70 protein-coding genes (2 of these 70 running past the window's edge) are annotated in these 54,937 nt (G+C 51.4%); 10 read left to right on the top strand and 60 right to left on the bottom strand.

What is annotated here, in order from left to right; all coding sequences use genetic code 11:
- From ACX93W_RS01680 to ACX93W_RS01655, 6 genes are all read right to left on the bottom strand, one after another.
- Positions 1-840, bottom strand: partial view of a DnaB-like helicase C-terminal domain-containing protein gene (locus ACX93W_RS01680; RefSeq protein WP_459390587.1) — the 5' portion only. The gene continues 528 nt to the left of window position 1, outside the view; 840 of the gene's 1,368 nt are visible here — the first part of the coding sequence; its start codon is at positions 838-840; the stop codon falls past the left edge of the window.
- A gap of 162 nt (positions 841-1,002) precedes the next feature.
- On the bottom strand, positions 1,003-1,773 hold the full coding sequence (locus ACX93W_RS01675) for a P-loop NTPase family protein (RefSeq protein ID WP_459390586.1): 771 nt from the start codon (positions 1,771-1,773) through the stop codon (positions 1,003-1,005).
- 100 nt (positions 1,774-1,873) lie between these two features.
- Positions 1,874-2,065, bottom strand: a complete 192-nt coding sequence (locus ACX93W_RS01670; RefSeq protein ID WP_459390585.1) for a hypothetical protein — start codon at positions 2,063-2,065, stop codon at positions 1,874-1,876.
- A 123-nt stretch (positions 2,066-2,188) separates the two neighbouring features.
- The gene (locus tag ACX93W_RS01665; RefSeq protein WP_459390584.1) at positions 2,189-2,389 is read right to left on the bottom strand and encodes a hypothetical protein; all 201 of its coding nucleotides are present in this window, start codon (positions 2,387-2,389) and stop codon (positions 2,189-2,191) included.
- 96 nt (positions 2,390-2,485) lie between these two features.
- Positions 2,486-3,451 (bottom strand): SprT-like domain-containing protein, encoded by a 966-nt coding sequence (locus ACX93W_RS01660; RefSeq protein ID WP_459390583.1) that lies wholly within the window; start codon positions 3,449-3,451, stop codon positions 2,486-2,488.
- 5 nt (positions 3,452-3,456) lie between these two features.
- On the bottom strand, positions 3,457-3,726 hold the full coding sequence (locus tag ACX93W_RS01655; RefSeq protein ID WP_459390582.1) for a hypothetical protein: 270 nt from the start codon (positions 3,724-3,726) through the stop codon (positions 3,457-3,459).
- A gap of 403 nt (positions 3,727-4,129) precedes the next feature.
- Here ACX93W_RS01655 and ACX93W_RS01650 point away from each other — a divergent pair, with 403 nt between their 5' ends.
- Complete coding sequence (locus tag ACX93W_RS01650; RefSeq protein ID WP_459390581.1) at positions 4,130-4,408, top strand: helix-turn-helix domain-containing protein; 279 nt, start codon at positions 4,130-4,132, stop codon at positions 4,406-4,408.
- 56 nt (positions 4,409-4,464) lie between these two features.
- Here ACX93W_RS01650 and ACX93W_RS01645 read toward each other — a convergent pair whose 3' ends face one another.
- From ACX93W_RS01645 to ACX93W_RS01615, 7 genes are all read right to left on the bottom strand, one after another.
- The gene (locus ACX93W_RS01645) at positions 4,465-5,199 is read right to left on the bottom strand and encodes a BRO family protein (RefSeq protein ID WP_459390580.1); all 735 of its coding nucleotides are present in this window, start codon (positions 5,197-5,199) and stop codon (positions 4,465-4,467) included.
- Positions 5,200-5,531: 332 nt separating this feature from the next.
- Positions 5,532-5,732: a hypothetical protein gene (locus ACX93W_RS01640; protein ID WP_459390579.1), complete on the bottom strand. Its 201-nt coding sequence runs from the start codon at positions 5,730-5,732 to the stop codon at positions 5,532-5,534.
- 6 nt (positions 5,733-5,738) lie between these two features.
- Positions 5,739-6,146 (bottom strand): hypothetical protein, encoded by a 408-nt coding sequence (locus ACX93W_RS01635; RefSeq protein WP_459390578.1) that lies wholly within the window; start codon positions 6,144-6,146, stop codon positions 5,739-5,741.
- Positions 6,147-6,637: 491 nt separating this feature from the next.
- Complete coding sequence (locus ACX93W_RS01630) at positions 6,638-6,880, bottom strand: hypothetical protein (protein WP_459390577.1); 243 nt, start codon at positions 6,878-6,880, stop codon at positions 6,638-6,640.
- Entirely contained in the window at positions 6,873-7,274 is a 402-nt protein-coding gene (locus ACX93W_RS01625) for a hypothetical protein (protein ID WP_459390576.1), read from the bottom strand. Before ACX93W_RS01625 ends, ACX93W_RS01630 begins: the two co-directional genes overlap by 8 nt.
- Positions 7,219-7,542, bottom strand: coding sequence for a hypothetical protein (locus ACX93W_RS01620; RefSeq protein ID WP_459390575.1), 324 nt, complete (start codon positions 7,540-7,542; stop codon positions 7,219-7,221). Before ACX93W_RS01620 ends, ACX93W_RS01625 begins: the two co-directional genes overlap by 56 nt.
- A complete protein-coding gene (locus ACX93W_RS01615) occupies positions 7,535-7,903 on the bottom strand; it encodes a hypothetical protein (protein ID WP_459390574.1) in 369 nt (122 codons plus the stop codon). Before ACX93W_RS01615 ends, ACX93W_RS01620 begins: the two co-directional genes overlap by 8 nt.
- 758 nt (positions 7,904-8,661) lie before the next feature.
- Between ACX93W_RS01615 and ACX93W_RS01610 the strand changes: the two genes are divergently transcribed.
- On the top strand, positions 8,662-8,931 hold the full coding sequence (locus ACX93W_RS01610; protein ID WP_459390573.1) for a hypothetical protein: 270 nt from the start codon (positions 8,662-8,664) through the stop codon (positions 8,929-8,931).
- A 287-nt stretch (positions 8,932-9,218) separates the two neighbouring features.
- On the opposite strand, the gene spo0A is transcribed toward ACX93W_RS01610, so the two are convergent.
- The 26 genes from spo0A to ACX93W_RS01480 form a co-directional block, all read right to left on the bottom strand.
- Complete coding sequence (spo0A, locus tag ACX93W_RS01605) at positions 9,219-10,040, bottom strand: sporulation transcription factor Spo0A (RefSeq protein WP_459390572.1); 822 nt, start codon at positions 10,038-10,040, stop codon at positions 9,219-9,221.
- A 258-nt stretch (positions 10,041-10,298) separates the two neighbouring features.
- On the bottom strand, positions 10,299-11,633 hold the full coding sequence (gene spoIVB / locus ACX93W_RS01600) for a SpoIVB peptidase (protein WP_459390571.1): 1,335 nt from the start codon (positions 11,631-11,633) through the stop codon (positions 10,299-10,301).
- A gap of 123 nt (positions 11,634-11,756) precedes the next feature.
- Positions 11,757-13,457, bottom strand: coding sequence for a DNA repair protein RecN (gene recN, locus ACX93W_RS01595; protein WP_459390570.1), 1,701 nt, complete (start codon positions 13,455-13,457; stop codon positions 11,757-11,759).
- Positions 13,458-13,473: 16 nt separating this feature from the next.
- Positions 13,474-13,926 carry a transcriptional regulator AhrC/ArgR gene (gene ahrC, locus ACX93W_RS01590; protein ID WP_459390569.1) on the bottom strand — a complete coding sequence of 151 codons (453 nt, stop codon included), beginning with the start codon at positions 13,924-13,926 and terminating at the stop codon, positions 13,474-13,476.
- Between the two features lie 19 nt (positions 13,927-13,945).
- Complete coding sequence (locus ACX93W_RS01585; protein WP_459390568.1) at positions 13,946-14,410, bottom strand: hypothetical protein; 465 nt, start codon at positions 14,408-14,410, stop codon at positions 13,946-13,948.
- A 136-nt stretch (positions 14,411-14,546) separates the two neighbouring features.
- Complete coding sequence (locus ACX93W_RS01580; protein ID WP_459390567.1) at positions 14,547-15,377, bottom strand: TlyA family RNA methyltransferase; 831 nt, start codon at positions 15,375-15,377, stop codon at positions 14,547-14,549.
- A gap of 14 nt (positions 15,378-15,391) precedes the next feature.
- Positions 15,392-17,290, bottom strand: coding sequence for a 1-deoxy-D-xylulose-5-phosphate synthase (gene dxs / locus ACX93W_RS01575; RefSeq protein ID WP_459390566.1), 1,899 nt, complete (start codon positions 17,288-17,290; stop codon positions 15,392-15,394).
- A gap of 121 nt (positions 17,291-17,411) precedes the next feature.
- Complete coding sequence (locus ACX93W_RS01570; protein WP_459390565.1) at positions 17,412-18,326, bottom strand: polyprenyl synthetase family protein; 915 nt, start codon at positions 18,324-18,326, stop codon at positions 17,412-17,414.
- Positions 18,327-18,328: 2 nt separating this feature from the next.
- Positions 18,329-18,568, bottom strand: coding sequence for an exodeoxyribonuclease VII small subunit (xseB, locus tag ACX93W_RS01565; protein WP_459391981.1), 240 nt, complete (start codon positions 18,566-18,568; stop codon positions 18,329-18,331).
- Between the two features lie 11 nt (positions 18,569-18,579).
- The gene (gene xseA / locus ACX93W_RS01560) at positions 18,580-19,932 is read right to left on the bottom strand and encodes an exodeoxyribonuclease VII large subunit (RefSeq protein WP_459390564.1); all 1,353 of its coding nucleotides are present in this window, start codon (positions 19,930-19,932) and stop codon (positions 18,580-18,582) included.
- 7 nt (positions 19,933-19,939) lie between these two features.
- Complete coding sequence (gene folD / locus ACX93W_RS01555) at positions 19,940-20,800, bottom strand: bifunctional methylenetetrahydrofolate dehydrogenase/methenyltetrahydrofolate cyclohydrolase FolD (RefSeq protein WP_459390563.1); 861 nt, start codon at positions 20,798-20,800, stop codon at positions 19,940-19,942.
- A gap of 66 nt (positions 20,801-20,866) precedes the next feature.
- The gene (nusB, locus tag ACX93W_RS01550) at positions 20,867-21,310 is read right to left on the bottom strand and encodes a transcription antitermination factor NusB (RefSeq protein ID WP_459390562.1); all 444 of its coding nucleotides are present in this window, start codon (positions 21,308-21,310) and stop codon (positions 20,867-20,869) included.
- 134 nt (positions 21,311-21,444) lie between these two features.
- A complete protein-coding gene (locus tag ACX93W_RS01545; RefSeq protein WP_459390561.1) occupies positions 21,445-21,675 on the bottom strand; it encodes a DUF2273 domain-containing protein in 231 nt (76 codons plus the stop codon).
- Positions 21,676-21,689: 14 nt separating this feature from the next.
- A complete protein-coding gene (gene amaP / locus ACX93W_RS01540; RefSeq protein WP_459390560.1) occupies positions 21,690-22,247 on the bottom strand; it encodes an alkaline shock response membrane anchor protein AmaP in 558 nt (185 codons plus the stop codon).
- A 98-nt stretch (positions 22,248-22,345) separates the two neighbouring features.
- On the bottom strand, positions 22,346-22,753 hold the full coding sequence (locus tag ACX93W_RS01535; RefSeq protein ID WP_459390559.1) for an Asp23/Gls24 family envelope stress response protein: 408 nt from the start codon (positions 22,751-22,753) through the stop codon (positions 22,346-22,348).
- Positions 22,754-22,882: 129 nt separating this feature from the next.
- Entirely contained in the window at positions 22,883-24,250 is a 1,368-nt protein-coding gene (accC, locus tag ACX93W_RS01530) for an acetyl-CoA carboxylase biotin carboxylase subunit (RefSeq protein WP_459390558.1), read from the bottom strand.
- A 51-nt stretch (positions 24,251-24,301) separates the two neighbouring features.
- The gene (accB, locus tag ACX93W_RS01525; RefSeq protein WP_459390557.1) at positions 24,302-24,805 is read right to left on the bottom strand and encodes an acetyl-CoA carboxylase biotin carboxyl carrier protein; all 504 of its coding nucleotides are present in this window, start codon (positions 24,803-24,805) and stop codon (positions 24,302-24,304) included.
- 254 nt (positions 24,806-25,059) lie between these two features.
- On the bottom strand, positions 25,060-25,665 hold the full coding sequence (locus tag ACX93W_RS01520) for a SpoIIIAH-like family protein (RefSeq protein ID WP_459390556.1): 606 nt from the start codon (positions 25,663-25,665) through the stop codon (positions 25,060-25,062).
- A 28-nt stretch (positions 25,666-25,693) separates the two neighbouring features.
- The gene (spoIIIAG, locus tag ACX93W_RS01515; RefSeq protein ID WP_459390555.1) at positions 25,694-26,323 is read right to left on the bottom strand and encodes a stage III sporulation protein AG; all 630 of its coding nucleotides are present in this window, start codon (positions 26,321-26,323) and stop codon (positions 25,694-25,696) included.
- Between the two features lie 32 nt (positions 26,324-26,355).
- Positions 26,356-27,066: a stage III sporulation protein AF gene (gene spoIIIAF, locus ACX93W_RS01510; protein WP_459390554.1), complete on the bottom strand. Its 711-nt coding sequence runs from the start codon at positions 27,064-27,066 to the stop codon at positions 26,356-26,358.
- A 26-nt stretch (positions 27,067-27,092) separates the two neighbouring features.
- Complete coding sequence (spoIIIAE, locus tag ACX93W_RS01505) at positions 27,093-28,319, bottom strand: stage III sporulation protein AE (RefSeq protein WP_459390553.1); 1,227 nt, start codon at positions 28,317-28,319, stop codon at positions 27,093-27,095.
- 5 nt (positions 28,320-28,324) lie between these two features.
- Positions 28,325-28,720, bottom strand: coding sequence for a stage III sporulation protein AD (gene spoIIIAD, locus ACX93W_RS01500; RefSeq protein WP_459390552.1), 396 nt, complete (start codon positions 28,718-28,720; stop codon positions 28,325-28,327).
- A 9-nt stretch (positions 28,721-28,729) separates the two neighbouring features.
- Positions 28,730-28,933: a stage III sporulation protein AC gene (gene spoIIIAC, locus ACX93W_RS01495; RefSeq protein ID WP_068686620.1), complete on the bottom strand. Its 204-nt coding sequence runs from the start codon at positions 28,931-28,933 to the stop codon at positions 28,730-28,732.
- Positions 28,934-28,948: 15 nt separating this feature from the next.
- Entirely contained in the window at positions 28,949-29,467 is a 519-nt protein-coding gene (gene spoIIIAB / locus ACX93W_RS01490) for a stage III sporulation protein SpoIIIAB (protein WP_459390551.1), read from the bottom strand.
- A complete protein-coding gene (gene spoIIIAA / locus ACX93W_RS01485) occupies positions 29,464-30,498 on the bottom strand; it encodes a stage III sporulation protein AA (protein ID WP_459390550.1) in 1,035 nt (344 codons plus the stop codon). The genes spoIIIAB and spoIIIAA overlap by 4 nt, the downstream gene beginning before the upstream one ends.
- A 111-nt stretch (positions 30,499-30,609) precedes the next feature.
- The gene (locus ACX93W_RS01480; protein ID WP_459390549.1) at positions 30,610-30,876 is read right to left on the bottom strand and encodes a YqhV family protein; all 267 of its coding nucleotides are present in this window, start codon (positions 30,874-30,876) and stop codon (positions 30,610-30,612) included.
- A 128-nt stretch (positions 30,877-31,004) separates the two neighbouring features.
- Here ACX93W_RS01480 and ACX93W_RS01475 point away from each other — a divergent pair, with 128 nt between their 5' ends.
- A complete protein-coding gene (locus tag ACX93W_RS01475; protein ID WP_459390548.1) occupies positions 31,005-31,757 on the top strand; it encodes a 2-phosphosulfolactate phosphatase in 753 nt (250 codons plus the stop codon).
- Between the two features lie 151 nt (positions 31,758-31,908).
- Here the strand turns inward: ACX93W_RS01475 and ACX93W_RS01470 are convergent, their stop codons facing one another.
- The 5 genes from ACX93W_RS01470 to ACX93W_RS01450 form a co-directional block, all read right to left on the bottom strand.
- Positions 31,909-33,162 (bottom strand): aspartate kinase, encoded by a 1,254-nt coding sequence (locus tag ACX93W_RS01470; RefSeq protein ID WP_459390547.1) that lies wholly within the window; start codon positions 33,160-33,162, stop codon positions 31,909-31,911.
- Positions 33,163-33,299: 137 nt separating this feature from the next.
- Positions 33,300-33,857: an elongation factor P gene (gene efp, locus ACX93W_RS01465; RefSeq protein WP_459390546.1), complete on the bottom strand. Its 558-nt coding sequence runs from the start codon at positions 33,855-33,857 to the stop codon at positions 33,300-33,302.
- Positions 33,858-33,884: 27 nt separating this feature from the next.
- Positions 33,885-34,958: a M24 family metallopeptidase gene (locus tag ACX93W_RS01460; protein WP_459390545.1), complete on the bottom strand. Its 1,074-nt coding sequence runs from the start codon at positions 34,956-34,958 to the stop codon at positions 33,885-33,887.
- 25 nt (positions 34,959-34,983) lie between these two features.
- The gene (aroQ, locus tag ACX93W_RS01455; protein WP_459390544.1) at positions 34,984-35,421 is read right to left on the bottom strand and encodes a type II 3-dehydroquinate dehydratase; all 438 of its coding nucleotides are present in this window, start codon (positions 35,419-35,421) and stop codon (positions 34,984-34,986) included.
- Between the two features lie 90 nt (positions 35,422-35,511).
- Positions 35,512-36,006 (bottom strand): YqhR family membrane protein, encoded by a 495-nt coding sequence (locus ACX93W_RS01450; RefSeq protein WP_459390543.1) that lies wholly within the window; start codon positions 36,004-36,006, stop codon positions 35,512-35,514.
- Between the two features lie 179 nt (positions 36,007-36,185).
- Between ACX93W_RS01450 and ACX93W_RS01445 the strand changes: the two genes are divergently transcribed.
- The gene (locus ACX93W_RS01445) at positions 36,186-37,172 is read left to right on the top strand and encodes a DUF1385 domain-containing protein (protein WP_459390542.1); all 987 of its coding nucleotides are present in this window, start codon (positions 36,186-36,188) and stop codon (positions 37,170-37,172) included.
- 69 nt (positions 37,173-37,241) lie between these two features.
- Positions 37,242-37,535 (top strand): hypothetical protein, encoded by a 294-nt coding sequence (locus ACX93W_RS01440; RefSeq protein WP_459390541.1) that lies wholly within the window; start codon positions 37,242-37,244, stop codon positions 37,533-37,535.
- Positions 37,536-37,981: 446 nt separating this feature from the next.
- Here the strand turns inward: ACX93W_RS01440 and mntR are convergent, their stop codons facing one another.
- From mntR to ACX93W_RS01385, 11 genes are all read right to left on the bottom strand, one after another.
- The gene (gene mntR / locus ACX93W_RS01435) at positions 37,982-38,404 is read right to left on the bottom strand and encodes a transcriptional regulator MntR (protein ID WP_459390540.1); all 423 of its coding nucleotides are present in this window, start codon (positions 38,402-38,404) and stop codon (positions 37,982-37,984) included.
- Between the two features lie 269 nt (positions 38,405-38,673).
- A complete protein-coding gene (locus tag ACX93W_RS01430) occupies positions 38,674-39,387 on the bottom strand; it encodes a cytochrome c biogenesis CcdA family protein (protein ID WP_459390539.1) in 714 nt (237 codons plus the stop codon).
- A 48-nt stretch (positions 39,388-39,435) separates the two neighbouring features.
- Positions 39,436-40,245, bottom strand: a complete 810-nt coding sequence (locus ACX93W_RS01425; RefSeq protein WP_459391980.1) for a metal ABC transporter permease — start codon at positions 40,243-40,245, stop codon at positions 39,436-39,438.
- Positions 40,226-41,056 carry a metal ABC transporter ATP-binding protein gene (locus ACX93W_RS01420; protein WP_459390538.1) on the bottom strand — a complete coding sequence of 277 codons (831 nt, stop codon included), beginning with the start codon at positions 41,054-41,056 and terminating at the stop codon, positions 40,226-40,228. Before ACX93W_RS01420 ends, ACX93W_RS01425 begins: the two co-directional genes overlap by 20 nt.
- A gap of 67 nt (positions 41,057-41,123) precedes the next feature.
- Entirely contained in the window at positions 41,124-42,188 is a 1,065-nt protein-coding gene (locus ACX93W_RS01415) for a metal ABC transporter solute-binding protein, Zn/Mn family (protein ID WP_459390537.1), read from the bottom strand.
- Between the two features lie 186 nt (positions 42,189-42,374).
- On the bottom strand, positions 42,375-44,444 hold the full coding sequence (gene metG, locus ACX93W_RS01410; RefSeq protein WP_459390536.1) for a methionine--tRNA ligase: 2,070 nt from the start codon (positions 44,442-44,444) through the stop codon (positions 42,375-42,377).
- Between the two features lie 312 nt (positions 44,445-44,756).
- On the bottom strand, positions 44,757-45,002 hold the full coding sequence (gene yidD / locus ACX93W_RS01405; protein ID WP_459391979.1) for a membrane protein insertion efficiency factor YidD: 246 nt from the start codon (positions 45,000-45,002) through the stop codon (positions 44,757-44,759).
- Positions 45,003-45,124: 122 nt separating this feature from the next.
- Positions 45,125-45,565 (bottom strand): Fur family transcriptional regulator, encoded by a 441-nt coding sequence (locus ACX93W_RS01400; protein ID WP_459390535.1) that lies wholly within the window; start codon positions 45,563-45,565, stop codon positions 45,125-45,127.
- Between the two features lie 76 nt (positions 45,566-45,641).
- Positions 45,642-45,866 carry a hypothetical protein gene (locus tag ACX93W_RS01395; RefSeq protein ID WP_459390534.1) on the bottom strand — a complete coding sequence of 75 codons (225 nt, stop codon included), beginning with the start codon at positions 45,864-45,866 and terminating at the stop codon, positions 45,642-45,644.
- 155 nt (positions 45,867-46,021) lie between these two features.
- A complete protein-coding gene (locus tag ACX93W_RS01390) occupies positions 46,022-46,222 on the bottom strand; it encodes a hypothetical protein (protein WP_459390533.1) in 201 nt (66 codons plus the stop codon).
- Between the two features lie 125 nt (positions 46,223-46,347).
- The gene (locus ACX93W_RS01385; RefSeq protein WP_459390532.1) at positions 46,348-46,776 is read right to left on the bottom strand and encodes an Hsp20/alpha crystallin family protein; all 429 of its coding nucleotides are present in this window, start codon (positions 46,774-46,776) and stop codon (positions 46,348-46,350) included.
- Between the two features lie 139 nt (positions 46,777-46,915).
- Between ACX93W_RS01385 and ACX93W_RS01380 the strand changes: the two genes are divergently transcribed.
- From ACX93W_RS01380 to ACX93W_RS01360, 5 genes are all read left to right on the top strand, one after another.
- Complete coding sequence (locus tag ACX93W_RS01380; protein ID WP_459390531.1) at positions 46,916-47,149, top strand: spore germination protein; 234 nt, start codon at positions 46,916-46,918, stop codon at positions 47,147-47,149.
- Entirely contained in the window at positions 47,146-47,349 is a 204-nt protein-coding gene (locus ACX93W_RS01375; RefSeq protein ID WP_459390530.1) for a spore germination protein GerPB, read from the top strand. Before ACX93W_RS01380 ends, ACX93W_RS01375 begins: the two co-directional genes overlap by 4 nt.
- 70 nt (positions 47,350-47,419) lie before the next feature.
- Positions 47,420-48,076, top strand: a complete 657-nt coding sequence (gerPC, locus tag ACX93W_RS01370; RefSeq protein WP_459390529.1) for a spore germination protein GerPC — start codon at positions 47,420-47,422, stop codon at positions 48,074-48,076.
- A 6-nt stretch (positions 48,077-48,082) separates the two neighbouring features.
- Positions 48,083-48,316, top strand: coding sequence for a hypothetical protein (locus ACX93W_RS01365; RefSeq protein WP_459390528.1), 234 nt, complete (start codon positions 48,083-48,085; stop codon positions 48,314-48,316).
- On the top strand, positions 48,313-48,750 hold the full coding sequence (locus ACX93W_RS01360; protein WP_459390527.1) for a spore germination protein GerPE: 438 nt from the start codon (positions 48,313-48,315) through the stop codon (positions 48,748-48,750). Before ACX93W_RS01365 ends, ACX93W_RS01360 begins: the two co-directional genes overlap by 4 nt.
- A 9-nt stretch (positions 48,751-48,759) precedes the next feature.
- Here ACX93W_RS01360 and ACX93W_RS01355 read toward each other — a convergent pair whose 3' ends face one another.
- The 5 genes from ACX93W_RS01355 to glgD form a co-directional block, all read right to left on the bottom strand.
- Positions 48,760-49,662, bottom strand: a complete 903-nt coding sequence (locus ACX93W_RS01355) for a GNAT family N-acetyltransferase (RefSeq protein ID WP_459390526.1) — start codon at positions 49,660-49,662, stop codon at positions 48,760-48,762.
- Entirely contained in the window at positions 49,662-51,206 is a 1,545-nt protein-coding gene (locus ACX93W_RS01350; protein WP_459390525.1) for a gluconokinase, read from the bottom strand. Before ACX93W_RS01350 ends, ACX93W_RS01355 begins: the two co-directional genes overlap by 1 nt.
- Positions 51,207-51,436: 230 nt before the next feature.
- Complete coding sequence (locus ACX93W_RS01345) at positions 51,437-53,404, bottom strand: glycoside hydrolase family 15 protein (RefSeq protein WP_459390524.1); 1,968 nt, start codon at positions 53,402-53,404, stop codon at positions 51,437-51,439.
- A complete protein-coding gene (gene glgA / locus ACX93W_RS01340; RefSeq protein WP_459390523.1) occupies positions 53,386-54,855 on the bottom strand; it encodes a glycogen synthase GlgA in 1,470 nt (489 codons plus the stop codon). Before glgA ends, ACX93W_RS01345 begins: the two co-directional genes overlap by 19 nt.
- Positions 54,856-54,922: 67 nt before the next feature.
- On the bottom strand, positions 54,923-54,937 hold the 3' portion of the coding sequence (gene glgD, locus ACX93W_RS01335) for a glucose-1-phosphate adenylyltransferase subunit GlgD (RefSeq protein WP_459390522.1). The gene runs 1,098 nt beyond the window's last position; 15 of the gene's 1,113 nt are visible here — the last part of the coding sequence; the start codon falls outside the window, past its right edge; it ends in the stop codon at positions 54,923-54,925.

The following is a 54,937-nucleotide window of genomic DNA, read 5'->3' as shown; positions in this document are numbered from 1 at the left end:
AATTTCCCGCAAGAATTTGACGAAAGATTCGTAATTTTCCGACGATAAATTCGCGCCCTGTAACGCCCGGTTATCGAAGCCGGCTCCGTAATCGATTCCGTCAACGGTTGCAGAGACTAAACTTAGTCTTGCCGAGATGGACGTATAAGCCCGCGCCATCCACTCGAATCCGCCCATTTCCAGCGCCCATACTAATACCGTTGCACCTTGGAACGCGAACTCTATCGCTTCCTCCATCGTCAAAACCGATTTGCCTCGGCCTGACCGCGCAAAGACAACGTACATATTGCTCGACCAGTATCCGCCGCCCACCGCCGCGTTAATCGTCGGGAACTTCGATTTCCATAGTCGCCGCGACTTGCCGGATGCCCGCGCCTCATATTCCGCTAGGAACACGTCCGCCGCTTCGTTTCCGGTTACGTCGATCCCCGTTTCGCGCCGTACCGTGGACTTGCGTTTAATTTCCGCTATCTCCGTTGTCAACCAGCGTTCGTACTCGTCGATAGTCGCGGACTTTCCGATTTCGGCAAACCTGGAGGCTACTTCGGGCCCGCCGAGAAATTCCGCCAGCTTCCGCTTCCCCCACGCTTCCTTCAGCTTGCGCGCCAGGTATTCGTAGGAATCCGTAACGCCCGGAATGTACGTGAAGTCCGGTACAGCTTCGACGAGGACTGCGTATGAAGGAGAACTACCCCCGTTTTCGGCCGAATATCGCTGTATGAACGAAAATGCTTCACGCTCCGGTTCCGTCTGAAAGTAGTCCGGGCCGATTTCGTAGCGGTCGAACACGGTCAACCTGTTATCGTCAATTGCCTTGGAAATCAATGCCTCTGCCGTCAATTATGCGTCACCTCCGTGGCTTGTGTAAACTATTTTTTATTTCACGCAACGCCCGTAATTCTTCGAATACAAGGATATAGGCCCGTTTTAACAACGCTAAACCAGTTTCTCGACGCGTATCTAACGTATTCACATTTTTTATCACGAAAGCTCTAAAACGGCTCACAATTTCTGTATTTTCCGTACTCCTCGCTTACTCTCGCCCTTAAACGTCAGCTCAATCGTCATATCGCGAATCCGATCCGCCAGCCTCCGGTCGAACAGCGTTGCCAGCTCCGACAAGGCGATATTGCTCGTATAAACCGTAGGCAAGCCCGCCGTTACGCGGCTGTTTATTACCGTATGAATGTCGGCCCGGAACGCCTCGGACGCATCCCTTACGCCGATATCGTCCAGTACAACGTAATTCGCCGATGTTGCCCGTCGTTGTACCGAATAATACCGTTCGGCGGCCGGTTCGGCGATCGATTCCGGAACGCGGGGCCGGTTGAAAGCGTTGTAATCCGTTTGCCATGCGTTGACGTCGACGAAATAGATCGGGCGCTGCTCCGGCTGAAGACCACGTTTAACGGACCCCACGTAGTGCGCGATAAGGTATTCGTTTAGTAGCGCGGCGGCTGTCGTTGTCTTGCCGGTCCCTGGTTCCGAAGAGTATAAGTATAACGACTTTACTCGGTCGGCGTCGCCAAATTGCCGGACGAAAGTGCCAACATAATCCGCGAGCGCCGCATACACCTCCGGCTGTCCGTCGCTGGCCGGGCTCGTCTGCAACGTGAGCAGACGGTAATCTTCCGGGATGTTAGCCGCGCCATTACGGCCGCCCCCGCCGCTGAGTCCGTGGATCGCGAGGAAGGACGGACATTGCCGATTACATTCGGCCGTTCCGGCTAATCCGCAAGGACCGCGGAGTATACAGTTAGCTGCGTGACTCAATCGCTCACCTCCAAAAATGACATGCCTGCCGCGTATATAGACTATTACTCATACTTAGACTATATGTGACTACTCGCACCAGTATTCCTACTAAATATTTTTACACGTTATATTTATACGTTATATCACGTGCCTGTACGTTCCGCATGGTGTATGCTCCTGGGCCGTAATTCTCGCGTGCCCACTCATAAGCCTGCGCTTCAGTCCGAGCGAATACGACTTCGACGAGCTGCGTTCCGTTAATGTAAACAGCAAACGTATTATGCGGCAGTTCCTTTCCGACTCGTATCATATCATGCGCCCCCTTTCGATGTCATTTTACGAATATTACTGTGCCACGCCGCCCGAAGCCGCTCGCTCCCGGCCGTTTCCGCCAGGTCCCGAAGTAGGTCCGCCGGCCTGCCCCGGTACTCCGTTAAATAGCGGTTGCCTTTCGGTTCCATTCGCGCACCCTCCTATTCAGTCCGTCTTGGTACGCCATCAGGCGCATGAACCGGTTGCTTTTCGGCTTCTTAATCGGCCGTCCGTAAATTTGAGCGAGCCGGACCGTGCTGTATTCGCTAACTTTGCGGATATAATAGTCGGACCGCTCGGTCGGCGTTTTTGTGTTACGCATAATACAAACCTCCTAGAACGTTTGTTCCCATTTTACAACGGTACAAGCATCTTGTACACGGAAAATTCTTCCTCCGTTGAATATGAATATTCAGCGTCAAATTTCTTCCATATCAACGTCGCACGGCTTGCACCGTATCAGCAGGCCGGGCTTACTCGCGCGAACCTTTGCGCCGCAGTCCGGACATTCGAGTTTGTACGAGTTTGACGCCTTTTTCGCTTTCTCCGGGACCTTCCGGAAAAGTCCGAACGCTTCCGGGCTGACACCTATCGTATCGATAAACGCCCGCGTTTGGTCCGTCAACTTGGCCGCCGACCAGCCGATTTTCTTATCCGGCTTATCGAAATCGTAGAAGAACATATTGTCACGCTCGCAGGCCGCCTTGAATCGGAGGTTATGGTACGTGCCGCCGCGACTTACGTCCTGAACGCCGATGTGTACGTTATGCAAATGGACCATTTCGTGCAGGAGTGTACGGAGAATATCGTAATGGTCGCGCGCCATGTGTTCGGCCGACAGGTTGATCTCATAGCGGTGTCCGTCCGGTTCGCTTCCGTCGCCCTCCGCCCCTGGCCGATGCCAAAACGGTACCAACGAACACCATCCGTACGCTTGGCGCTTACCGGCGGCCTGGATCGTTATCGCGGGCTCGGCGAGGACTCCGGCAAAGTACCGGTCATTGAAGGCGCGGAAACAACGGTGTAGTTCGTCGGTCGCCGTTTTGATATTCGGGAGCGGCGTAAGCGCTGGCGGCTTGGACTCGGCGAGTATGGCTTCGTACGATATAATTCCGCGAGTGCCGAAGTAAGCTGCGTGGCTGCAACGATCGCATCTCATTTCGGAAATCGTAGCCTCCTCGACCTGAACGAAGCCGCACGCGGTACATTCGTAATATTTGTAGTTCAGGTTGTCCGCGGCCTCTTGCGCGCCTTCCTTGTTGCCGACGAAACCGCTGATCCACTCGTCTCCCTTCGTGTCCCATACGGAGTATGTCCGAGGCCGGCTGCTATCTCCGTAATAACTGTAGGGACGGACGATGTAACGTTCTTTTTGTTTCTGCATTTACGTCAGCTCCTTTCCTTTGCGGTGTCTAGCATTTCTTCTGCGAGTGCAATCATTCGGTCAAGCTGCTTATCCGCCTCAGTTGTGGTAAAACACGGCAGACGAACCGTTACGTCTTCACGCTTCAATGACCCATTTTCGCGATAAAACTCCGCGATATACGGCTCCGCTACGGCACACTGGACGTAAAGTTTATCGCTAACCTGCGTCATTCCCGTCACATCGGACAAATCCGAAAATCCGATACGTTTATGTTCGCAATTGAAACAGTTCATTCGGCGTCAACTCCTTCGTTGTTATTTCGATTCCATGACGAAAGCCCCGATGGAGCCAGCGCCAGTCATAGAACGCGAAGGGTTGCGTTCTATATTCGTTAATTCTACGTTGAGGAAACGTCAGAATAACGACAACTATGCGGAGGTCAATCGAGGTTAAAGCGAGGTGCGAACGTTTTGGCCGATAAGACGGGGATGTCTACGGGATCGGCGGGCGGTCGCGTATGTAAATCGAGGTGAGGCGAGTTGAGGTGGAGGTATTTTACTACGTGATTATTGGATACGTTATATGATATAATGTTACTTATAACGCGACTTCTAAGTACATGTATTAGGACTTCATGTCTTTATAATACGCGTACTTCAAATACGTGTCAACACTTAATTTGAGGTGATATTATTTATGGCAACCATGGGCGAGCGAATTAAAACACTTCGAGAAAGAGAAGGGCTTACACAACGAGAACTATCTGAAGCCTTGGGTTATAAAACTACCCGCTCACTACAGCGACTTGAAGCGGACGAAGCAACGCTTACTAACGATCAAATAATTGTATTGTGCCTTTTCTTTGATGTATCCGCAGATTATTTTCTAGGGTTATCCGATGATGGGTCCAAACGAAACTACAATATCCTCCGTGATTTCCCCTCTCGTATTGTTAATATCGAATCCATGCGCTGACCTCTCCGGGCCCGCCACCGCTAATTGGGCGAGCCCCAAACGAAGTGGAAGAAGCGTTAACTGGCAACTACCTCGGATTCTCTCCACAACTCGACGATAAAGTCGATCCCCTCCGGTGTTACCTTAACCGTTCGCCTCATAATTTTCCCGCCTCTCCAATACGGGACGATGCGGAAGTATTTCGTATACTTATCCGTCGGCGGGTAGCATCCGTCAACTTTACGCTTATACAATACGCCAGCGGACTGCAACCACGCTTTAACTCGCTGTGACGATATACCGCCGAGAAAGTGTTTACCAACAGTCGTAAACGTCGATAACCCGTCCGAATCAAGAAACTCGTCGTACTTCGCGGCCTTCGGTTCCAATATCGCAATTTTCTGCGTTTGCGTCCGGACGACTTCGAGCGTGGTACGGAATAAGAGACGGGTAGACTCGTCCGCGTGCGGAAGGTACGTATTGACGAATAGATCGTCGTTATTGACGTAGCCGCCCGTTTTGCGGATCGTCGGCAGGACTTCGGACGTAATCCATTTTCGAAACTGCTTCGCTTCAGGTTTACGACTGCGTAATATAGCCGAGTAAAGCCCTGACTCGCTGATTGTGGAACTGTTCATATTCATACCTGCCAGTTTGACAGACATGACTTCGTCATCATCTAAGTACCTCGTCATTGCCGCTGTCTCACTAAACCCCAATACGTCCGCTACATCCTTCGCAACAAACCACGGCTCACCCTCGATCATTACCGTTCTTACTTCGCTCTCTCCGTACTTGAACAATTGATTCATTCGTCATCACTCCTTGTTTATATTGATGTTGCCAATTCCGAACGCCCATTCTCTACCATTTGAACTGTTAATATAGTAAAATATTACTAATCCGAGTAGGTTGTATGGTCTGCGTTAGCGACTGTGGACGGGCTTGCCCACGGCAACTCTTGCCCATCCGAAAGGAGGAGGCGCCCATGAAAATAACGGTTACTATAACGTTAGACACATGCGTAGTGCGATTGGCGGTCACACTACTAAAGTACCTCTTCTTGTAAGAGGCGCTTGACGCTGTTAGCCGCGCGCGGAGGGTCCGACGGCAACCGTTTCCTCCGCGCAGTTATCTTTTTCTACTACGTGATAACAACCGGCCGGGCCTGTCTCAACCGGAATCTAACCGGCCGTTTCCGCTCCAGCTCCGCCGCCCATTCGGACAATTTCGTCAGCTTCCAGGCCGCGTAATCCTCGTCGGGCTCCGTCTCCGTCACGTAATGACTGTATACAGCGATAACCGCCCGGCATCGTTTATAGTCCGTTATTCGTAAATTGCTCACGCTCCTTCACCATACGTTCTTTAGTTCCGCAGCATCAACGGTCGGGCCCGCTGCCTTCTCCGCCGCCCGCCGCTCCAACTCTGCCTTTTCGCGCAGCAATCGCGGAATAATTGTGTTAATCCGATAGGCGCACGCGAACCCTGCGGTCAAAATCGGATAATCTCGCGAGGGCTTGTACGTACGGAATGCCTCCTCGAATGCCGCGCGTAGAATTTCTGGCCCGTACTCGTCGAGCTGGCGTTTGATTACGCCTTGTTCAAAGGAGTAGTTACGCATAGGGACATAGCCCGCTCCGAATTTTTCCCGGTTCATGTCGGAAAAGTAGCTTTGGAAAGTTAGAACGTTCCAGTCTTCAGTAAGAAGCTCTCGCCAATTCATACGTTTCTCCTTAGGCATTCTTTTTTTGACTGGCATGGTTTGTCTCCTTTCTTCTGCGTCTTCTTCTGTTATTGGGCTGCACTTTCGGGGTAGCCCAAATGCAGTTATCAGACGAATAGTTACCTTCGTTATCAACTCTCTCGATGGTTGTCTTGTTCTCTCCGTATATCAGTGAATGTGCGACGTAGGACTCCCACATGTCACACTTAAAGTTGTCAAAGGACAGCCACGCTTTACTGACAGTAATACCACGTCCGCCGTAATTTTCGTAAGCATGGGCATTGGGGTTGGTGCACCTCTTCAACACACCTGCCCAAATTCGATAAAACCGCGTACCGTGCATTCCGTGTTTAGTCGTCAACTCTGATCGAAGACACCCGCAAGAGTTTGATAATTTACTTTTTAGAACATCCCCTCTTATTATTGAATAAGTTCCGCAATCGCATAGACATAACCACGCCGCTCGTCTATTCTTCGAGCCCTGTCGTTCAACTACGTACAATCTTCCGAACCTTTTACCCTTCAAGTCACTGACGGGCATCGCCATCCGATTGCGCCTCCTCCGCCTTTAATTCCGAAACTCTATCGTCAATCTTCTTCCGCAGCTCCGCCGGCATATTGTCCGTTGTGCCGAAGGATTCCCGCCACATGCCTACAAAGTACCGCAGCGTAAACGGGCCAGCAACCGAAAGCCTACGCTCGATCCAGGCGGTTAACGAAGCGATTTCGCGGGCATCATCTTCGTACATACGGGATATAACGTTATCCATCGGCTAACGCCTCCTTCCGTAGAAAAGCCGCAATTGATTCGGCCATATCGTTTTTCCCTTCCGCATAACCCGACGGCCAGCCTTCGCCATAAGTTCGATCCAAGTACGTTTCTACCTCGACCCGCTCTGCATCCGCGAGAATATATCGTATAACTTTGCGTAAACGTTCGATTTCGTTCAATGCCGCCGGCCAGCCGGTACGAGCCTCCGCGATGAAACGAGCGTCATTAATCCGCGCATCCCATACTACAGGAGTTAATACTCCGTTGATAGAATCGTAAACATGTCCTCTGTCTAATCCCGCGTCATGTAACCCCCACGGCCCTGCTGTTGCCGCGTCACATATCGCTTGATCCGCCGACCAATCGCGGACCTTGCTCGTCTTCTCCGTCATCCACCTTCGCCGCCTTTCCGTAAGCTATTTTCGCCATATTCGCTGCATGCCCGAAAGCTACCGACTTACCGCGGAAATATGACGCCAAGAATCGGCCTTCCGTTCCGGCTACTTCGCACTTTGCCGACTCGCCGGACAGATACGATATTAATTCGGACAGGTTCGTACGCAGCCGGCTTATTTCCGCATCCTTATCCGCAAGGCAATCCTTGTAGTAATCTGCCGTATCGTCAAGGACCGGTTTAATTGCGGCCGTCAGCTTAGACACGGACGGATACCTTTCCGGCAATGGCTTCCGTTAGGCGTGTTAGCTCCGTTTCAATTGCGGAAATGTACTCGCTAATGCTACCGTATTTTCCGGAATCACCGGCGGATCGGAACGCTACGTACGAGAGCATGGCCGTAACGCCTACGCTGTTGACCGGATAATAGCGGCCGATTGCGCGCCAGGCTTCGTACGGTGCCGGAACTGGACCGCCTTCTTCGGGTTTGTACGTCGGCGCTTTCGTTGGGTCAACGAGAACACGTTTGTAGACGGAGTATTCGCGGTCGTTTACGGTAAAGCCGTAGGTATCGTTGATTACGGTGATTTCCGGCTCAGACGGGCTCTTCTTCGGTTGATACGTCATAACTACGTCACTCCTATAATCGTAATGTAAAATAGTGCAAACGTTTCGGGCCGGAATTGGTTACGTTAGAAATTAACGCTTGACATTACGCGGCTGATCCGTTATTTTAAAAAGCTTTTAAGAACTAAAGATTTTAAAAGATTTAAAGAATTTAAGTCTTATACTCACTACGTTCGTATAAGACTCCGTCATCAGACAATAAAACCTGTCTGAATCCGGGATTATCAGCACATATAGAATGCGTTGGTCTTAAAAAAGAAAAAGATAAACATTTTACGCACACGCCCCGCCGGCCCTGCCCGAATCGCCGCCATATCCTCGCCCTCCCTCCGCATGATTTAAGCCGTAAATTTCCCGTCTAATTTCCGCCCTAACCGCCGGATAGGGTTACGGTAGCGGACCGGTAGTTTTAACGGGTAATTTCACGTAAATTTCAGGGGACAAATTTCGTCCCACAATATTTTGCGTGAAATGAACGTCTGAAACTCCGGAGTATACAAATAGTGCAAATTCGAGTGCGGGCGTCGGGATTATCGTTTCTCCTCCTATGTTAGTAAGTACATGGTAACGTGATATTGGGACATGCTCCGTAAAATTTCCGGCGGAATACGGTTTAACTGTCGCTGACGGTGCGCTAACCCTATCGGCTGGCTGCGACGTGTTACAGCGGAAAATAGAAGCGTTAAAATAGGCGATATGGTAGAATAGGGATACGTAGGAAATGTTGAACTAAACTTACAACGAGGAGGTGACGCAGAATGAAGGCGTGGATGATCATTTTATACATGGCAGCGGTCGGATTTGCCGTTGCGGGAGTATACGTAATGTTCTACTATGACCCGGAGGACTTATCCACGAAGATAGTCGGAGGGGACGCGTATAATTACATAATCATCGGAGTGCGTGGCGTTGGTTTAATTTGTGTTGGGGTAATCTCAGCGCTAATCGCTACGGGAATTGCGATTTATGACTCGAAGAATGACGCCCAGTCTACGTCGGTTAATCCGAACATGGAAAGCCCCGTATAAACACGAATAAGCCCCGTACAGGACCAGCGGAAAGTCGCCGGAACTGTTACGGGGCTTATTACGTCAGAAGCCCGTACACAGCCGTTTAAGAGGCTCCGTACAGGCTTCCGTTGTTTATGGGCGTGGATTGCGGTATAATCGAATCGCTAACGTTCAGACTACGCGTAAATCTGAAATATTTATCGCAACCTTGGCGAAAAGTTTATTGGAACGATGACGCTACCTGGTCCGTAATTTCACCGTTTCAGCAACCGTTGAATGACCGCAAACCCGCGCCACTACTGCTTTCACGAAACCTTATGCTCAATCCGCAGCTTATCAGCAACCATCGCGATGAATTCGCTATTAGTAGGTTTTGACTTGCTGATGTTGATGGTGTAGCCGAACAGATGGCTGATGCTGTCGATGTTGCCGCGCGTCCAGGCAACTTCAATCGCATGGCGGATGGCGCGTTCGACGCGAGATGGCGTTGTTTTGAATTTTTCGGCAATCGCCGGGTACAATGTTTTGGTGATCGCACCCAAAATTTCGATGTTGTTGTACACCATCGTTATTGCCTCGCGCAAATACTGATATCCTTTGATATGTGCCGGAACGCCAATTTCGTGAATAATGCTTGTAATATTGGCATCCAGGTTTTTGCCTTTGGCTAGAGGCACCACATTGGATTTCAGCGAAGAAGACGACGAGCTAAAGCTTGGCGATGAATATGAAGTTGCCGAATTGCCCGTTCCCACAAGCTGGCGAATACGATTAGCCAAAATATCCATATCAAATGGCTTTAATATGTAATAGGAAGCACCCAGTTGTACAGCCTTTTGTGTAATATTCTCTTGACCAAACGCCGTAAGCATAATGATTTTAGGCATAGGCGACAAATTCATTTCACGCAAACGCTCAAGCACGCCAAGTCCGTCGAGATGAGGCATAATGATGTCCAGAATGAGCACATCTGGAATATGGCGGGCTTGCTCCAGATGTCTTAGCACCTCTTCACCGTTGTAGGCCACCCCGTTTACATGCATATCGCTTTGTTCCGAAATATATTCCGATAACAAGTTTGTAAACTCACGGTTGTCATCTGCCAACAAAACTTCAATCTTGTGCAAAGTCCAGTCCTCCCTTAATGGATATAATGATCTGATCGAACTTGAGCTGTCTGACATAGGTTTTCGACACCAAGAAGCGAATTCCTTCTGTCGAATATTTTTTTTCTTTATTTTTTTATTGGAGTTCGATATAATTAATAATTTGTTTCATGATATGAGTCTTTTCGTTTCCCTTCGACAACGATTTGTCGAAAAAGTAAAGAAACGCCTGCCGCAGCTGATCATGTGCGGTGACGTTTCTTACACACAAGCCTGGACTTAAACGGCCTTTGCATTGGCTGCTTTGTTGACTTTATCTTTGACCAATACGCCGGCATCCTGAAGCATCCATTCAATAAAGCAACCATATCCCGATGCAGGATCATTAACAAATACATGTGTAACCGCACCAACCAGCTTGCCATCCTGGATTATGGGACTGCCGGACATGCCTTGTACAATCCCGCCTGTTCGGCTAATTAAGCGCTTATCGGTAATTTTGATAACCATACCTTTTGTTGCCGGACCTTCTTGTCTGGAGACATGTGCAATCTCAATGTCAAATCGCTCAACCTTTTGCCCGTTTAGCACCGTTAAAATTTGCGCGGGACCTTCTTTTACATCTTCTGCAAAAGCAACGGGTAAAGCTCGGCCGTTAAACCCATGTTCCGGCACTTCCTTCATTTTTCCGAAAATGCCGAAGGGCGTATTGCGTTCGATACTGCCCAAAATTCTGCCTTCGCGCAGAAATTGCGCTCGTTTTTCGCCAGGTTCGCCAGATTGGCTTTTATTGATTGACGTTACGCTGGACTGCAAGATTTGACCTTCCCCCACTTCAATAGGCGTTCCCGTGTCCATATCCGTTATGACATGGCCCAATGCGCCGTAAACTCCCTGATCCGGTGCATAAAAGGTTAAAGTGCCAACCCCCGCTGCGGAATCGCGTATATACAATCCCAGCCGCCAGGCTTTATCCTCCGCATCGTAGACGGGACTTAACGTAGTGGTGGAAATTCTGCCGCCCCGTTTGTAGGTAACCTGCAATGGCTTTTTATCCATACCGTATTTCTCGCACCATTTACCGATTTTATGCACTTCATTAATGGGTACATCGTTAATGCTCATAATGTAATCACCCAGCTTGAGGCCTGCCGCCTCGCCTGGCGAATGCTTGACGCCTTCGCCATCCACAACCTGATGTTGCCCAACAATAAGTATTCCCGCTGATTTCACTTTAACACCAATTGTTTGTCCGCCGGGAATGACGCGAAGATCCGGCATTACATTCACTTTAACCGTTCGGAATGGAATTTTACCGAATAATTTCACTTTCATGCTGCTTTGACCGATCTGGCTTGGCTGCAAGGACAACGGCTCGTTGAGGTTAACCTTTAAGGATTGTTGAGCTTTGCCGTTGACTTGAAGCATTGAGGGGTCCACCGTTACCTCGGCATAAACGGGAACTCCGTATTGCAGTCGTTTCATTTGGCCGGAGAATAAACGAAGTTCATTCGGGAAGGCGGCAAACTGCTGCAACGGGCCGGAGAAACCGATCATGCATAGAAGGATAACCAGGACCAGGCCAAACCATCGCTTCCGTTCAGTGGAATTCAATGATTTCACGCTCCCTGTCATTCCATCGCATGACGAAAAAGGTTATGTCGCCATTGGCGTACCTTTAAGTTACCCCGACCCCCATCTTTTATGTCCGCAAAAACCTTCCCTGAAACCCTTCCATTACGCTCCCTTCAGTCCATGTGCCAAATCCAGCATTTCTTGAGCATGATGCCTTGTTTTTTCAGTAATCTCAACCCCGCCAAGCATGCGGGCAAGTTCTTCAATCCGTCCGTCGCCAAGCAGCTGCTTGACCGAAGTGCAGGTTCGCTGCTCGACCACTTGTTTTTTGATCTCGTAATGATGATCCGACATACAAGCGACTTGCGGCAAATGCGTGATGGAGAACACTTGGCAGCGAACGGACAGCGCAGATAATCTCTCCGCAATCGCTTGTGCGGCTCGGCCGCTCACGCCTGTATCCACTTCGTCAAAAACCAGCACCGGTATTTGATCGATCTCGGCAAAAATGCTTTTAAGCGCCAGCATGATACGCGACATTTCACCGCCGGAAGCCACTTTACTCAGCGCTTTAAGAGGCTCTCCCGGGTTACTGGAAAGCATAAAAACGGCCTCATCCATTCCGTTAATATGAAGCACGGCTGTTCCATCCTGTTCCGTGCTCTCAAGGCTAACCTGAAAACGCGCGGAAGGCATTTGCAAATGAATCAATTGGGCTTCAACTGACCCAGCTAATGTAGATGCCGCATGCCGTCTAAGCATGGACAACTCTCTAGCCAGCTGCTCTGCCGCCGTAAATGCTTCAAGCTCCTGCGCCCGCAACGTTTCGAGCAGCTCGTCACGGTTTTCTATACTGTCGCGCTCCACAGTAATTTTGTCCAGATACGTCAATATATCAGATATGGTTTCCCCATATTTGCGTTTCAATCCATTAATAAGGTCAAGCCGTTCTTCAACGGCATCCAATGCGCCGGGATCGGATTCGATATTGTCCCGGTAATCGCGTAACTGGAAAGCCACATCCTCGGCTTGATAAAAAGCGGATTGCAGCTGCTCCACAAGCGGCCCAAGCCGCGATGCATCAAACCCGCGCACATCCTCCAGCCGCACGATCGCTTTGCTAAGGGCATCCAGCCCTTTGCTTCCGCTTAAGAGCGCATATGCCTCCGAGACCGTATCCAGCCGCTTTTCGGCATACATCAAGCGCTGACGTTGTTCCGCCAGCTCCTCGTCCTCACCCGGCTTCAAAGCCGCAGAACTGATTTCTTCGATTTGAAACCGGTACAGATCAAGCATCTGCACGCCTTGCCTTGCGGATTTCTCCAGGTCCCTCAAAGCGCTCTTAACGCCTTGAAGGCGATGATAAGCCGCGCGGTATTGCTCCTTGCGCTCTTGAAGCAAATCCCCGCCAAACAGGTCAAGCCACTCCAGATGACGTTCGCTCCGTAGCAAGGATTGGTGTTCATGTTGTCCATGAATATTGACCAGACACTCCCCCACCTCGCGAAGCATCGTTAGTGTTACCAGCTGCCCGTTGATTCGGCTGGTGCTTTTGCCATTGGAGGAAAGCTCCCGCCTGATGACGAGCATTTCTTCCGGAGAATGCTGGATGCCCAAGGCCAGCAAGGTTTTCCACGCAGGATGGGAGACCGGCAAATCGAACATCGCTTCCATCTCCGCCTTGTCGGCACCATACCGCACCATGTCTGCAGATCCGCGTCCTCCGGCAATGAGGCTAAGGGCGTCGATCAGTATGGATTTTCCCGCTCCCGTTTCACCGGTTAGCACGTGAAAACCACGATGGAAAGATACGCTTACTTCTTCGATAACAGCCAAATTTCGGATAGACATTTCCTGCAGCATGATTGATTTCTCCCCTCTAGTTCAACATTTCAAGCAAACGCTCTACCATAGCAGAGCTTTGATCTTTAGTCCGGCAAATGATCAAAATCGTATCGTCGCCGCAAATCGTCCCCATGACCTCGTCCCACTCCATATTGTCGATCAAAGCTCCGATTGTATTAGCGGTTCCTGGAAGACACTTCAGGACAACAAGGTTTTCTGTAAAATCAATGCTGGTGAAGTGATCCACAATGGCGCGTTTCAACTTATGAATGGGATTCAGCCGCTGCTGCTCCATCGGCAAGGAATATTTGTAACGTCCTTCAGAGATGGGCACTTTGGCCAGCATAAGCTCTTTAATGTCCCGCGATACGGTTGCTTGAGTCACTTGCATGCCAGAGGCGCGCAGCGCCTCCACCAGCTCCTCTTGTGTTTCAATTTCCTTTGACCCGATAATTTCCTTTATCTTGTACTGCCTGATGGCTTTCATAAACCGTCCTCCAAATCCTTTAGTCGGAAAGATGGAACTCTATTTTCTTCACGACGCCTTCCTTGGCATCGACATAAAGCACTCCGTTGCAATGGGGCAGCAGCAGCGCATACACCAGCAGCCTGTCCCGAACACCGCTTGCCGTCCATTCTATGGGCTTTCGTTCCCGCGCTGTTTTGACAACATAGGTAAAGCCTTTTTTCTCTGCGATGTAATCAATGTACAGCCTTGAGCCATTCCCGAGCGGAGCGTCATCCAGCTCGATGGGTATCGGGATTAGATGTTTCCCCGATGTTACGGTATACCCTTTTTTCTCAAGCAGCCGTACGTTCTCATCCTGATCGTCAATGGAACCGCCTTTGCCGAGCTTGACCGCATTCAGATTGACTGGCTCATGCAGCCACCTGTAGAACGCTCTGTACAGCCATATCATCAGCAGTATCCCGGCAAGTCCCATAACAAACCAATCACCGTACTTGTCCATTTCGCCGCGCCTCATTTCGAGCAAGGTCAAAGAAGCGAACGTCTGTTTGGTTATAGTGTATCAAATAGTAGGCTTCCCTGTAAAGCAAAAAGATGCCGGAGCAGTTCCCCGCTGTCCGGCATCCTTCTTGGCTGCATTATTTGGGCTCTCCCCTGAACGTGGTATTAGCCTCCTCAACAAGAGAACGCAATACCGCGTCTTCCGGTACAGGGCCAACCGCCTCGTCCTTGCGCCAAAGCGCAAGAAATTCGATATTGCCTTCTCCGCCTGTAATGGGCGAGAAGGTAATGTTCTGAAGACTGTAGCGCATTTCGGAGGCAAAGCCCAATACATTGCGGAGCACCTCCAGATGAACGGAAGGCTCCCGCACGACGCCGGATTTGCCCACTTTCTCCCGGCCTGCCTCGAACTGGGGTTTGATTAGCGCCATAACCTGAGCCCCGTTAGGCAGGAGCTTGTATAACGCCGGCAAAATATGGCGAAGCGAAATAAAGGAAACATCAATGGTGGCAAAATCCGGCGACGGACCTTCCAGATGTTGGGGCTCCGTATAACGGAAATTGGTTCTTTCCATCACGGCTACGCTGGGATGGTTGCGAAGACTCCAATCCAATTGATTGTACCCCACATCGATGGCGTAGACATAAGCAGCCCCATGCTGGAGAGCGCAGTCCGTAAAACCTCCCGTGGATGCGCCAATATCCAGCATGACCCGATCCTTCATCTCAATGCCGAATGAGGCAATCGCCTTTTCAAGCTTGAGTCCGCCCCGGCTGACATAAGGGTGAAGAGCGCCCTTAACTTTGATTTTGGCGTCGCGGCTGACCTTCATGCCGCTTTTGTCGACCGGTTCCTCATTAACCAGCACCAGCCCTGCCATCAAAGCCCGCTTTGCTTTTTCGCGGCTGTCATAATACCCGAGCTCCACCAGCAGCACATCAATTCGTTCCTTGCCCGATGTTGTCATTATGCTCTCCGTTTCTAAGCCTGACCGGTTACCCGCTTGATGACCCGCGGCAGCATGCCTCTAATTTCCGATGCTACCCTTTCGCCGGTCAGGCCGACCTCCTCGCGTTGTTGCTGAATGGAGCCGTGCTCCACAAAGAAATCCGGTATGCCGATTATGCGGACAGCCGTGTTGTAAATGCCCTTGAGGGAATAAAACTCCAGCACGGCGCTGCCAAGCCCGCCAAGCTGGGAGCCTTCCTCCAGCACAACGATCCTTTTGCCGCTTTCCGCCATCGAAATCAACATGGCTTCATCCAGAGGTTTGATGAATCTCGCGTTGACAATGCCGACATTTACGCCTTCGCGCTTCAACGTTTCAGCTGCCTCTTCCGCAACGCTAATCATAGGGCCTACCGCCAAAATAACGTAAGCATCGCCCTCGCGCAGCGTCTCCCAGCTTCCAATCGGTATCGGCTGCGGATTTTTATCCAGCTCAACGCCTACGCCGTGAATCCGTGGATAACGGACGGCTATTGGCCCGTCATTGTAATGGAACGACGTAACCATCATTCGGCGAAGCTCATTTTCATCCTTCGGCATCATCAGCACCAGATTTGGAATATGGCGCAAATAAGCAATGTCGTATACGCCTTGATGCGTTTCGCCATCCGGTCCTACAAAGCCGGCACGGTCAATGGCAAAAACTACGTTCAGGTTCTGGCGGCATATGTCATGCACGACCTGGTCGTAAGCGCGCTGCAGGAAGGTGGAATAGACGGCATAAACCGGCTTTAATCCTTCCAGCGCCAGCGCGGCGGACATCGTTGCGGCATGCTGCTCCGCGATTCCGACGTCCAGCATCCGATGCGGGAAACGCGCCGCAAATTCCAGAAGTCCGGATCCCCCAGGCATAGCAGGCGTTACCGCTACGATTCGCTCGTCTTTTTCGGCCAGTTCAATCAGAATATCGCCAAATACCTTCGTATACATAGGAGGTCCCACTGCTTTGACCATCTGCCCCGACTCGATTTTGTAGGGGGAAGCGCCATGCCACGCATGGGAATCTTTTTCGGCCGGGGTGTACCCCTTCCCTTTGACAGTGAGCACGTGGACAAGAACGGGTCCGGGCATGGAATCAGCCTGTTTCATAATATCGATCAGTCCTTCGATATCATGGCCGTCTACCGGCCCTAGATAAGTAAGGCCAAATTGCTCAAACAAGATTCCGCTCACCAGCAAATACTTTAAGCTGTCCTTAAAGCGCTCCGCCGTTTTGGCCAGCTTGCCGCCGATCGCCGGAATTTTGCCCAGCAGATGCTGAAGCTCTTCCTTGGCTTTCTGGTAATGGCGGTCCGTTCTGATTTTGCCCAGGTAGTGGTGAAGGGCGCCGACATTAGGCGCGATGGACATTTCGTTGTCGTTCAGGACAACAATCATGTTGCGCTTTTCATGACCGATATGATTAAGCGCCTCCAGCGCCATCCCGCCGGTAAGGGCCCCGTCGCCGATGACCGCGACAACACGATTGGTATCCCCTTTGAAATCCCGTGCAAGCGCCATTCCCATTGCAGCCGACAGCGAAGTGCTGCTGTGGCCGGCCTCCCATACGTCATGCGGGCTTTCCGAGCGCTTAACAAAACCGCACAGTCCCTTGTACATACGCAATGAGTCGAATTGGTCCTTGCGGCCGGTCAATATTTTGTGGACGTAAGATTGGTGTCCGACGTCAAAAATAAATTTATCGTGCGGGCTATGAAATAAATAATGCATCACCAATGTCAGCTCAACAACGCCCAAATTGGGCGCCAAATGACCGCCTGTCACCGACAGTTTCTGAATCAGAAAAGAACGAATCTCCTCCGCCAGCTGCTCCAACTGGTCTATGGTCAGTTCTTTCAGATCCTCAGGTTTGTTAATTCCATCAAGCAGCACGTTGCTTCCTCGCTTTCAGGGACAGCATTTTCTTTCATAACGACTGTCCTATAAACGTTTACATTTCTACTAGTATACCACAATGGCATTCAATGCCCAATTAGCTATACGCAGTTGAAGCTTAATGGTCGCGTTTCATCAAATAATCGGCCAATTGCAGCAGTCTCTCCGGATTGGCGAAACCAGCTTCCTCGATGCAGGCTTTGGCTTCCTCCGTCAGCTTGGATGCAAGGCGTACGCTCTCCTCAAGACCCAGCAGAAACGGATAAGTAACTTTTTGCTCTTCCACATCGCTGTTAACCGGCTTGCCCAGCTTGGCTTCATCACCGACAAGGTCCAGAATGTCATCTTGAATCTGGAAGGCCAGACCAATATTGCGTCCGTATTGGCCAAGCAGCTCCAGCTGCCGTTCCGTAGCGCCGCCCACTCTGCCTCCAGCCATTGCGGAAAAAGCGATCAGATCTCCGGTTTTATGCAAATGAATGTATTCAAGCTGCGACAAATCCGTAATTCCTTGCTCGCCTTCCATATCGGCAACTTGTCCGCCCACCATTCCGAGAGCGCCGGCAAGCGTCGAAAGATCTTCAACGATAGCAAGTATTACGGCAGGATCGAGGCCAGCTTCCCGGCCGCCACGAGAAATGAGATAAAAAGCATGGGTAAGCAAAGCATCCCCTGCCAGAATAGCCATGGCTTCGCCAAACACTTTATGGTTGGTCAAGCGGCCGCGGCGGTAATCGTCATTGTCCATGGCAGGCAGATCATCATGTATCAGCGAATAAGTATGTATATGCTCAACAGCGCATGCGATTGGCAGCGCTTGCCTTCTTGACTCCAGGCTCCCGGCCACCGCTTCCGCAGCGGCCAAAACGAGAGCGGGCCGGATTCTTTTGCCTCCAGCCGACAAGGAATACGCCATGGAGTCGCGCAGCGTATCGGGAACTTCCCAATGCTGCGGCAAACTTGTCAGAAGCGCCTTATCCGTCTCGGCGGCGCATTGTTTTAAATAGTCCGTTATGGTTGGGCTGGCGCTCAAGCTTATTCCCCTTTATCTTCGCTTGCCTGGGCAAACGGTTTTTTCTGCAGGCCTTGTCCGTTGTCGACAAGCATTTGAATCCGGCTTTCCACTTGCTCCAGCTTGCTGCCGCAAAGGCGCGACAACGTCATGCCCTCCTGAAAAAGCTCAATAGCGGTCTCCAGCGGAACGTCGCCGCTCTCCAGTCGCCCGACGATCTCTTCCAGCTTTTCCATGGCTTGCTCAAAAGTCAACTGTTCCATTCCTTGTTCGCTCACCGTTGATCTCCTTTCAGCGACAGAACCCGGCACTCCAGCATGCCGTCCGCCAGCTTCACTTGAATTTGTTCACCCTCCGATACATCCTGGACGGATTTGACCAGGCGCTGCTCATCCCCATATACCAATCCATATCCGCGGGACATGACTTTAAGCGGGCTTAGCGCATCCAGTTGGCGCACCGCGCCGTGCAGTCTCATTCCTTGCTCCTTCAGCAAAGCAGATGCGGCCAGAGTAAGGCGTCTATCCATGTCGTCCAAACGCCTTGATGCGTGTACCGCCTTTTCTCCCGGATGCTGTGCCGAAAGTCGGGAAAGCAGTTTCTCCATCGAAGAACCTTTGCGTTCAAGGGATGTCCCCATACTCCGATGAAGCTGTTCCTCCAGACGGTCGACACGCTGCGCTTGCTCCAGCATATATTTGCGGGGATGAACGAAAAATGGCGAGCGCTGAGCGCGAGCGAGCCTGTCCCTGTTTTCGCGAACCGTCGAAGAAAGGGCAGCCGCAAGCCGCGAGGCAAGCCTCTCACCTTGCTGACGCAGCTCGTTTATGTGAGGTACCGCCAACTCGGCCGCAGCCGTTGGCGTGGCTGCGCGCAAATCAGCCGCAAAATCGGCAATCGTAAAATCCGTCTCATGACCAACAGCGCTAATGATAGGAATAATGGAAGCCGCAATAGCTCTGGCAACCGCTTCTTCATTAAAGGCCCAAAGCTCCTCCAACGATCCGCCACCTCTGCCAACGATCAAAATATCGCATTCTCCGAGGACGTTCATATCCTCAATCGCCTTGACGATGGAGGGAGCCGCTCCTGCGCCTTGTACCAATACAGGGTATATCGTGACAGCGGCAAGCGGATATCTGCGCTGCAGCGTTGTCAAAATGTCTCTGACCGCTGCGCCCGTGGGCGACGTAATTACCCCTATCGCCCTTGGAAAAGGGGGCAAGGACCGTTTGCGTTCATTTGCAAAAAGACCTTCCGCGGCCAGCTTTTCCTTTAGCTGCTCATAGGCCAGATAAAGGCTTCCGATGCCGTCCGGCTGCATAGCCGTCACATAAAATTGATAGTTCCCGTCACGCTCAAACACGGACACATTGCCTCTGGCCAACACCTTGGCTCCTTCCTTCGGACGGAAGGCCAAGCGGGCGTTATGGGACGCAAACATGACGCATTTGAGACGGCTATCGCTATCCTTGAGCGTAAAATACATATGACCGCTGGAGTGATGAGTAAAATTGGAGATTTCGCCGCGAAGCCAAACATCGGACAAAAGCTCGTCCTGCTCCATCTTCATTCGAATATAGCGGTTTACTTCTTTTATGGATAAAATACGGGGCTTATCTGCCATACGGACTCTACACCTCGATTCCGTTTGCCCTTTTTGCCGCTTTAACTGTATTTTTCATCAGCATCGTAATGGTCATTGGACCCACTCCGCCGGGCACTGGAGTAATGGCTCCTGCTGTTTCCAAACAATCCTCGTAGTCGACGTCGCCTGCCAGCTTGCCGTCCGAAAGGCGGTTAATGCCAACATCGATTACGACTGCGCCAGGTTTCACGAAGTTTTTGCCGATTGCTTTTGCCTTGCCGATGGCAACCACCAGAATATCGGCGGAGCGAGCAAGCTCCTCCATATTCGCGGTACGGGAGTGGCAAATCGTTACCGTTGCATTTTCCCGCAGCAAAAGCATCGCTACAGGTTTGCCTACGATATTGCTTCGTCCGATGACGACGGCATGTTTGCCGCTAATGGACGTGCCGCTGCGCTTAATCAGCTCGATTACGCCAGCAGGTGTACAAGGCAGCAGGCTATCGTCCCCGATGCTGAGATTGCCAACGCTCTGCGGATGGAAGCCGTCTACATCCTTGTCCACGCTGATTGCGTCGATTACCGCTTTTTCGTTGATATGCCCCGGAAGAGGCAGCTGCACCAAAATACCGTTAATGCTGGTTTGTCCGTTCAGCTTGCTGATCAAGGCAAGCAGCTCCTCCTCAGTCGTATCGGCGGGGAGCTTGTGCACCTCGGAGTAGATGCCGAGCTGCTGGCAAGCTTTTTCCTTAGAACCAACGTATACCTTGGAAGCAGGGTCCTCTCCCACAAGAACTACGGCAAGGCCGGGAACGACATTTTGTTCCTTTAGCGAAGCGACCTCCTGAAGAAGCTCGTTTCTAATTTCAGCAGAAATCTGTTTTCCGTCAATAATGAATGAGCTCATGAACAACATCCCCTCAGCCTTTTATATTTCAGCGCATTTACACAACAAAAGGCGGCAAACTCCGCCTTAAGCTTTTAATTCGTCAATTTCCTGCAACAGCTTGCCTAACACGCCGTTTACGAACTTTCCGGATTCATCCGTCCCAAAATGCTTGGCGAGGTCAATCGCCTCGTTAATGGCCGCTTTAGGCGGAACATCGTTGCGAAATACCATTTCGTAGCACGCCAGTCTAAGCACTTGACGGTCAACCCGCGACAAACGGTCGACTTGCCAGCCGGTCAAATATTGCTGCAGCATGCCGTCAATTGCCTGTCTGGATTCCATAACCCCATGCACCAGCTCGCGGGCAAAATCCGCCGTCCCTCCGGCTTCCTTGGGATCAGCGCCAATTTCGTTTTCATCCTGCAATTCATCCATCAACATATCAACGGCATCAGAAGCCGTCACTTCATTCATTTCCATTTGATACAGGCTGGATACCGCTATTTCTCTCGCCAACCTACGCTTCATGTGTACACACATCCGATTCTGCAAAATTATAAGCCTTAATAAGTTGAATTAAACTTATCATAAAAAACGATGATCTCCTCCCTGTTCCGAATTAGCGGCTGTCACAAATCCGGAATACGGAGGAGACCACAGTATTAACGAAATGGACGGAATCGTTCCATGATGCCATCCCATAACCTCTGCCACGGAATAACCGGTTCGTTCGAGGTTTCTTTCCTCTTGGCATACCAGTAACATGTAAAAACAATCAGGGCGACAAACAGCATGTCCCAAAAGCCAAATGCCAAATAAACAATGCTTAGCCCTATCCCTGCGGCAACACCCGTCAGGCGCCTCCAATAGGCGTTCCAGAACTCCCTCCACATGGGACCATCCACCTCTATTCTACGCGGCTCTTGAATGCGCCTGCCTGAACGACGTTAGCGACAAAAACAGCAACGTTGATAACCGGTATTCCCGTAATATCTTCAACATGCTCTTTGACCGCGCGCTGAATTTCCTCCGTCAAAACCGGAATCGGATTTTCCCCGTCGATTACCGCACGCAGCACGATCTCCAGTCCGGCGTCGGTGGCGCGTACGCGCGCACGCAATTCCTTGACGCCGCGCTGTCTGGAAGCAGCTTTTAACGCCAGGTTTTCAATGGTTTCAATCGAAATGCGAATATCGCCAAATTCCGTCCGCTGATCGATCGATTGCGCGCTGGCCGAACCGCGGCTAAGCGACACGATAAAGAAACGGAAGCTAATCAGCAGCAGAACAACGCCTGCGATTCCGAACGAAATGGCGATGGATTTGAATTCGTAAAACTGAGTCAGCCAATTGCTAAGCAGTGACTTCGTTATCCAGCCAAAACCAAGGCAGATCATAAAAACGGATACGACGCCAATGGCCAGACTGTATAGGAACAACAGCAGCTTGTCCACTACTCTCATCAATAGACCCATTCCTCCTGCAAAACCGAATGAAAACCCCCTGCGCTTAAGCGGCATGCCCAATCACGAGGGGGTTGTACAGAATAAAGCTATTTTTTTATTTACTTGACGCGGTTTGCGTTTTCGTCTTCTTCAAGCTTTTCGGTAGGCTTGAAATGAACATCATGGATATGGACGTTCACTTCAACAACATGCAAGCCGGTCATCATTTCGATGGAACGTTTGACATTGCGCTGAATGTCGGATGCTACCTCGGGAATTTTGTTTCCGTATTCCACAATAATAGATACGTCTACCGCTGCTTCCCGCTGTCCAACCTCCACCTTAACGCCTTTGGACAGGTTTTTGCGGCCCAACAGCTCAGCAATGCCGCCTGCAAAACCGCCGCTCATGCCCGCTACGCCGTCCACTTCAACCGTAGCCAAGCCGGCAATGACTTCAATAACCTCAGGGGCAATCTGAATCGTGCCAATCTCCGTTTTCTCGTAATCCGCTGCAATCGTACTCATGCGCGTTCTACACCTCCCTAAAGTTGCGCGTTCCTGACATCAGGCCAGGCCTTGATCCGCATCTTATCTCTATACTATAACATCCTGCCGAAATTATGACAAACTCTGCCTGACAAGCTGCAAAATAATCTAATTTGCGTTCTCAGCAGAAGCATAAACATCATTTTCTTCCAGGAACTTAATGTCGAAGTCGCCTTCCACAAATTTGGGATGGTTAAGCAAACGCAAATGGAAAGGAATCGTTGTCCGGATGCCTTCGATCGCAAATTCAGCAAGCGCCCTCTTCATACGCGCGATTGCTTCCTCACGGGTAGGCGCCCAAACAATCAGCTTGGCGATCATGGAATCGTAATGCGGCGAAATCGTATACCCCGGGTACACGGCGCTGTCTACGCGAACGCCAATGCCGCCCGGCGGCAAATAAAACGGGATATTTCCGGGCGAAGGCATAAAGCCGCGCTCGGGATCCTCCGCATTGATTCTGCATTCGATCGACCAGCCGTTGATGGAGAGATCCTCCTGCTTAACGGAAAGCGGGTTGCCCTCCGCCACGCTGATCATTTCCTTGATGAGATCCACGTTCGTGATCATTTCGGTTACAGGATGCTCAACCTGAATCCGGGTGTTCATCTCCATAAAATAGAATTTGCCGTCTTCCCCGAGCAAAAACTCAAGCGTTCCGGCGCCAGCATATTGAACGGCCAAAGCCGCTCTTACCGCTGCTTGGCCCATGCTATCCCGAAGCTCTGGCGACAACACCGGACAAGGCGCTTCCTCCACAAGCTTCTGGCGTCTGCGCTGAACGGAGCAGTCGCGTTCGAACAGATGGACGGCATTGCCGTGTTTGTCCGCCATAATTTGAATTTCAACATGCTTCATGCCGGTCAAATATTTCTCAAGATAGACGCCGGCATTGCCAAACGCCTTTTGAGCTTCCTGTTGGGCCGTCGTAATCTGGCTGATCAGAGAATCTTCGTCCTCCGCGATGCGGATGCCTTTGCCGCCGCCGCCAGCTGTCGCTTTAATAATGACAGGGTACCCGATAGCGCGGGCCACCTCAATCGCTTCGTCCAAGTCCTCGACAAGGCCGTCCGATCCCGGAATAACAGGAACTTTGGCTTCTTTCATCGTCAACTTGGCTACAGCCTTGTCGCCCATCTTGCTGATGGCTTCAGGCGAAGGCCCGATAAATGCGATGTTGCAGGATTCGCAAATCTCCGCAAAATCGGCGTTTTCGGCCAGGAAGCCATAGCCGGGATGGATCGCGTCGCATTCCGTAATCGTAGCGATGCTCATGATATTGGTCAAATTCAAATAGCTGTCCTTGGAAGCCGTCGGACCAATGCAATACGCTTCATCAGCCAGGCGCACGTGCAAGGAATCACGGTCTGCCTCGGAATATACCGCGACCGTGCTAATGCCAAGCTCGCGGCAAGCGCGTATGATCCGCACCGCGATTTCACCGCGGTTTGCGATTAATATTTTCTGGAATTTCACGCAGGAACCCCTTTCAACAAACAGTTTTCCCATGCCGGGACAGAAAATAAATCAGTCTGCTTTGACCAGGAACAGCGGCTGGCCGTACTCCACCAGCTGGCCGTTGCTTACAAGAATCTCCACAATTTCGCCGTTAATTTCGGCTTCAAGCTCGTTCATAAGTTTCATGGCTTCCAAAATGCATACAACCGTTTTGCTGTTCACGCGGTCGCCAATTCCAACAAATGGACCTGCGTCCGGGGATGGGGAGCTGTAGAAGGTGCCTACCATCGGCGAAACGATTTGGTGCAAATCCGCAGCAGGGGTTTTCGCTACCGCCGCAGGTTCGCTAGCATCTGCTTGTCCAGTCTGCTGAAACACCGGTTGCTGTGGAACAGCCGTCAGCCCCGCTGACGGATATGTATGCGTAATTGGAGCTGCTTGTACGCTTACAACCTCGGTTTTGCCCGGCTTACGAATAAGCAGGCGAGCCCCTTCATTTTCGATTTCAACCTCTTGGAGAGATGATTGATCAACCAGTTTGATCAATTCTTTGATCTCGCTCAATTTGAACATGGACGTAATCACTCCTCTTCTTCACATAACGTTTAGTATTATAACACAAACCTTCGTGAACACGAACCATTTTTATTCAAAGTCCGTTCCAAGCCCGCCAGTGAAGGGTTCTCGGGTATTTTAGCTGCCCGAAACCCCGCTTTTCAAATGGCAAAAACTCCGGCTGCCTAAGGTATTCGCCTTAAGCAACCGGAGTCCTCTATATGGGATGCGCGATCAATGAATTGATGGTCAGCTGCGGACCCCCGCCAGCATTAAGGTTCCTGCACGAATTGTACGGTTACTTGGCTCGGTTTGACCTCAAGCCCCTTTAATACCTGCTCGATAATGCCAGCCGCCTCGCTTTTCTCCAGCTTTTGGCTGGTCACCACGACTTTGTAGCGGTCGTTTTCCTGCGAGATCAGCGCCATCTTGTATTGCTCCATCAAGGCAGACTCCAGTTCCTGAATGCGGGAGTTTTTGTCCTCCAGATTATCCATCTCGCTCCAGGCAGCCGTTGCGGCTTCGACATCATTGGAAACGTCGGCGATAATCGCCATAATCCGCTCTTCTTCCGCTTTGTTCTGCAATTCGCGTTTTGCCAGCAGTTCGCTGAACATGCCGCCCGCTGCAAATCCTTCACGCTCGAGCTGATCAAGAATTTCTTGATTGCGGGCAGTAATTTCCTCGCCAGCAGCCGCTTCCCCGTTAACGACCAGTCCGCCTTCGCCCGTTGCCTCCGTCACATTTTGAACCGGCGTTCCCGATTCCGTCAGTTTATCTGCGTCATCCAGGTCCTGCGTGAACAAATAATAGGCAGACAGCACCACCATCAAGCTCAGCATCGATACCAGCCATACCGTTTGTCTTTTCGTATTCATGTCAACAGCCTCCCCATTATTATAAAAATTATTGTTTGCTCGGCACAACCGATATCCGGTTGACCGGAACGCTTAAACCCTTCTCAACCGCATTAATGATCAGCCTCCGGACGGTCACATTTTCCGACCCTTTGGCGACAACCAGGATGCCGCGAATTCGCGGGCTTATCGTTTTCACCACAATCGGCTTTTGCTCGCCGGAAACCTCGTACAGCACCACCTGCCCGTCCTTGCTGACAGAGGTAATGTGTCTCGTTCCGCCGTTTTTGTCATTTTCATCGGTAGTAGACTGCGTCTCCTGTCTATTGCGTTCCACTACCACTTCTTCAGTTGATTCAACCGTTACCAAAACATCCACGCTCCCGACTCCCACGATTTTCTCCAAAATTTCCTTCAGCCTGGTTTCAAGCGTCCGTTCGATGCCTTCAAAAGGCGTCGCCGACGCTCCGCTGCTATTCCAGGCTTCAGTTACCTGGGGCAACTGATTAGGGTCTTGCGACGAAGGCTCCACATCCTTATAGGGTAAAAAGGAGTTCAGCAGCATTAGAGCAGCCCCGATTCCGCCTAAAATAAGCAGAATACGCAACGTTTTTACCCGTTTGGGGCCGCCCGGCCCTCCGCCAAACGCCGTCTCCAGCCCTTCCAGCCATTTCGCCATTCCCGCCATTCCCCTTCCCAGACTCCATTGCTTTATACACTGTCATTTAACCGGCGCACTTCGATGCTTTCGCGCTTGATGCCCCAAATTTGCCTCAGCATTCCCCAAACCTCCGGCATTTCCTGTTCCTTGAGCAACGTGTATTTGTTATTTTCATCGCCAGCGGCTTGGGACTTGCCCCCCGCTTCCTTAACAGGTTCTAATGTTACGCTGACAGAAACCGGTTCTACCGGGGCAATATTCCCTTCCACGCTTTTAGGCTTTGGCTTGGAGGGAGCTGCCAACGTAACCGTTACCTTGCCGATCACCGGGCTTTTTCCGCCTGTTCCCGAATCTTCCCACAACAGATCCACATCCACCTTTTCAACATCCAGATCCGCAACAATTGCCAACTGCTCCGTTATATCGCCTTCCATCGCTCTTTGTGTCATTCTGGCCGCTTCCAGGCTTCGCTGTTCCTGTAATTGGCTGGCCTTTTGCGTAATCTCCTCCAAGCTTGGCATTCCCGTATTTTTCTGAATGCTCCGCTCATCCCACAACATGATGCCCGCTTCCAGCCTGCCTCCGATATCCTCTTGCAGCAGCTTCAGCACAGGAGAAAGGATCGTGAGCAGAATAATGAGTCCAACCACCAGTCGGGCATACCGCTGCATCGCCTTGTTGGGCAGCAGCAGCTCCACGATGGCGGCCAGCAGAATAACGGCGACAATATCGCGCAGCCATTGGCTTAGCCAACCTATCACATTCAGCTCACCTCCTTTAAAATGCGCTACCGGACCATCAATGCCGCGTTGCCCGCAGTCAGAATGATGGTTACTGCCAGAAAAAACATCAGGCTTACCGCCGCAAGCGAAGCAAATACATAAACCATCGTTTTGCCGATCGTTTGCAGGCATTTGGCGATCGGAGATTCGCCAAGCGGCTGCATGACTGCCGCTGACACATGGTAGATCAATGCCAAGGTCAATATTTTGATAGCGGGAAAAGCGCTCAGGAAGAGCAAAATGATAACGCCGGCGAGCCCCACTGCGTTTTTGGCCAGCATGGATGCGGAGATAACGGTATCCGCCGCATCGGAGAACATCCGCCCCACCACCGGAACGAAATTGCCTGTCACGAATTTAGCCGTCCGCAGCGTTACCCCATCCGTGACCGCGCCTGTCGCGCCCTGAACGGAGATGACCCCCAGAAAAATCGTTACCAGCACGCCGAGCGCGCCAACCGCTATTGTTCTTAACAAATTCGCCAGCTGGGTAACCTTGAATTTGTCGCTCAATGCGCTGGCAATATGCAAAACCGCCGAAAAAAACAACAGCGGGAAAACAAACATATAAATCACCGTACCCACCGCATGAATCATAAAAACGATAAGCGGATGAAGCACCGACACCGTAACCAGGCTTCCCATCGACGCCAGAAGCGTAAGCAGCAGGGGGACCATGGCCAGCATAAAGGAGATCATGCCCGTTATGGCATCCCTTGCATAGCCGATCGCTACATTAAAACTATTGACCGCTATGATCAGCAGCACCATATACGTGATGGCGTAAGCGACTTTGCTGGTCGTATTTCGTTCGAAAGCGGACTGGAGATTTTCCAGCACCATACTGAACACCGCAAGCATCACGATCGTTACCAGCAATTTCCCGTTATACAACACTTCATGCCACATAAACCGCAGCAGCGCCGTCAAACTGTCACCAAGCCCAATTCCGCCGCCTGGAAGAATCATGTCGGACAAGGTTGGAACCTGTCCCTCCGGAAAGTACCCTCCATACGTCTTCCGCAGCCCATCCCAATATTGCTCCACGCCGTCGGTGCCCAGATCCGTCAATTGCTCCCCCGACAACTGCTGCAGCAGCTCGCTGTTATCCACGCCAGAGGTTTGCCCGGAAGGCGCGGCATTCGCCACCGACGCCCATTGGAGCAGGAAAGCGGTAAACAAGAGAATCAGCAGCAGCCTGGTTCTCTCCCGCTCCGTGCGGGCTTCCCTCATAGTTTTCAGCTCCCCGCCGGCAGCAGGCCGATTACTGTCTCTACAATAACGCTGATAATTGGTATAGCCATGACGAGAATAAAAACCTTGCCGGCAAATTCGATTTTGGAAGCGATGCTTTCTTGCCCCGCATCCCTCACAATTTGTGCGCCAAACTCTGCAATATAGGCAATCCCGATTATTTTCAACACCGTCTTGAGATAAATGGAAGGAATACCGGATCGGTTCGCCAAATCCTCCAGCACCGTTATGACCGACTCGATTTTTCCGATAACGTACAGGAAGATGAACAATCCGGTAAATGCCGCCAGAAGAAAAGCAAACATCGGCTTTTGCTCCCGGACCACCAGGATGAGCACAGTCGCCATCAGGCCAAGTCCGACGATTTGAATCATGTCCACCGCATTCACCTACTGAAACAGAAAAATCGTTTTGATCTCCTGGAATAGCTCGTTAAGCAGCCGCACCACCATAAACAGAACAACAACAAATCCGATAACCGTTACCCAATGCGCCATATCCTCCTTGCCCATCTGCTTAAGCACGGAATGGATCATTGCGATAATGATGCCGATCCCGGCAATTTGGAAGATGGCGCTAACGTCGATATTCATAAGCAGGGCACCCTCTTACACCATCAAAATGACGATCAGCACGGCGAGCAGCACGCCAAGGCTTTTCCACATTTTTTCGTATCTCGCCTGATCGTCTCTTGCACTTTCCTCTTCCGCCTTTAATTGCGACAAGGCCAGCTTGAGATGTTTGCTTTGATCCTCCTTGTCGCTAATGCCAAGCGTTGTGCCCAGCCTCAGCCAAACCGCCCGTTCTCCTCCGGTCATTACCGTATTTCGCCATTCATCAGCCACAGCGCGTTCCCAGCTTTCCTGAAAAGAAAGCCCCGCTTCTCCGCTAATGCCTTGCGCGGCCTTCCTCAATATGGCTGCAATCGGCTCCGGCGCGGCATCGGCGGTGCGGACCAGCGCTTCGGGAAGCGGCGTGTGGCCGTAGCTAATTTCCGTCTCCAGCCGCTGAAGCGCATGCGCCGCGCTGCGCAGCTGCCGGGGCCGCTCTGCAAATCTTGAAGCCTGCTGAAAGCCGATCAGCGTACCCGCAACCAGAATCAATACGGCGCCCAGAAGCTTAATCATGGCCCTCCCGCCCTAGCCAAATGTTCACCGGCAAGGCTGCTCCAGCCGTTGGCGGGGTTCAAACCACCTGGCGGGCTTCCCCGCTGCTGAAGCTGGATGACTCGATGCATGACGCCGTCTGGCGTACGCCGCAGCTCCACGATTTGCGAAAACGCGCCTTGCTCCAGCAATTTCAGAAGCTCGGGACGGCCTCTGGCATCGCTAAGATCAAAAGCATGGGCGGTTGCAATGACGCTGACTCCCGCATGGCTGGCTTCCGTTATGGCTGCCCCGTCCTCCGGGCGTCCGATCTCGTCCGCAATGAGAACCTCAGGCGACATGGAGCGGAGCAGCATCATCATCCCTTCCGCTTTTGGGCATGCATCCATTACGTCGCTTCGCGGGCCAACGTCAAAGGTTGGCACCCCTCTGACGCAAGCCGCGATTTCGGAACGCTCGTCCACAATGCCGACCTTTCTGCCCCTTCGACAACTGGCATCGCTGCCCTTCCAGAATCCGTAGCTTAATGACCGGGCAATATCGCGAACCAGCGTTGTTTTTCCTTGCTGCGGCGGAGCCAACAGAAGAGTTGAATAAATTCTGTCGCGTTTGCGATCCATCAGCTTGGGCATAAGGTACGATGCCGCCCCGATTCGTTCCCGGGCGATCCGAACATTGAATCCTCCGATATCCCGAATGCCCCTAACCGCTCCGCCTTCCAGAATGGTGCGGCCGGCTAGTCCGATACGATGTCCTCCAGCTACCGTAATGTAGCCGCGCCGGAGCTCTTCTTCCATTGCGTAAAGCGAATAATTCGTTATTTTTTCCAGCAGCTTGCGGCATTGCTCGGCAGAAGGCCTGTAAGCGCCGTCCGGCTCCTGAACCAGACAACCGTCCGTGGCGACGAAACGGGATCCGCCGCCGCTGGATATTTCAAGCGGACGATCCTCCCTGATACGTATTTCCTCAAGACTCTCCAGCGACTCCTGCGGCATCCTCTCAAGCAAGCCCCGAATATCTAGCGGCAGCAATTGAAATACGTGTGTCAGCATGACTCCATCACCCCCGGCAGTTTGTCCTTTGTCGTTACATATGTATGCTTGTCTTGCAAAATTATGTCCATGGACCGCAGTTTGATAGATTCGTTTTCATTTCAGGGGCGCTTATTTTTTCAAAATGCCGATCATCAGGCAAACGACGCCGACGGCAACCCAGGCGAATTTGGACGGAGACAGCTTGTCAGATAAGCCAACAAGGCCAATAGTTGTAGTGGCAATTAAGACAAGCGGCCCCGCCAGCGCCAAGGATGAGTTAACGATCAACGCCTTTTCGATATTGTTGAACCTGAGCATCAGCAGCGCCGCCGCGATTTCCAGGCTGCCCGACAACAGTCGAAGCATAGCCATACCCAATACGATTTTGCTCAGCATTTCCGTTCCTCCCGTCTGCTTCTCTTTCCCAACTATATGCGGTCTTGTCCTGTTTTCATGACGGACACATGACGGACGGCCCCCGCATATAATGAAAAAGCAGCAGAAGAAGAAATGGGGATTAGGACATGCAGGTCGAGGTTATTTCCAGCGTTAACGAAGCCTGCTCCGGCAAGCTTCAGCACCGAACGGCCATTGTGGTTGACGTCCTGCGCGCAACCACCACCATAGCAGCCGCTTTGGCTGCGGGGGCGTCCTGCGTCATTCCGGCGGAAACCGTGCAGGATGCCAAACGTTTAATAAAGGAAGGAGATCTTGCAGGAGGGGATCGCTTCTGCCGACAAATTTCGGGATTTTCCTATGGCAACTCCCCGGGGCAATACAGCGGTGAGCAAATAGCTGGCAAACGGGTTGTATTAACAACGTCCAACGGCACCAGAGCTTTATGCAAAGCGGTGAAAGCCGAGCATGTCATTGCGGCCAGCCTGCTTAACGCAGAAGCTTGCGCGCAGCTGGCTTTGGAGCTGCGGCGCGATATCGTGATCCTGTGCGCTGGCAGTCACGACAGCTTTGCGCTGGAGGATGGCTTATGCGCCGGATTGCTGCTGCACAACATGCGGCAGCTTGATCGCTCAGGCATACTGCAGGCCGATGATTTTGGCATAGCCATGGAATCACTGTACCTGGACAAAGCCAATGCGATTCAGGAAACCTTGGCACGCAGCCAAACAGGCAAAAAGCTGATTCGCCTGGGTCTGCGCGAAGACATTGCCTGCTGCAGCCAAGTCAATGTTATGGGCGCTGTTCCGTACTTAAGCGGCGGAAGCTTGATCCAGCGGTTTCCGAGGACATTTGCGGAGACTGCCGCACCACTCTGCTAAGACGCAGCAGGTGGCGATAAGCCGGTCAAAGACGCCCTTAAGCGGGGTTAAAGACACTCACCGGCCTCAAGACCACTCTTACTCCAACGCAAAAATGCCCCTTAGGCTCCAATCGGAGACTAAGGGGCATTTCCTCATTAATATAACTACATTATCTGCGCTCGGACGGACCGCCGACGAAAGCTTGCTCGGCAGTGTCAAGACCGTAAGCTGTATGAAGGGCAATGACCACTTCATTCAGCTTTTCCGAAGCAATAACGCAAGACACTTTGATTTCAGAGGTGCTGACCATTTTGATGCTGACATCCAGATTGGATATGGTCTCAAACATGGTAGCCGCAACACCGTGATTGCTGACCATGCCGGCGCCAACGATGGAAACCTTCACCAGGCCGCCTTCAGAGGTCGTTTCACGGTAAGGAACCGTATCACGGATGGATTCGATAGTGGAAATAGCCTTTTCGCGATCATCGCCGGACACTGTAAAGGAAAAGTCGGCTTTGCCGCCTTCAACGCCGCTTTGAACAATAATATCAACGTTGACGCCGCGATCCGCCAAAGCGCCGAATACATGAGCCAATACGCCAGGCTCGTCCTCAACGCCCATAATGCTAATTCTGGCCACGTTTTTTTCAAAAGCAATTCCGCTAACAACGACGCCTTGCTCCATATTTGCTTCCTCCTTCACAATGGTCCCTTCATTTTGGGTAAAGCTGGAACGCACAACAAGCTTTACGCTGTAATGCTTGGCGTATTCTACCGCGCGCGGATGAAGAACCGCCGCACCAAGATGAGCCAGCTCAAGCATTTCATCATACGAAATTTCGTTCAGCTTGCGGGCATTTTTGACGATACGGGGATCGGTGGAATAAATGCCGTCCACATCCGTGTAAATTTCGCATAGATCGGCCTTGATCGCCGCCGCCAGCGCTACGGCCGTCGTATCGGAGCCGCCTCGTCCCAGCGTCGTAATTTGTCCGTTTTCGTCGCTTCCCTGGAAGCCTGCCACGACGGCAACGTTGCCGTCCGTGAGCGCCTGGCGAAGTTTCTGCGGATCAATATCGGTAATTTTGGCTTTACCGTGTACATGATCCGTCTGGATGCCGGCTTGCCAGCCAGTAAACGACATGGCTTTACCGCCTAATCCATGAATCGTCATGGACAAAAGCGCAATCGATATTTGTTCGCCGACGGTGAGCAGCATATCCATCTCCCGCGCCGGCGGATTGGGATTCAGCTTTTTAGACTGATCGATCAGGTCGTCCGTTGTATCTCCCATTGCAGACACTACCACAATAATATCGTGGCCTTCCGACTGTCGATCAATAATACGTTTTGCAACTCTTTCCATTCTTTCCGGCGTCCCTACGGAACTGCCGCCAAACTTCATCACGATCAAAGACAAAGCGGTCTCACTCCCTAAGCCCTGACATATACATACAAGATCGTATTATATCACAATTAAGCTTGTCTTGGGTATAAATCAATTTTATAAGCGCAACAAAAAACCGCCCGATCGTTATCGGACGGCATTGAATCATTCTATGCGCGGGAAATGTATTTGCCTTCGCGCGTGTCGATCAGCAATACATCGCCTTCGTTGATGAACAAAGGAACTTGAACGTTCAGGCCGGTTTCCACTTTGGCGAATTTGGTTGCGCCTTGTGCCGTGTTGCCTTTAACGCCTGGCTCGGTTTCCGTAACCGTGAGCTCCACGCTGTTTGGCATTTGAATGCCCAGAATTTCGCCTTGGTAGCTTGTAATGTTCACGGTCATATTTTCCTTCAGGAAGTTGACTTCCCACTCCAGCTGCTTTTTGTCCAGGCTGAACTGGTCGAACGTTTCGTTATCCATAAAGGAATATTCGGAACCGGAATTGTACAGATATTGCACGGCGCGGTTTTCGATCAAAGCGCGGCCGATTGTTTCGCCGGCGCGGAACGTTTTTTCCACAACGTTGCCGTTGCGCAGGTTTTTCAGCTTGGAGCGGACAAACGCAGCTCCCTTGCCCGGTTTAACGTGTTGAAAATCCAATACGGTGAAAATATCGTTGTCTACTTGTACGGTCAAACCTGTCTTAAAATCGTTAACTGAAATCATTGCTGATTCCCTCCTGAGTGATGATTCCTATCCCAGAGTAATAAGCTCTTTCGGGGATGAGGTTAATATTTTAATACCGGTTTCCGTAATAACGATGTCGTCTTCAATCCTTACGCCGCCAAAGCCGGGAAGGTATATGCCAGGCTCCACCGTTACAACCATGCCGGGGGTTAAAATCGTGTCGCTAAGACGAGACAGCCGCGGCGCTTCGTGCACTTCCATGCCAAGGCCGTGACCGGTGCTGTGGCCAAAGTTGTCGCCGTATCCATACCGCGTAATGATATCGCGCGCAAGCGCGTCGGCTTCCATGCCCGTCATGCCCGGTTTGATATTCTCCAGCGCATGAAGCTGCGCTTCCAGCACAATGTTGTAAATTTCGAGATGCCTGTCGCTTGGTTTTCCAACAACCACAGTCCGGGTAATATCAGAGCAGTAGCTGTTGTATAAAGCTCCAAAATCCAGTTTGACGAATTCATTGTTACCGATGGTGCGATCGCTGGCTACGCCATGAGGCAGCGCAGAACGTTCGCCGGAGGCCACAATTGTATCAAAGGATGAGCTCGTTGCGCCGTTGCTGCGCATGAACACTTCCATCTCAAGCGCCACATCGCTTTCGCGAATGCCTGGCGCAATGATTCCGCAAATATGCTTGAAGGTGCGGTCGGCCAAATCGGCTGCTTCCTGCATAACCGAAAGTTCCGCTTCGTCCTTGAACATGCGCAGATTCTCCACAAGACCAGCACAAGGGGCAAGCTTTACGCCTTGCAGCACATTGCTCCAGGAAAGATATTCGGCATAGGTCACATGATCCTGCTCAAAAGCAAGGCTAGATACGCCTTCGGCCTTCAAAATGTCCAGCACGTTTTTAAGCGGGCTTGTGCCATGCTCCACAATTTCAAAACCGGCCGCCTGGCTTGCGGCCTGCACCGTGTATCGAAAATCCGTCAGCAACATGCTTTTTGACGCTGTAATCAGCACAAACCCGGACGAACCCGAAAATCCGCTTATGTATTGCCGGTTGTACTGACTTCCAATCAGCAAGGCCTCAAACCCCGCTTCGTTCATTGCCGAGCGCAGTTTTTCCACTCGTTTCATTGTCATTCTCAGTCTCTCCTTAGAAGCCGGATTATTCCTGAAGCCGCAAATGCAGCGCCTCCAGCGCCAGCACATAGCCATGTGCTCCGAAGCCGGCAATTTGTCCCACAGCAACGGGAGCTACGACCGATACATGGCGGAATGCCTCCCGCTTATGGATATTGGACAGATGCACTTCCGCTATGGGCAGCGCAACGGCCGAAAGCGCGTCGCGAATGGCATAGCTGTAATGTGTCCATGCGCCGGGGTTGATGATGATGGCGTCTTCCTTGCCGTAAGCGGCATGAATCCGATCGATCATTTCGCCCTCGTGATTGCTCTGGAAGAAGGACACCTCAATCCCAAGTTCTTCAGCTTTGGCGGAAATCAGTGCTTCTATGGAAGCAAGACTTTCGCTTCCGTATACACCGGGTTCCCGGATGCCAAGCATATTCAAATTGGGTCCGTTTAAAACTGCGATTTTGCTCACACTTGTCCCTCCCAGGCTTCTACGCTCGACTTCTCCCCGAATCATTAGACATTTTACCACAAATGGCAGTACCTTGAGAAGCAGCAACTATTATCTCGCGCCAAGCGGTTCTCGCGATGCTTCATCCGTAAACTCAAAAGCGATGGAATAGCCGATAAACAATCCCCATAGCAGAAAGACACAAAACTCGGTAATGAGACTGCTCCAGCCAATTACATTGATTTTTTCCATCATGCCGAGAAGCGGGCCAATAACGGCTGCAATCAACCCCCAGACCGCTCCATAAATTAGGCCGGGCCATGGCCCGCGCAGCCTTCCCAATACTGCCTGATAGAGAAGCGCCGCAACGGCGGAGAACAGAATGTAAGATCCAAGGCCAGTCACGATGCCCCATATCGTATGCAGATAATTGTGGCGAAAAAAAGGCTCAAGCAGAAAACCCGGCATCACCGCCGTAAACTTCATTTCATATAAGGCCCAGCGCAGCACGCCTCCGAACAATCCCGCAAACAGTCCGATCTTCAGGCTGAACCATACGGGATTTGTCCCGCCTTTCATAGCTTCCCCGCCTTTTTGTTCCTTCATCTCAAATGCTCCTTCAACATACAAATTTACAGCTCTGCCTTTAGTATGACGTTTTGAAGCTTTTCATAATCGCACAAACCAGTCTGCCGGCTTCCTCTCCCGCTCCGTTGGCAAACCTCCGCCATTTCAAGTACAATAAGAGGAAACCAATATCGAACGATTAGGATGGTGACACGCACTTGCCTCAGGAATCCAGAAACATTTACGGCGGACAAGCCGTTATCGAAGGCGTCATGTTTGCCGGCAAACATGTCAACGTCACGGCTGTTCGCCGAAAAAATGAAGAAATCCAATATTATGAAGTGCCGCGAACCTCAAAAAGCTGGGTTAAGCCGCTCAAAAAAATTCCGCTGCTGCGCGGCGTTGTTGGCATAATCGAGTCCAGCGCCAAAGGTTCTCAGCATTTGAACTTTTCAATGGAAGCTTATGCGGAGGACGAAACGGAAGAAGATGCGGCCAAAAACGGAACCAAACCCGTCGAGACGCCTAAGCCGGAAAAGAAAAGCGGCTTCAGCTTGGGCATGGTTGTCAGCGTTGCAGTTGCAGGCGTTTTGTCTTTTATTTTCGGCAAACTGATTTTCACCGCCGCTCCAGCGGCTTTGGAGGAAATGCTTTTTAAAGGTTTGTTCGAAAGCTCTATTGGTCATAATTTGCTGGAAGGCCTTATAAAAATCATATTATTGTTGTGTTACCTCTACTTCATTTCCTTGACTCCGCTTATCAAACGCCTGTTTCAATACCATGGCGCCGAACATAAGGTGATTAGCGCTTACGAGGCGGGAGAAGAATTGACGGTTGCCAACGTACAAAAGTACAGCAGACTGCATTATCGGTGCGGATCCAGCTTTATTGTATTTACGGTTATAGTCGGCGTTGTTCTTTATTCCTTGCCCATCTTCGTTTGGCAAGGATTGTGGGACCGCATTCTGATTCGGATCGCGCTCCTTCCGGTCGTACTGGGCATCTCCTATGAGGTGCTGCGCTTCACCAACGCCCTGCGCGACATTCCCGTGCTCCGTTTCCTTGGTTATCCTGGGCTGTGGCTTCAATTGCTAACGACAAAGGAGCCTAATAACGAGCAAGTTGAAGTTTCCATCGCCTCCTTCAAGCGGATGCTGGAATTGGACCGCAAGCTTGGAGAGTCGGCAGACATTAAGGCAAGCTAAACAACGTGCCGGCGCGCAAAGCCGGCCAAAGCTATCGGCTCCATTTTTGGAGAGAAAGGTGTGACATCCATGAAAAAATTTAAAGGCATATCGGTTCTTGAGATGGTGTTGCTTGTGCTTATGGTTGTCGGATTATTCATAAGTCTCAAAAGCTTGTGGCTTCCGATTGTCATTATTGGCGGCATTTTTCTTCTTTACAAGTTTCCGCCGTCCTTTCTCCGAAAAGAGCGTGGAGGGCGCGCCCAGGTAACGCAAAAACCGTCATCGAGCAAAACACGCAGAGACCGTCCGCGTTCCAAAACCGTCCCTTTTCGTGTTATTGAAGGTGGCAAAGATGACGACGAAACACCCAAATACCACTAAAAGGTAGTTCAAAAAGTCCGCTTCCCATTGCGTGACATGACTAGCGTCATGGTCGGCGTCGAATATGGCATTCAGCCGAAATCTCCGGTCCTCTCGTAGCTACCACTACGCTCCGGTCCTCGATTTCTAGCTTCTTGCCATCTTTTTGGCACTGATAACCGAACTTTTTGAACCTTCATTTTATGAGGCAGTTCAAAAAGTTCGCTTCCCATTGCGGGGCTTGACTAGCGTCATGGTCGGCGTCGAATATGGCATTCAGCCGAAATCTCCGGTCCTCTCGTAGCTACCACTACGCTCCGGTCCTCGATTTCTAGCTTCTTGCCATCTTCTTGGCACTGATAACCGAACTTTTTGAACCTTCATTTGAAAGCTGTGGAAAATATAAAGAGCAAGTCATCAAGGCTTCGACCTTGACGACCTGCTCTTTCTTTTGATGCTTATTTGTTTTAGTCGCTTTCCATCTCTGTGCGAATCGCTTTCAGCTCCTGGATTCGGCCGCTGTCGCGCTTAAAATATTCAACCAGCGTTTCAATGCAGGTAATGGAATCCCAGCTCAAGTGATGCTCGATGCCTTCGACATCCTTGTAGATGTTTTCCTCCTGTACGCCAATCGCCGTCAAAAATTCCTCCAGCAGATGATGCCGTTCCATCAACCGCTTGCCCATTTTTTTACCTTTATTGGTCAGGACGAGTCCACGGTATTTCTCGTAAATTAAATAATTGTCCTTGTCCAGCTTCTGGATCATTTTCGTAACCGACGAGGGATGAACCTCCAGTCCTTCGGCAATATCCGATACCCTGGCGTACCCCTTCTCCTCAATCAGCTTATAAATGCGTTCCAAGTAGTCTTCCATGCTCGGAGTCGGCACCTTAGAACCCCCCAACCTTGCTTCTTCACCTATAATCCAGGCGTTGCTCTGGGGCGTGTCTTAAAACCCTCTCAAGGGCAGCTAGCGCCGCCTTTTCGCCCTCTGCTGCGTTACTTTTCCTGGACTTACCTCCGGTAAACCTGCGAAAAAGCGCCTTGCATAGAACAAAAATTCGGCAACATCTGCTCCCTAAGCGTTTCAAGACACCCCCTGGTCACTCTAAGTATCATACACCTTGCGCAAGCCCGTCTGCAAGCTTGAAGACGTAATTAAAACTTCAGCCATTCAGGCGTCAGCCCGTTCAGCCATATCGTAATTTGCGTCATTTGGTCGGTAAACAGCATAATTCCCATCAAAATCATAATGACCCCGCCAATCTTCATGACGATCGACGAATAGCGCAAAATCCAGCGTGCCGTTCCCAGAAAAAAGGCCAGGACAAAAAAGGGAACCGCAAATCCGATGGCATAAGCTGTCGTCAAACCAAACCAGGTTCCAGGCTCCGAAGCGGCAAGCGCCAAAATTGCGGCCAAAGCCGGTCCCGTGCATGGCGTCCAGCCCGCCGAAAATCCGATGCCAAAAATAAAAGAGCTGACATAACTTGCTTTTTTGGGAATCAGATTAAACCGACGTTCCTTCATAAGAAGCCCCGGCTGAAAAATGCCAACCAGAAACAGTCCCATCAATACGATAAGAATGGCGGATAACTTGCGGATCAGCTCATTGTACTCTACTAATACCTCGCTGAATACATTGGCCCCGTAAGCAAGCGTGTAGTAAACCGTACTAAAGCCCAAAATAAAGAAAAACGTATGGCTCATCGTAATTAGCCGCTTCTGCTTGCCCAGTTGGGATTCCTTCAGCTCGGTAACGGAAATGCCGGTTATGTAAGAAAGATAAGACGGATACAGCGGCAGACAGCACGGAGATATAAATGAAGCAAAGCCCGCGCCAAGCGCCAGCCACATATTGATTTCATTCAATCCTCTTCACCTTCCTGTCAAAAAGATTGCCGGGCTGAAGCTCTGATGTCAGCCCGCTCTTCGAAATCCCTTGCGCAGCATAAGCAAAACCAGCAGCACTCCAATCAGCAGAAGCACGATCGTTCCGCCGGGAGCCAGATTCCATACGCCGGCTAACAGCAAACCCGCAATAACGGCAACCTCGCCAATGATCATTACGATGATGACGCTTTGGCGGAAGCTTCTTGCAACAACAAGACTGCATGCGGCCGGAATCGTCAACAGCGCGGAGACTAGCAAAGCGCCTACGATTTTGATCGCAGCGCTAATCACAAGGGCAGTCAGCACGCTGAACATAATATTGTAAAATCTCGTAGGCAGCCCGCCCACCGCCGCAGCTTCCTCGTCAAACGTCATCAGAAACAGTTCCTTCAATTGAAAGCCGATAATAACCAGCACGGCAATGGTAACGCCGCCGATCATGTACAAATCGCCGGTGCTAAGCGTATAGATGCTGCCGAACAAATAGCTGTTGACGTTCATTGAAAAGCTTTTGCCCCAGGTAAAGAGGATAGACGCCAGCGCGATACCGCCGGACATGATGATGGCAAGCGACAGCTCCGCATAGGTTTTATAAGCCTTACGCAGCTTCTCGATGGCAAAGGAAGCCGCAATTGCAAAAATAACGCCAGCCGCAAGCGGATAAAAGCCGATCAGCAGCCCAAGCGCTACGCCAGCGATTGCTACGTGGGACAATGTATCTCCAATCATCGACAAACGGCGCAGCACCAGAAACAACCCGATCAGAGGCGCGGTAATTCCGATAAATACGCCGCCGATCAACGCTCTCTGAAAAAATTCAAGCTCCAGTATCTCCAACAACCGAAACAACCTCTCTCCCGCTCTCCAATTGCTCTCGCAGCCCCTTGAGGCTATGCGCCAGATTGCTCTCCACACAATCCTGCGTTTCATGCGAATGCTTGATGTAAAAATTCAGCTTGCCCCAGCTTGAAGCAGGCTCCTGACCCAAATAACCTTTCACCATATCCATATCATGCGACACCATCAGAAACGTCATATTATGATGCTGGTGCATGTGTTTGATCATATGGAAAAAGCTCTGCTGCGTCTCGGCATCGATGCCTACCGTAGGCTCGTCCAAAATAAGCAAGGACGGATTATTGACAAGCGCTCTCGCCAAAAAGACACGCTGCTGCTGTCCGCCCGAAAGTTGTCCGATTTTTTTCTCCTTCAGATCCGATATTCCCATCGCATCCATGGCATCCAGCACTTTGGTGTGATGCCCCTTTGTCAAAAAGCGCAGAATCATCCCTCTCCCGTAAAGCCCGGAAGTGACCACTTCCTTGACCGTTGCGGGAAACTGGGGGTTAAAGCTGTTCCGCTGCGGCACATAGCCGATCCGGTTCCACTCTTTAAACTTGGCTATCGGTTCGCCAAAAAGCGTAATTTCTCCACTGCTTGGCTTGTGAAGGCCCGCAATCATGCGCAGCAGCGTTGTTTTGCCGGCGCCGTTTGTGCCGATCAAGCCGATAAAATCGCGTTCCTTAACGCTAAAAGTCACCCCGGAAAGCACCGGCTTCTGCTCGTAGGCAAATGAAACATTGCGAATGCCTATAACTTCCCGATGGCAGCTTGCTCCGTAATCCATATTTCCGCTCCCGTCCGGCATCTATAACTCACTCCCTGCAACAAAAACGGAGCTGATAGCAGCTCCGGTTCTGAGTTAATCGTCTTCTTTATTGTAATGCCTTCATCAAATTTTGCAAGTTGGTGTTCATTAAATGGATATAGGTTTCCCCTGCTTGCTCCTGTTCCTTGGTCAAACCTTCCAATGGATTCAGGACCATGGTGTCCACTCCTGCTTCGTTTGCCAGCATATTAGCCAGTTGATCGGAAACCAGCTCTTCAAAAAAGATATATTTTACGCCGTTTTCTTTTACGAATTTTGCGATTTTGGCGATGTCCTGAGCTCTTGGCTCGGCATCGGGGCTAAGCCCCATAATGCTGATTTGGTTCAAACCGTAGTCTCTAGCCAAATAACCGAACGCTTGGTGGGAAACAACCAGATTTTTTTGCGAAACGGTTGCCAACCCTTCCTCGTAAGCCTGGTCCAGCGATTCCAGCTTCTCTTTAACCAAGGCATATCCGCTTTCATAGTCTGCCGCATGGTCCGGGTCCGCTTCCGCCAGACTTTTTTTCACATTAGCCGCCAGCACCAGAGCCGATTTCGGGCTCACCCACGTGTGCGGGTCAGTGTCATGGGAATGACCATGCTCATCTTCCTCGTGGCTATGGCCGTCTTCCTCATGGTCATGTCCTTCCTCTTCGTGGCTATGCTCATCTTCTTGTCCGCTGATCAATTCAATGCCTGCGCTGGCTTCGGCTATAATCGCTTTGCTGTCGGCGGATACGCCCTTAAGGAAATCACCGATCCATACTTCCAGTCCCGCTCCATGGTACAGAAACAAGTCGGCTTGGGAAACCTGCACCAAATCCTGGCTTTTTGGCGTCCAGTCATGCGGCTCAATGCCAGCTGCAATCAGATTGGCCACTTCTACATGCTCGCCGCCAATTTCCGAAGCCAAATAATAGAGAGGATAAAAGCTGGTGACAACTTTAAGGCGTTCGGCGGGCGCAGCCGTTTCCTGTACCGGCTCTGACCCCGTTGCATTGCTTGGGGATACAGAAGGTGTGCCTCCATTGGTTCCGCTGTTGGAATTCCCGCTGCAAGCAGCTAATAAAAGCAGCAAAGACAATGCCGCGGCTGTTGCGACATGACGATAATGACGAATCTTGAACATATAGGGCTCTACCACTCTTTCTTTTTAGTAATCGTTACTATTACGTTTAGGATTATAAATCAAGCCCAGGTCCCTGTCAACCAAAAAAAGGCCTCTACCAATTTAATGTCCGTAAAAGAGGAACAAAAAAACCGCTTCCCCGAAAAGGAAGCGGCTGGCCGCAAGAACCGGCCGGTTGTTGCTTATTTATTTTACTATGGCGCCATTTGGCATTGTCTCAGGAACGGTAGCCAGCGTCAGCTGGTCGCCTTGCGATGCCGCCAGAATCATGCCTTGCGACCATTCGCCGCGCAACTTGACCGGCTTCAAATTGGTTACGCAAATCACTTTGCGCCCTACAAGATCTTCCGGCGTGTAATATTGGGCGATGCCGGACACGACCTGACGGCGCTCGTAGCCGAGATCAAGCTGCAGCTTCAGCAGCTTATTGGCTTTTGGCACCGGCTCTGCGGAAAGCACTTGGGCTACCCGCAGCTCTACTTTGGCAAAATCGTCGATGCCGATTTCTTCCTTGGTCTCCGGCTTTTCTACAGGATTTCCTTCGGCACCGTCAGCAGAAGCGCCGTCAGCGACAGGCGCTGCAGCAGACGCCGCAGGAGCGCCGCCTTTCATCGAGTTGGCGATATAAGTCGCCTCCTCCTCCATCTCCAGACGCGGGAACAGCGGCGCTCCTTTGATGACTGCCGTACCTCCCGGCAGCTTACCGAAGCTGCGCAGGCTTTCCCAGCTTGTCAGCTCGCCTTGCTCGAGGCCCAGCTGACGCCACATTTCATGCGGCGCATGCGTAAGAAACGGCTGCAGCAGAACGGAAATATAACGCAGCGCTTCCGCCAAATGATGCATAACGGATGCAAGCTCGCCTGCTTTGCTTTCGTCTTTTGCCAAGACCCACGGCTGCGTCTCATCAATGTATTTGTTGCAGCGGCTGACAAACTGCCATAACGCCGCAAGCGCAACGGAAAACTCCATGTTTTCCATATGGGCTTCCACTTGAGCGACGGTTTCTGCGGCCAGCTTTTCCAATGATTCGTCAAACGGCGTCACTGTTCCGGCGTAAGCAGGCACTGCTCCTCCGCAATATTTGTCGATCATCGCGACGGTACGGTTGAGCAGATTGCCCAGATCGTTAGCCAAGTCAAAGTTGATGCGCTCGACAAAATTATCCGGCGTAAAGGCGCCATCCGCGCCAAACGGCACTTCGCGAAGCAAATAATATCTCAACGCGTCCAGGCCGTAACGGTCGATGAGCACAACGGGATCGATAACGGTGCCTTTGGATTTTGACATTTTTCCTTCTTTGGTCAGCAGCCAGCCGTGGGCAAAAACCTTTTTCGGCAAAGGAAGGTCAAGAGCCATCAGCATAATCGGCCAATAGATGGTATGGAAACGGACGATTTCCTTACCAACCAGATGTACGTCTGCAGGCCAAAAGTTCCTGTATTTTTCGTCTCCGCCTTCGGCTCCATAACCAAGGGCCGTAATGTAGTTGGACAACGCGTCGATCCAGACGTAGATCACGTGTTTGGGATCTCCCGGCACCTTGATGCCCCAGTCGAAGGTTGTACGAGAAACGGCCAAATCCTCAAGGCCGGGTTTAATAAAGTTGTTGATCATTTCATTTTTGCGGGATTCCGGCTGGATAAAACCGGGATTTTCTTCATAATGCTGAAGCAGGCGGTCAGCGTATTTGCTCATCCGGAAGAAATAGCTCTCCTCTTTGACAAGCTCCACGGGTCTGCCGCAGTCCGGGCAATTGCCCTGGTCAAGCTGGCGCTCCAGGAAGAAAGATTCGCACGGCGTACAATACCAGCCTTCGTATTCGCCTTTGTAGATGTCGTCCTGCTCCAGCAGACGCTGGAATATTTTCTCGACCGATTTTTTATGGCGATCTTCGGTTGTACGGATAAAATCATCATTCGAAATTTCCAGCTTGTTCCACAAACTCTGAATGCCTACGACGATATCGTCAACAAACTGGAGCGGCGTTTTGTTTTTTTCTTGCGCTTTGCGTTCAATTTTTTGCCCATGCTCGTCCGTGCCGGTCAAAAACCAGACATCGTAGCCGCGCAGCCGCTTGTAGCGGGACATTGCGTCTCCGGCTACCGTGGTATAGGCATGCCCGATATGAAGATTGTCGCTGGGATAATAAATCGGCGTTGTTAAATAAAAGGTTTTTTTGTCCGTCATTCCTTTTTCCTCCTTTTTCTGAAAAACACAAAAAGCCCCCGTCCAACATGGGACGAGAGCTGCGCTCACGTGGTACCACCCAAATTCCGGCTCTCCGCCAACACAACCTTATCTGGTCGCAAGCTTGTAGAGATCCGCTTCATTTCCGCCCGTCGCATGGGGCGGCCTTCGCCGTTAACGCTGGCGCTGCGCCGCAGTCTTACTCCACTTGCTGCTCGAAAGCGGTGCCTCCCGGACCATATTCCAGCGCTTTTCCTTACCGGCTTCCACCCTCCTGCCCGGCTCTCTGTAAAGGTGCTTCGCTGTACTCATCCATTCTTCGGCAATTCACGATATGGTTAAAATATACTCAATTTTAACAAGCAATGTCAAGACGGCTGGTTACGTCAGCTTGTTTTCGCTTCGTGCGTCCAACCGCTCCGGTACGGGATCGAAGCCGCCAGGGTGAAAAGGGTGACAACGCGCGATACGGCGCGCGGCCAGCCACGACCCCCGGATCGGGCCATGGCGTTCAATCGCTTCAAGAGCATAAGCCGAGCAGGTGGGATAAAACCTGCAGGTCGGCGGCTTGAGCGGAGAGATAACCTTTCGGTAAAAATGAATCGGAGCTTGCGCCACGACCCTCATGACGCTGCGGCTTCGGTTCTCCGTATCCCGGTTTAAGCTCTGCCCGCTACTTTCACCCTCTTGCCTCTCCACGGTTTCAGCAGGCTCGGGCCCCGGTTCCTTTTTGTCTGATCCGGTCAAGGTCATGCTTTCCCCTCGGCACTTTGCTCTTCCTGAGAGCAGCTGTTGCAGTAGCCGAACACTTCAAATTTATGCTTCACCACGGTGAAATCTCCCGGAACCTTGGTTTGCTCCATCGGACAAAAGGTAATGGGAAGCGTGCGTCCGCATTGCAGGCAGATCATATGATGATGATGATGCGCCTCCCTGCAGTGCAGCTTGAATTTAACGCCGTCCTCGAACACTACCTGCTCCAGTACGCCAAGCTCCTCCATGACTCTCAAGTTGCGATAAACGGTATCAAAGCTTAAACCGCTGTACGTGCGGCCCATATAATCATAAACGTCTTTGGGAGAAAGATATCCCGGCGTGTCTGCGAACAGTCCGGCCAGCGTTCTGCGCTGATCCGTCACCCGCAATCCCTGGCTCGACATCACTCCAACGATTTCTTCAATGGTATGCATGGCCGTTCCTCCATATCTAAAGGTCTCTATCTTCATATTTTGCCGAAAAAAAAGACTCTCGTCAATGAGAGCCGCTTTAGCCGTTTACTGCCATATTCGTAACAAAGCTTGCCGCCATCCCCGCGAAGAGCAGAATCGCGCTGATGCCAGTCCATTTGCAGCGGGCTTTAAGCACTTTAAGCTGTGCGGCATCGACTCCTTGATGCTCCGCCATGGAATAGGCGCGCCTCATAAACAAATAGACGATAACCGAAGCTACAAAAAACAGATTCACCACAAACCAGACGCCTGTCCAGAACATGCCTACTCCCCCAGGATCACTATAAAATAATAGCTCAAAAAGTCCGCTTTTCAGTACCAAGAAGATGGGATATTTCGGCGGCTGAATTCCATATTCGACGCTGAACATGCCGCCAGACATGCTGCGTTATGGGAAGTGGACTTTTTGAACAACCTTTATAAGTACCATTTGTTTAAAATCCACATAAATACGGCAAAACTGACAACGGCTCCTCCAAAGCAAATCCAGCCGGATTTAAAATGCTGCTGGAACATGCGCAAAATGCCAAGGCTGAGCAGTCCGAAAATGAGCAGCAAAAACACGACCCCCAGAATAAACAATCCGGCGGAAACACTGCTAACGTCAACCAGCGACACGGACGACACTCCCTCTCCATCATTTCCCGATGGTTCTATATGACATTATACGGTAAACGCTTTACTTAATCCAGCCATTCGATAGTAAAACGCCATCTTTTTGTGATTGATCGCACACATTTGCGTTATCGCCAATCGATGCCGTGCTGGAATGCGGCAGTACGGCTGCGCCGCTTGCGCAGCTTAATGTGAAGCAATCCATTTGCCGAGTGCGCTCGGCATTGACGGGGAATGACGAGACAAGGAAGCTTGATATCAACCTTATTGCCTCCCTTTAAACCGCCAAGCCTTACCTTTCTTTCCGTTACATGCAGCGTAAGCCTATCTGGCTCGCAGGTTGAAGGCAGCTTCCATTCTATGTGTACAAAGTCACCCTTTACGGAAATTTCGGCGTTGTGGTTTCTGCCCATGACGCCAGCCGCTTCCGGCAAGCTTTTGGTCATCATATTGCGCACGAACCGCTCAACCCAATCCGGCTCCTTCAAAATATCCATGCCTTTGGGCAGCTGCTGCCGCTCCAGCCAGCGCTCCAGATCATCCCAGTTGGTCGACATCTCCATCCCCCGCTCCTTTTCCTTATTCCCATTCTATGCGCGTCGGGGATACCGGGACACTTGCCCGGCAAGACGGAACCCCCTGGGCGAATGCCGCATACAATGCAGCATATCGACGTCAATCAAAAGGGTGATGAAAATGCCGGCTGTTGTAGGGTTTGTTAAGCTGGTAAGCGTAGGTTCCGGCTCCGTCGTCCAATTCGGCGATACGGTTCAGGTGTCCCCCTCCAGCAATTCCAAAACCTATGCGGGTTCAGGTTCGTTTCTGACGGGAAGTCTGACCAATTCCAACAATGCGGTCAGCGCCACCAATACGGCCGATCCCGATGTGCAGGACAACACAAACGTAACTAGCGGAGCGAACATCGTATGAATTGGCATATTCAGCAGCATATTACCATTCATCAATTTCGGGTAGACAGCATCTCCAACAGCTCGGTGCTGCAGGTCGGAAGCTCCGGTTCCATCCGATCCTTGTCCCAGCTGTACAATACGGGCGGGTTTAAAGGGCCCGCCCCGCAGCTGGGCGAAGAAAGCCCGCTGTCCCTCGTGCCGCTGCCCAATCCCGCCTAAGCGCCTCCTGCTTTCATTTGGGGCTATCGATACTTTGTTTGCTTCGCAACTTTGGAGGAGGTGAGTTGTCTTGAAGGATGAAAGCGGCTTGTCGCCATGGCAGGCGTGGTCCCTTGAGGTTCAAACAAAGCTTGCGAAGCAGCAAGAGCAGATCGCCCAGCTTCAAGAGCTGACTGCCGGACTCGCCGGCAAACTGAAACAGCTCGAAAACAAGCCGACCTATCATATCGACAATATCCAGTACCATTTTGACCAGTTGAAGGTGGAGAAGCTGGAAGGTACACTGAACATCGGCATGACGGCTCCGGGAGCGGGGAATGGCGGGGAAGATGAAAGCATTGAGCAGTTGACTGTCGGCAAAAGCAATGTTTTTCCCTCCGCAAGCTCCTCCATTGAACCTCCGACCGACATGTTCCGGAGCATTTTAGACCGGCTAAGTCATTATTTGGACAATGACGCCCACCAGGCATTGCTGAATTATGGGAAACAGCACGGTTTAAGTCTGGACGACCGGCATAAAGAGCTGATTATCGAGGATGTCCGCAAGCAGCTGTCGCCGCGGATTCGCTATTATTTGACCCAGATGGAGCAAAACGGCGGCGAAAGCGCGGCTCCCTTCCCTCATCTGATAGCCGATACGGTTTATGAAAAAACGAAGCGCGATGCGGACGCCGCCATTATCAATTACATGTCGCAGGTTAAAACGGGGACAACAGGAGGCCAGTAACGGAACATGATTCATTTTCACGTAGTAAACCATAGCTTGAACGTTGGCGGGATCGATGTGCTGGGGGTATCCAGCGCTTCCATGCTGCAAGTGGGCGATAATGATCATGTCGCTCTTTATTCCATGTTTGATACGCCGCCCGAATCCGTCATTGTTGGTCCGCTCGCGCCAATGCCGGAACCGGAAGGCGCCGGTCTGTCTGCGGGAGAACCGGAAGCAGGGGGGCGGCCAAAGAAATGAAAGGCGAGATCCGAACGGCTGTTATCGGCTTCGTGTACATTATAAGCGCAGCTTCAGGCTCCGGCGTGCAGTTCGGAGACCGGGGCGAAACGTTTGGCCGGCTTCGGGCATTGGCTGTGCAGCGGGCGGAGGACCATCTGACGGCTGGCAATGTTTATTTTGAATCCTATGATCTGTTTAGCCGCCCTTACCCTGTTTTGTCCGATGAGGCGTTTGAATCAGGCAACGCCGTTACCGTGGAACGGGACAATCCTTGCGAGCGAATATCGGTTGGATGTATCCGGGTCATTGCAGCCGGCTCCGCTTCCAGCATTCAGGCAGGCAACAATATGCGCCTTATCGGCGACTCCAGAATCAAGCATATTCGCCAATATCCCAAAAAAGCCGCGTTTCAGGCTTTGGGACCCGGGAGCCAGCAATTGGCTCCCCTGTGATGACCTGCGCTACGTATTTTGCTCATAATAGTCCGTCGATTTTTTGACCACAAACCCGGTCCCTTCGTACAAGCCAAGCGCCGCTTCGTTTTTGACAGCCACCTCCAGAGCTATGGAGGCGCCGCTGTCCATTTCTTTTATAGCGATGATTGTTTCCCGGAGAATGCGTTTGCCAAAGCCCTTTCCCCGCTCCGACGAAGCAACCACAAAGCCATAAATGAACGCTTGGCCGTTGTTCAGTCTGACGTTAATTTTGCCAACGATTTTGGCTTCCTTCCCGCCGCTTGATCTCAACTCGGCCACAAATGCCGGACTGGAGGCTTGGGCGGCGCTATTTTCGGCAAACTTCAGCGCATCCTCCTCCGTCATATCAAATCCTTCGGCGTTGAGTTTGGCGATAGCCATCAAGTCCCCCGGTTCCACTAGGCGAAGAATAAGCTTTTCCCCGATGTCTAATTGGGATGGCCGAGGTTCCGACGCTTCACCTTCAAGTTTCATCCAATATTCCGAGAAGCTGTATGCTGTTCCCAGCGCGTCCAGATAAGCCTTGCCAGGCAAAGAGCCGTTTTGGCAAATAAAAATCATTTTGGGAACGCCTCGGGAAGACGTTTCCTGCCTCGCGGCTCCAACCAGCTGTCCGAATATTCCTTTGCGCCGATGAAGCGGATGAACCATTCCGCTGATTTCGACTTCCCTGGATTGAAATTGATAAATGCCGAGAAAACCAACCAATTTTCCGTCCTCGTAAAACAGAAAATCGCCATTTTCCTTGCCGGGGCGCTCCCGCAGCATTGTCCAGTTCAGCTTCAATTCAATGCCGTCCTGCTGGTTGCACAGAGCTGCCAGTTGGCTGACACCTTCAAGCTCGACGTCATTCATTTGGCGTGTGGAGTACATGCCATGTTTGTGCATTAGAATAACCCGCTTTCTTTTTTGCGCTGGTATTCTGCGATAGCTTCATATTGCTGCGTCAAAGCAGGCGACAGCTTTTGGAAAATATCGAACAGTTCCTCGTACAAGGCGACATGCCCGGCGTTTGGAATATGGCCATGCAAATCGCCGCCTTCGCCGATTTCCCAATCCGGCCGGCAGCCAAGGCTGTTAAAACCGATCATGGCAGCGCCAAGGCAAGAGCTTTCGATACAATCCGGAATCAGCACTTCGCGGCCCAGAATATCCGCCATCATGCCGCGCCATAAAGCGGAACGCGCAAAACCTCCGCTAGCCTTGATTCGCGAAGCGGGACCGCATAGCGATTCCACAATTGACAGCACCGATTTCAGATTGAACAGGATGCCCTCCATGGCGGCTCGAACCATATGGGCCCGCGTATGCCGCAACGTAAGACCGTAATAGGAACCCCTGGCGTCGGCATTCCATAAAGGCGCCCTTTCGCCTGCCAGGTAAGGATGGAAAAGCAACCCTTCACATCCCGGCTTAATGCCGGCGGCAAGAGCAGTCAGCAGCTCATAAGCATCCTTGCCGGTACGCTCCGCCTCCTGCATTTCCAATCCGCCTAGCTGCTCCTTTACCCAGCGGAACACGATCCCCCCATTATTGACGGGGCCTCCAACCAGCCACTTGGAATCTGTAAGCGCATAACAAAAAGTGCGCCCTTCAGGGTCAAGCTGAGGCTTGTCCGAAAGGATGCGGAATGCCCCGCTTGTTCCGATCGTTATAGCGGCAACGCCTGGTGCCGTAGCGCCAAGCCCGATATTGGACAACGCTCCATCGCTTGCGCCTACTACAAAAGGCAGCTCGCGTTTTATCCCCATTGCTGCCGCATATTCTGCCGACAAGCCGCTCAAGCTGAACGTCGGCGGCACCAGCTGCGACAGCTTGTTTGCCCCGATTCCTGCCAGAGCCAGCGCTTCGGCATCCCAATGCAGCGTTTCCACGTTTAGCAATCCGGTCGCGGAAGCGATTGAATAATCACACACGTATTGGCCAAACAGCTTAAAAAACACATATTCTTTTATGGAAATAAACTTACCTGCGCGGTTAAACAGATCAGGCCGGTCATTTTGCAGCCAAATCAGCTTGGTTAATGGATTCATAGGATGAATAGGCGTACCCGTTAATCTATAAATGTTGAGGCCGTCCCATTCCTTCTCCAGCTTGTCGCACCAAAATTTGCTGCGGTTGTCCGCCCATGTCAGACACTGCGACAGCGGTTTCCCTTCTTCATCAACCGGTATCACGCTGTGCATGGCGGAGCTAAACGATACAAACGCAACCTTGTCCCCCTCATGCCCAAGGTATTTCATGCAGCCCGAGATGACCTCGATAACCGCCGCGAAAATAACATCAGGGTCTTGCTCCGCCGCCCCCGGTTCCGGCGTATGCATAGGATATTCAACCGCATGCTGTGTTTTGAGGATTCCTTCCTCTGTAAAAACAACCCCTTTGGTGCTTGTTGTTCCGATGTCTACGCCAATGCCGTAAATGCCGCTCATTTTTGCCTCCCGCTATCCTTTTGATTACCTGCTGCCCGCAAAACGCAGGACGGCCGCGAGACATAACTCTGTCCCGCAGCCGCCGGCCCATCTCCCTTGTCGGAACTTCCTCCGACGGGGATCATCATGAGCTGCTTTTGCCCATTGAATATTACCAATCAGCTTCTATCCAGATTATACAGCATTACGCGATGAAGATCAGCCGTCTTTTGGGATGAGAATAACGCAATTTAATTGGATCTGCTCAATTCCTTGTATTTCGCGGCGTATTTACAGACGCTCTGTACAACCGTCGCATGGGACCAGGTTAGCGGCGCCACCGATAGCGGAGTGCCGTCATAGGGATTTAATTGCTCCGGCAGAAGACCGCTTTTCAGCGCATGAGCCGCCACCCAGCAAAGCGTTGCCTTTGGTCCCTCCAGCTCCTCCAGCGATTTGGCCGAATCAATTTCGAAATTCGCCACCCACAGCGTACAAATAATCCATGGATTGCCGGGCACTTTATCAATTTCTCCGGATTGCTGGAAATAGTAGTCATTGGTGTAGCGGGCGATTCCGCCGATATCCGTTTTGACCGACAAGCCTTCCTTGATGGCGCCCATCGTTTGAATAACCCGATAGTCGTCCACGGGCAAAACGCCAAACTCCAATACGCCGAACATGCTGCTCTCCAGCGTCATGTCTTTAACCCAACGATTGTCCCGCTGAATCAGTCCCCGCGCAAACCGTCCGCTTTCCTCATCCCACAGATGCTTTAGCATGCCTTGTTTGAGCTTGTGGGCGGTTTCCTTAAAACGGTCGCTGCGTTCATAGTCGCCAAACAAATCCGTAAACTGGGCTGCCGCCATCAAGCCGCCGTATACCGAAGCCGCCGTAAAGGTCCAGATTCCGTAACGTTCCTCCCACAAATCGTAGCTTGGTTTGGGCAACGACAGAGACGGCTCTATGTAGTCGCTCAGGAAATTAGCCGCCTTGCGGATTAAATTGCTGTACAGCGACTGAGGCAGCTCGATTACGCCATTGCGCTCATAATCCTTCCACAGCGCCAGAAGCACCAGCGCCGTCTCGTCCTCCTGAATCGGCAAGCGCCGGCTGCCCTGAACAATATAGGGATGCCAGCTTGATCCCACCGTTCCGTCCGGATTGTATTTGTGGTACAAATAACCTTCGGGAGCCAAAGCCGTCGCGCAAAAATGAAAAAACGGCGCGATGACGCTTTGATACCCCGCAAGCGACATCGCATCCGCAATCAATGCTCCGTCGCGTGGCCACATATAGCTGTAGTGATCGCGGTTATATGCCAAAATATCCGTATCATTTGCGGCCAGAATGGCTCCGCGTTCATCCACCTGGGTCCGGACAAGCAGCAAGCTTTGCTTAAACAGCTTCTCCACCTCTGGCGGCAAATTTCCCAGATCGGTCTCCGCGCGGCGCAGCCAATGCTTCCAATAAACGACCATCCGGCTTAGCAGCTTTTCGGGATGATTGTCGTGAACGTATTGATCCAGCCGCTTGACCTCCTCCAGGTTGGAACCAACCGACATCCAATAATAAAAATCGGATTCGCCGTCAGGCTCAACGAAGGAGCGGAAGCTGATCGTGCTGTCGACGGAGCCTTGCGCGATGCTGTTGCCCATCAACGTGCCGTCTTCTGCGTCGCGCCAGGTTCCTTCAGCGGACTGGAACCGCTTGATGCCCGTTGAATATTGCATCATGCCCCCTTCGTCGGACATGCCGCTGAACATAAAATAGTTGGACCGCTTATAGTGATAAAGCGTATGGTTTTCGGGATAATAAACAGCGGTATCGCCAACCTCCGAACCTTCGATCATCAGATCCTGGTGGAAAAACAACCGGACCTCGCGGGATTGGCTGTGCCGATTGCGGACCACCACCCTTTTGATATAGATCGATTCCCGTTGGTGAATCCCGTCGTTAATGTACAGATCTACTCCAAGACGTTCGTTTCGCGCGATAATATTCGTAACCAGGGAATCCGGAATATAGTCCAGATCAAAGCTCCATTCGGGATCGTCCAGCCAGGAGAAAACGCCCTCCACCCAAATGCCGAAGCGGCAATAATGGCCGCCGACATGATTAAGCTGACCGACAAAGGGGAAAAAAATATCCCGGACAAAACAGGTTTGATCCAGATTAACAAGAAGTTTTCCGTTGCCGATTACGAGATGACGGGCCATGGTTCATTCTCCTTTCGATGCGCGGCAAGATTTGTGTATAAATCCATGTAGGCCTTGGCGGAAGCGTTCCAGCTAATATCGCGGCGCGAGCCGTTTTCAACGATCTTTTTCCAGATTTCTTCGTCACGGTAAAAATAAAGCGCCCGCCGAACGGTGTGCAAATAATCATGGGCGTTATAATTGGCAAAGCTGAAGCCGTTTCCTTCGCCTGTAAGTTCATTATAGGAAAATACCGTGTCACGCAGTCCCCCTGTCTCCCGGACAATAGGAACAGTGCCGTATCTAAGCGACAACAGCTGGCTGAGTCCGCAAGGCTCGAATTTGGACGGCATGGCGAACATATCCGAGCCGGCGTAAATGCGCCGCGCCATCCGATCGCTGTATCCTCTCCAGAACGCCGCTTTTTGAGGATATCGCCCTGCTGCGTGCCAGAACAAGTCTTCATATTGAGGCTCGCCCGTTCCAAGCACCACTAGCTGAACATCGTCCTGCATCAATTCATCCAGAGTGGCGGCTATGAGATCAAAGCCTTTTTGCTCCACCAGCCTGGAAACAATGCCGATCAACGGAATAGAGGCATCCTCCGTCAATCCCATCTCGCGCTGCAAATCAAGCTTGTTTTTTCTTTTTCTGGAAAGCGAGCTCCGGTATGGGGTATGCAGGCAGTCATCCTTCATGGGATCGAACTCATCCAGGTCGATGCCGTTAATAATGCCGGTCAGATCCCAGCCGCGGCAGCGAAGCAACGAATCCATCCCTTCTCCGTAATACGGCGTTTGAATTTCCTCCGCATAGGTCGGGCTGACCGTCGTCAGCTTATCGGCGTATTGAAGACCGCCTTTCATACAGCTTGCCGCGCCGTAAAACTCCAGCCCCTCCATGCCTTGCTGGAACAGCTCGTCGCCGGCCCCCGTCAGCTCCTTGATAAGGTCCATGCCGAATATGCCTTGATATTTCAGATTATGAATGGTGAACACCGATTTCACATAAGCCCATGCCGGATCAAAAGCATGGCGGGTGCGGAGCAGGAACGGAATCAGGCCGGTCTGCCAATCATGCGCATGAACCACCTGCGGGCGGAAATCCATATGGCGCGCCGCTTCCATTACCGCAAAGCAAAAGAAAACGAATCGTTCCGCATCATCGCCGTATCCGTAAAGTCCCTTTCTCTTGAAATAAAACTCGTTGTCTATCAAATAATAGACCACTTCGCCGACTTTGCCCTTCCATAAGCCGCAATACTGATTGCGCCAGCCAAAATACACCTGAAACTCCGCCAGCAGCTCGAAATGCTCCAGCATCTCCCCCGGAATTTCCTCATATTTGGGCAGCATAACCCTTACATCGCAGCCGCGCTTGTTAAGCGCTTTGGGCAACGCTCCTGCTACATCAGCCAATCCTCCGGTTTTGGCCAGCGGCACCGCTTCCGAAGTTGCGAACAGTACATTCATACTCTCCATAACCTCCAGTCCTATTCTCTATTTGAGGGTGTTTCAATCCTCATCTGCCTGCCCGCCGTCAGATCACCTTGCG

The organism is Paenibacillus sp. CAU 1782, from assembly GCF_054551715.1.
This window is presented reverse-complemented; position numbering and strand designations above follow the sequence as displayed.

What these genes read in the sequence shown, in the direction of transcription:
- ACX93W_RS01670 (WP_459390585.1), bottom strand. Translation starts at nt 2,065, where the DNA reads ATGATACGAGTCGGAAAGGAACTGCCGCATAATACGTTTGCTGTTTAC.
- ACX93W_RS01665 (WP_459390584.1), bottom strand. Translation starts at nt 2,389, where the DNA reads ATGCGTAACACAAAAACGCCGACCGAGCGGTCCGACTATTATATCCGC.
- ACX93W_RS01660 (WP_459390583.1), bottom strand. Translation starts at nt 3,451, where the DNA reads ATGCAGAAACAAAAAGAACGTTACATCGTCCGTCCCTACAGTTATTAC.
- ACX93W_RS01655 (WP_459390582.1), bottom strand. Translation starts at nt 3,726, where the DNA reads ATGAACTGTTTCAATTGCGAACATAAACGTATCGGATTTTCGGATTTG.
- ACX93W_RS01650 (WP_459390581.1), top strand. Translation starts at nt 4,130, where the DNA reads ATGGCAACCATGGGCGAGCGAATTAAAACACTTCGAGAAAGAGAAGGG.
- ACX93W_RS01645 (WP_459390580.1), bottom strand. Translation starts at nt 5,199, where the DNA reads ATGAATCAATTGTTCAAGTACGGAGAGAGCGAAGTAAGAACGGTAATG.
- ACX93W_RS01635 (WP_459390578.1), bottom strand. Translation starts at nt 6,146, where the DNA reads ATGCCAGTCAAAAAAAGAATGCCTAAGGAGAAACGTATGAATTGGCGA.
- ACX93W_RS01630 (WP_459390577.1), bottom strand. Translation starts at nt 6,880, where the DNA reads ATGGATAACGTTATATCCCGTATGTACGAAGATGATGCCCGCGAAATC.
- ACX93W_RS01625 (WP_459390576.1), bottom strand. Translation starts at nt 7,274, where the DNA reads ATGACGGAGAAGACGAGCAAGGTCCGCGATTGGTCGGCGGATCAAGCG.
- ACX93W_RS01615 (WP_459390574.1), bottom strand. Translation starts at nt 7,903, where the DNA reads ATGACGTATCAACCGAAGAAGAGCCCGTCTGAGCCGGAAATCACCGTA.
- ACX93W_RS01610 (WP_459390573.1), top strand. Translation starts at nt 8,662, where the DNA reads ATGAAGGCGTGGATGATCATTTTATACATGGCAGCGGTCGGATTTGCC.
- recN (WP_459390570.1), bottom strand. Translation starts at nt 13,457, where the DNA reads ATGCTGCAGGAAATGTCTATCCGAAATTTGGCTGTTATCGAAGAAGTA.
- ahrC (WP_459390569.1), bottom strand. Translation starts at nt 13,926, where the DNA reads ATGAAAGCCATCAGGCAGTACAAGATAAAGGAAATTATCGGGTCAAAG.
- ACX93W_RS01585 (WP_459390568.1), bottom strand. Translation starts at nt 14,410, where the DNA reads ATGGACAAGTACGGTGATTGGTTTGTTATGGGACTTGCCGGGATACTG.
- ACX93W_RS01580 (WP_459390567.1), bottom strand. Translation starts at nt 15,377, where the DNA reads ATGACAACATCGGGCAAGGAACGAATTGATGTGCTGCTGGTGGAGCTC.
- xseB (WP_459391981.1), bottom strand. Translation starts at nt 18,568, where the DNA reads ATGGAACAGTTGACTTTTGAGCAAGCCATGGAAAAGCTGGAAGAGATC.
- xseA (WP_459390564.1), bottom strand. Translation starts at nt 19,932, where the DNA reads ATGGCAGATAAGCCCCGTATTTTATCCATAAAAGAAGTAAACCGCTAT.
- folD (WP_459390563.1), bottom strand. Translation starts at nt 20,800, where the DNA reads ATGAGCTCATTCATTATTGACGGAAAACAGATTTCTGCTGAAATTAGA.
- nusB (WP_459390562.1), bottom strand. Translation starts at nt 21,310, where the DNA reads ATGAAGCGTAGGTTGGCGAGAGAAATAGCGGTATCCAGCCTGTATCAA.
- ACX93W_RS01545 (WP_459390561.1), bottom strand. Translation starts at nt 21,675, where the DNA reads ATGTGGAGGGAGTTCTGGAACGCCTATTGGAGGCGCCTGACGGGTGTT.
- ACX93W_RS01535 (WP_459390559.1), bottom strand. Translation starts at nt 22,753, where the DNA reads ATGAGTACGATTGCAGCGGATTACGAGAAAACGGAGATTGGCACGATT.
- accB (WP_459390557.1), bottom strand. Translation starts at nt 24,805, where the DNA reads ATGTTCAAATTGAGCGAGATCAAAGAATTGATCAAACTGGTTGATCAA.
- ACX93W_RS01520 (WP_459390556.1), bottom strand. Translation starts at nt 25,665, where the DNA reads ATGAATACGAAAAGACAAACGGTATGGCTGGTATCGATGCTGAGCTTG.
- spoIIIAG (WP_459390555.1), bottom strand. Translation starts at nt 26,323, where the DNA reads ATGGCGAAATGGCTGGAAGGGCTGGAGACGGCGTTTGGCGGAGGGCCG.
- spoIIIAE (WP_459390553.1), bottom strand. Translation starts at nt 28,319, where the DNA reads ATGAGGGAAGCCCGCACGGAGCGGGAGAGAACCAGGCTGCTGCTGATT.
- spoIIIAC (WP_068686620.1), bottom strand. Translation starts at nt 28,933, where the DNA reads ATGAATATCGACGTTAGCGCCATCTTCCAAATTGCCGGGATCGGCATC.
- spoIIIAB (WP_459390551.1), bottom strand. Translation starts at nt 29,467, where the DNA reads ATGATTAAGCTTCTGGGCGCCGTATTGATTCTGGTTGCGGGTACGCTG.
- spoIIIAA (WP_459390550.1), bottom strand. Translation starts at nt 30,498, where the DNA reads ATGCTGACACACGTATTTCAATTGCTGCCGCTAGATATTCGGGGCTTG.
- ACX93W_RS01480 (WP_459390549.1), bottom strand. Translation starts at nt 30,876, where the DNA reads ATGCTGAGCAAAATCGTATTGGGTATGGCTATGCTTCGACTGTTGTCG.
- ACX93W_RS01475 (WP_459390548.1), top strand. Translation starts at nt 31,005, where the DNA reads ATGCAGGTCGAGGTTATTTCCAGCGTTAACGAAGCCTGCTCCGGCAAG.
- efp (WP_459390546.1), bottom strand. Translation starts at nt 33,857, where the DNA reads ATGATTTCAGTTAACGATTTTAAGACAGGTTTGACCGTACAAGTAGAC.
- ACX93W_RS01460 (WP_459390545.1), bottom strand. Translation starts at nt 34,958, where the DNA reads ATGACAATGAAACGAGTGGAAAAACTGCGCTCGGCAATGAACGAAGCG.
- ACX93W_RS01450 (WP_459390543.1), bottom strand. Translation starts at nt 36,006, where the DNA reads ATGAAGGAACAAAAAGGCGGGGAAGCTATGAAAGGCGGGACAAATCCC.
- ACX93W_RS01440 (WP_459390541.1), top strand. Translation starts at nt 37,242, where the DNA reads ATGAAAAAATTTAAAGGCATATCGGTTCTTGAGATGGTGTTGCTTGTG.
- ACX93W_RS01420 (WP_459390538.1), bottom strand. Translation starts at nt 41,056, where the DNA reads ATGCCGGACGGGAGCGGAAATATGGATTACGGAGCAAGCTGCCATCGG.
- ACX93W_RS01415 (WP_459390537.1), bottom strand. Translation starts at nt 42,188, where the DNA reads ATGTTCAAGATTCGTCATTATCGTCATGTCGCAACAGCCGCGGCATTG.
- yidD (WP_459391979.1), bottom strand. Translation starts at nt 45,002, where the DNA reads ATGAGGGTCGTGGCGCAAGCTCCGATTCATTTTTACCGAAAGGTTATC.
- ACX93W_RS01400 (WP_459390535.1), bottom strand. Translation starts at nt 45,565, where the DNA reads ATGCATACCATTGAAGAAATCGTTGGAGTGATGTCGAGCCAGGGATTG.
- ACX93W_RS01395 (WP_459390534.1), bottom strand. Translation starts at nt 45,866, where the DNA reads ATGTTCTGGACAGGCGTCTGGTTTGTGGTGAATCTGTTTTTTGTAGCT.
- ACX93W_RS01385 (WP_459390532.1), bottom strand. Translation starts at nt 46,776, where the DNA reads ATGTCGACCAACTGGGATGATCTGGAGCGCTGGCTGGAGCGGCAGCAG.
- ACX93W_RS01380 (WP_459390531.1), top strand. Translation starts at nt 46,916, where the DNA reads ATGCCGGCTGTTGTAGGGTTTGTTAAGCTGGTAAGCGTAGGTTCCGGC.
- ACX93W_RS01375 (WP_459390530.1), top strand. Translation starts at nt 47,146, where the DNA reads ATGAATTGGCATATTCAGCAGCATATTACCATTCATCAATTTCGGGTA.
- ACX93W_RS01365 (WP_459390528.1), top strand. Translation starts at nt 48,083, where the DNA reads ATGATTCATTTTCACGTAGTAAACCATAGCTTGAACGTTGGCGGGATC.
- ACX93W_RS01360 (WP_459390527.1), top strand. Translation starts at nt 48,313, where the DNA reads ATGAAAGGCGAGATCCGAACGGCTGTTATCGGCTTCGTGTACATTATA.
- ACX93W_RS01355 (WP_459390526.1), bottom strand. Translation starts at nt 49,662, where the DNA reads ATGCACAAACATGGCATGTACTCCACACGCCAAATGAATGACGTCGAG.
- ACX93W_RS01350 (WP_459390525.1), bottom strand. Translation starts at nt 51,206, where the DNA reads ATGAGCGGCATTTACGGCATTGGCGTAGACATCGGAACAACAAGCACC.
- ACX93W_RS01345 (WP_459390524.1), bottom strand. Translation starts at nt 53,404, where the DNA reads ATGGCCCGTCATCTCGTAATCGGCAACGGAAAACTTCTTGTTAATCTG.
- glgA (WP_459390523.1), bottom strand. Translation starts at nt 54,855, where the DNA reads ATGAATGTACTGTTCGCAACTTCGGAAGCGGTGCCGCTGGCCAAAACC.